Origin of the sequence: Bifidobacterium parmae, from assembly GCF_002860365.1 — a bacterium.
GTDB classification, from domain to species: domain Bacteria; phylum Actinomycetota; class Actinomycetes; order Actinomycetales; family Bifidobacteriaceae; genus Bifidobacterium; species Bifidobacterium parmae.
The window spans coordinates 1-57,671 of the sequence record NZ_NMWT01000020.1 but is presented as its reverse complement, the minus strand read 5'-3'; the positions used below and the strand labels follow the sequence as shown (position 1 = coordinate 57,671).

Genomic DNA, 57,671 nt, shown 5'->3' with positions numbered 1-57,671 from the left:
CGGCGTCGACCCGCAGAACGTCGTGCTCGCCGAGGACGGCGACGTCGTCGACCTGTACCACGGCAAGGCCGCGGTCGTCGGCTCCGTGCCGTGCGGCTATGTGTACGTCGACGGCGATTCGGTCGGCGAGCTCACCGACGAGGAGCTGGAGAAGCGCCGCATCCTCGGCACCGAGGGCTTCGTCTCCGCGTTCGTCGTGGTCGACTCCGAGGCCCGCGAGGTCGTCTCCGGTCCGAAGATCTACCTGAACGCCGTGGCCGAGGACGAGAGCGAGTTCGACAAGGTGCGCCACCAGATCGTCGAACAGCTCAACGACGCGCTCATGGCCGGCACCACCGACACGTACAAGCTGCAGCAGATCATGCGCCGCACGCTCGGCGGCTGGATCGCCCGCCAGCTGCGCCGCAAGCCGATGATCGTGCCCGTCGTGGCCGACATCGCCACCGACGTCACCGAACAGCACTGAAAGGAACAGTAGGAACACCATGCCCGGATCGAACCTGACCCGCATCGAGGCCGAGGAGCGCAAGGCCATCGTCGAGGCGCCCATCCACTACCATGTGGACCTCGACCTGACCGTCGGCGCCAAGACCTTCGGCTCCCACACCCTGATCTGCTTCAACGCGAAGCCCGGCTCGTCCACCTTCCTCGACCTCATCGCCGACGAGGTGAGCGCGATCACGCTCAACGGCCGCGCGCTCGACCCGGCCGAGGCGTTCGCCGACGACCGCATCGAGCTCACCGGCCTCGAAACCAAGAACGAGGTCGTCGTCGAGGCCAAGTGCCGCTACTCCAACACCGGCGAGGGCCTGCACCGCTCCGTCGACCCGTCCGACGGCAACGTGTACCTGTACTCCCAGTTCGAGGTGCCGGACGCCCGCCGCGTCTACGCCGTGTTCGACCAGCCCGACCTCAAGGCCACCTTCGACTTCAAGGTGCTCGCCCCGAAGAGCTGGATCGTCACGTCCAACATGCCGGTCAGGTCCGTCGAGGACTTCGCCCGCGAGACCGCCGACGGCACGCTCGAGGCGAAGCCGAACGAGACGACGAAGCTGTGGAGCTTCGAGCCGACCCCGGTGATGAGCTCCTACCTGACCGCCATCTGCGCCGGCCCGTACGCCGAATGGCACACCGAATACGCGAACGAGGACGGCCGCATCGTGCCGATGGCCCAGTACTGCCGCCAGTCGCTCGCCGACGCGTTCGCCAAGGACGTCGACTACCTGTTCGACATCACCAAGAAGGGCTTCGCCTTCTACGCGAAGACTTGGGGCGTGCCCTACCCGTACGCCAAGTACGACCAGATCTACGTGCCGGAATACAACGCGGGCGCGATGGAGAACATCGGCATGGTCACCATCCGCGACTCCTACGTGTTCGAATCCAAGGTGACCGACGCGCTCGCCGAGCGCCGCGTCGTCACCGTGCTGCACGAGCTCGCCCACATGTGGTTCGGCGACTACGTGACGATGAAGTGGTGGAACGACCTGTGGCTCAACGAGTCCTTCGCCGAGTTCACCTCCACGCTCGCCACCGCCGAGGCCACCGAATGGCATGACGCGTGGGCCACGTTCTGCTCCGGCGAGAAGAGCTGGGCGCTGCGCCAGGACCAGCTGCCCACCACGCATCCGATCGTCGCGCCGATCAACGACCTCAACGACACGTACGTGAACTTCGACGGCATCACCTACGCGAAGGGCGCCTCCGTGCTGAAGCAGCTCGTGTTCTACGTGGGCCGCACGAAGTTCTTCCAGGGCATCCACAACTACCTCGACAAGCACGCGTACTCGAACGCGACGCTCGCCGACCTGCTGGGCGAACTGGAGAAGACCTCCGGCCGCGACCTGAAGGCGTGGAGCGCGAAGTGGCTGGAGGAATCCGGCATCAACACGATCCTCCCCGCCATCGAGGAAGGCAAGGACGGTACGATCGCGCAGCTCACGCTCACGCAGACCGCGCCCGCCGAGCACCCCGTGCTCCGCCCGCACCGCCTCGCCGTCGGCTTCTACGATCTCGACAAGACGAGCGGCAAGGTCGTGCGCACCGACCGCGTCGAACTCGACGTGGACGGCGAGACCACGCTCGTCGAGGCGGCCGCCGGCAAGCGCCGCCCCGCGCTGCTGCTCGTCAACGACGAGGACCTCACCTACACGAAGATCCGCTTCGACGCCGCCTCGCTCGCCTTCGCCGAAGAGCACCTGCAGGACGTGGACGACGCGCTCGCCCGCGCCGTCATCTGGCTCGCCTTCTGGGACATGACCCGCGACGGCGAATTCCCGGCCGAGCGTTTCGTCGATATGACGCTGCGTCTGCTCGCCCACGAGACCGAATCCACCACGTTCCGCTACGCGCTCGCCTGCATGAGCACCACCGCGCACCACTACGTGGCCGCCTCGCGCCGCGACGAAGTGCTGAAGCACGTGGCCGCCGAACTGTTCGAGCTCGTGCGCGCCGCCGAACCCGGCTCCGACGCGCAGTTCCAGCTCGCCACCGCCTACCTCGGCTACGGCGAGGAGGGCGACGCTGCGTTCGCCGCGAACGCGCGCGGCCTGCTCTCCGGTTCCGTGACGTTCGACGGCCTTGAGATCGACAACAACTTCACGTGGACGATCGTCAACGCGCTCGCCAGCGTGAACGAGTACTCCGACGACGACATCGACGCGCAGCTGAAGAAGAAGGAGACCACCGAGAACCGCGAGTTCGCCTACGGCGCGCACGCGGTCAAGGGCACCGCCGAGGCGAAGGCCTGGGCGTGGGACCAGGCGCTCCACAACGCGGACCTCACCAACAGCCAGCTGGAGGCCGTGGCCCGCGGGTTCGCCGCCACGCCGCGCCCCGACCTGGCCGAGCCGTACGCCGCGAAGTACTTCGACACGATCGACTGGATCTGGGCCAACAAGACCTACCACATGGCCGACGCCCTGCTCAACGGCCTCTACCCGGGCTACGCCGACCCGGCCACGCTGGTCTCGCTCGGCGATGCATGGCTCGCCGCCCACGCCGACGCCGCAGACGCCCTGAAGCGTCTCGTCGTCGAGAACGTCGCCTCCTCGCGCCGCACGCTCGCCGTGCGCAAGTACAACGAGAGCCTGTGATGCCGGTCGGGTGGTGAACGACCCGGCGTGGTGCCCCGGTGCATGGTCCGTGATGGCCATGCACCGGGGCACCACGCGTTTTGCGGTCGGTTGCGGGTATGTCGGGCGTCCCGTTGTCCGGAAAACAGCCGCATGCTCCCGAATCCGGGACGCTGAGTAGACACAAACGTCCCGGATTCGGGATGAGTGCCCTGGTTTCCCGACAACGGGACGGTGAGCGCGCGTCAGCGTCCCGGTTTCGGGAGCAATGGCCTCATTTCCCGACAACGGGACGGTGCGCGCGTCCATATGGCAAGAGAAACGGGGCGGTGCGCGCGTAGGGGCGTATCCTCCCTACAAGGTCATGGGCCTTCGCCCATGGATCTTTGCATGAGAGGAGCCGAAGGGATGGTCGCGGGTTTTTCCGTCATCACGCTGCTGCTGATCCTGCTCGCCGGAGTGGGCGCGGGATTCGTCGGATACGCGGTGGGCGCGTCGTCGCTCGTGTCGTATCCGGCGCTGCTAGCCTGCGGCATCCCGCCGGTGCTCGCGAACGCGTCGAACACGGTGGGCGTGGTCGGCACCGGCATCGGCGGCGTGATGGGCGCGCGCCGCGAACTCAAGGGGCAGGCGCTGCGCGTCGCCGTGTACGTGTCCATCGGCGCGGTCGGCGGCGTGGCCGGCGCGTACCTGCTGCTCGAACTCGACCCGAAGGTGTTCGAATTCGCCGCGCCCGCGCTGATCCTGTTCTCCTCGCTCATCATCGCCGTCAACCCGCGCGGGCGCATGCAGGCCAAGCAGGCCGCCGCCGACGCGCACGCGCAGCTCACGCGCATGCAGGGCGGCGACTCCCTCGAACGGCCCGTGCAGCCGCTCAAACAGGATTCCTGGTGGGTGTGGATCGGCGTCGTCGCGGTCGCCGTCTACTCCGGGTACTTCGGCGCCGGCGCGGGCACGCTCGCGCTCGCCGTGCTCGACGCGGCGAAGATCGGCCCGTTCCACAAGATCAACGCGTTGAAGACGCTGATCGGCACGGGCGCGAACATCACCGCGTCCATCGTGTTCATCGTGCGCGGCGCGGTCGACTGGCCGGCCGCGATCATGCTGTGCGTCGGATGCTTCATCGGCGGCTACATCGCCCCGCCCATCACCCGCCGCATCCCCGCGAACGTGATGCGCGCCGCCGCCGTAATCGCCGGCATCGTCCTCACCATCGACCTCGCATTGAAGACGTACTGAGCCGCCGGGCCGCGAAGCCCGCGAGGCCCGCGAGGCCCGCGAGGCCCGCCGGAACGCGGTTGTAGACTGGACGGTACCGGAGGCTCGATCGGGGAGCGGCCGGAACCGGAAAGCGAGGCGACGATGCGAAGACCCAGGGGACGCTTGCTGGACAATCCGCTGTTGCAGGGGAACATGGCGGCGCGCGTAGTGTCGAACCGGACGGAACGGTGGCTGGCTGGGCCGGGCGCCGCGGACCGGCTGGCGTCCGCGTATGCGGCAGGGTGGATGCTGCTCGACTATACGCATGGCCGGCTGGTCGGATGGCAGTCCGGGCCGAACGACGTGTACGGCGTGACCCGGCATTGGCGGCATGTGGTGTTCACCATGCCGAGCGCGGAGTCGGAGAACGCCATGGTCGCCACGGCCGTGGGGCAGCTCGCCGCGGACCATCTGCTGCCGTTCGGCGCGGACATCGCCGCCGGCATGGCCTTGGGCGACGCGGAGGCGCGGCGGAACGCGGGCCGTCGCATCGTGTTGCAGCCGCCGGACGGGCCGGACATGCGCCCGTTGACCATGCGCGGGAACGAGCTGTTGCGGTGGGCGGACGCGACGGTCGGGATGATGGCGTTCGTGGACGTGCCGCTGCTGATGGCGAACGCGGCGGCCGCGCGCGTCTCGCTCGCGGAGTACACGTTCCGCGAATCCCGCGGACTGATCTGCGAGAGCATACCGGGTGCGGGCATGAGCCCGTACCCGCCCGCATGTCCTCCCGGATGGACGCCTCCCGTGCGCGGGGCGGCGCAAGGCGTGGGCGTGTGGTGAACGGCGGAATCGTCGGGGTAGGATGGGAGGCATAGTGGATCACGACGACGTGACGGTCGACGGGCATCCGTCGCATGACCGTGGAGAAGGGAGAACCGGCATATGGCGACGACGTTGGAACGGGGATTACGGCGATTGGTCCGGGCCGCCACATGCGCTGTGGCGTTCGCCGCGTGTCTGGGCATGGTGGCGCCGTCGGCGTACGCCGAGGAGCCTGGACGTTGGCCTGTGGAGAACGACGTGGTGCGGAACGCGTGGAAGCAGGGCATCGACGGTTCCGGCGTCAAGGTCGCCGTGCTCGACGACCAACCGATCGGGGACTATCCGGGGTTGGCGGATGCCGATATCACGTATCAGGTGGGCAGCTTCCGGGAATGGGATTCCGAGAAGAGGGTAAAGACCCAGTGCATCATCAACGGGAAGCCGATGACTGCCTCTCTCCGGAGAGGCGAGGATAGCTGGCAGTATACGCATGGCACGGATATGCTGACTTGGATTGCCGGCAACGGCAAGGATTATGACGGCAAAACGGGGGTGCTGGGAGCAGCTCCGAAAGCGAAACTGTTGAGTATAGCCAATGGCCGTGCGGTCAAAGGGGTAGCCCAGCTGATGGGGTGCGGAACCGACAAGACGGACTGGGCGGCATCGGAACCTGGCGTCGATGAGGCGACGGCCGTGAAATGGGGGGGCGCGCATCATCAATCGCTCGCAGAACAGGGATCTGACATCCGATGCCTATGAGGGATTCGTCACGGCACTGCGGCATGGTGTAATCACCGTCAGCGGACGTCCCAACACCACCAAACAGGGCTTGAAGGATTTGGTCGGCGATCCAAGGCAGATGCAGTATTTTCCCGGAATCGTCACCGTGAACAGCGCGGACCAGAATGGGCGGATTTCCTCCGGGTCTGACACGGTCGACGGCAATATCGCGGTGCTTTCCTATGGGCAGGGGGTGTTGGCTCCCGCGGAACAGCTCATGGCGGGCACATTGGTGCCTTCCGATGGCGGTACTTCGACCGCCGCGGCCGTGTTGTCGTCATATCTGGCATTGGCGATGCAGAAGTGGCCGGACGCGACGGGCAACCAGATTCTCCAGTCGCTGGTTCGTAACACGAAGGAAGGCAAAGGCAAGCCGACCATCGATCCGGAGAGGAAACGCGGTTTCGGAGAAGTGGATCTGAACGCGTTGCTGACGGTCGATCCGACCCAATACAAGGATGTGAACCCGATTCTGGAATATCAGATGAAGGCCGCGGCCCAGTATCCGGAATACAAGGATTGGTATACGCAGGATTGTTCGAAGAATCCTGATGGCATCCAACCGAACGGCGATCTGACCGATTTTGCGATTCCCTGTGAGGCGGGTCTTATCGGCAAGGAGTATGAGCGTCAGCAGGCCGCATGGAAGAAGGTCGAGCAGTGTCGTGCGGATGGCGGTTCGGATTGCATGAAGTATTCGGCCACGAACACCGCCGACGCAAAGGGCTTGGGGGCAGCGTCCGGCGAACGGTCGGATGTGAAGCCGGCGGCCGGATTACCCGTGTGGGCGTGGGGTGTGATCGCGGGCGTCGGTGTGGCCGTGGTGTCGGCCGGCATCGTGCTTGCGGTCGTGCTGGCGAAGCGTCGTCGCCGCTCGCAGCGTCCGCCGCGGAACGTCGTGCCGGCCCCCGCGAATGGCTATCCGCCGGCTGGACGGTATTCGGTCCAGTCTTCGCCGGCTCAGGCGTATCCACCGGCACCGGCGGTTCCTCCGGTTCCCGCTGCTCCGGCACCCGTCTCGTATGCGAGGCCGCCTATGCCGCAGCAGCCTGTGCAGGGGTATCCGCCGGTTCCTGCGCCCGCTCAGGCGCCGCAGCCCCAGGCGCATCCACGGTATCCCGACGGCCAAACCGTTCCGGGGGCGTCGGAGGCTCCGCGACGATCCGGGACGCAGTCCTCGCATGGCCGTCATTCACGGTGAACCGGGGTCGGTGTGTTCGATAGCATCCGTGCGATAAGCGTCTTGAATAACCCGGCGACGAATCCGCATCATTGGGCCAACAGAGGATGGGTGGATTCGTATGGCGGCGCATGCTTGGACAGGTTCGATCTGCCGCAGGCATTGTTTTGGACGGCCGTATCCGGCAGGGAGACGCCGGCGGTCGGGGATCTTGGCGGCACCATGCTTCGTCCGAAGGTGCCTGGTGCCGGTGATTATTGGCCTGTGGGATTCTGCGAACGCGACGGCTGGCTGGTGATGAGGGTCGACAGCGAAGACGAGGTGGTGACGAACCGCTTCATTCGTTATTATCGTCCGGTACGTCCCATGCCTCGATATCATGGCCGCACCCGACACGCGTTGTTCGCCGTGTTGCGTGCTCCGTTTCCGTTGACTGTGGATTCGTCGTTGACGTTGCATTCCACGTGTTCGTTGGGCCATGTGGATGATCCGCCGTTCATGCCGCCGTATACGGGCAGGCCGTCGGCTCGCATGGTCGAGCTGATGAACGGCATGACGATGAAACCGGGATGGATCGTATGGGACGGGTACTTGCACGTGTGGGTGAACTACCTGTACTGGCGACAATCAATGGGCAGGCGACCTGCTCATACGCTTTTCGGTGTGTCCGTTCCCGTGGAATTGGCCTTGTTCCGTGCGTATCGTGCCTACTACGAGCAGTTGCGGTGTGAGCTGCCGTATCCATATGCGGAGCCCGTTTTGTGGCCGGATCAGTGCGATCCGCGGTTCCCGTTGCCGTCCGATCCGCGCTACGGCGCGTACGCGTAGGGGAATCCACGCGTCGGGTGGGTACAGACGTGCTCGGGAATAGGAATTGGCAGCGGGCGTCCGCTCGATGATTGGAAGTGGTTGCGATGGGCTATCTGGCGTATATGCGGGCGAATCGTCCGGGCTGGAGCAGGTTGCATTGGAGGAACCGCGGCTGGGATGCGAGCATCGATCATTTCGGTGCCAAACACGAGGCATTCGACCTGCCGATTCCATTGCTGTTCACGTGCGCGTCGGGGCGGAATCATCCGATGTTCCCGGACGATGGCAGCACGTTGATGAATCCCATCGGAGAATTCGAAAAGGCATCGCGCCCGACGACCTACGCATGGCGTGACCATTGGATTGTGGCGTCCGCGTCCAGTTATGCGTTCAATAATCACGGGGCAAGCACCGTGTCTTGCTGGTATTGTGCTCCGGTGCGGCCATTCCCCAGACAGATCGGCGACAAGGGGGACGGCAGCAGACGTATGGACATCAGCATTCTGCGTGCCCCGTTCCCCATCACCGAAGACACCGGCCTCACGTCGTTCTCCACATGCTCGCTTGGCCATACCGACGACCCGCCGTTCATGCCGCCCTACAACGGCGATCCGTCGCAGGCGATGGTGCGGTTGATGAACTCGTTCCGCATGAAGCCGGGTTGGATCGTATGGGATGGGTATCTGCACGTGTGGGTGAACTCCCTGTACTGGAAACAACTGCCGGATGCGAACGATGATTTTCGTTACGCCATCGGCGGCGTGCCCGCGACGTTGGAGCTTGAACTGTTCAAGGCGTATCGCGTGTATTACGAGTAGTTGCGGTGTGAGCTGCCGTATCCGTATGCGGGGCCCGTCTCGTGGCCGGATCAGTGCGATCCGCGGTTCCCGTTGCCGTCCGATTCGCGCTACGACGCGTACGTGTAGGAGGTGCCGGTGTCACGTCATATGGAATGTGTGGATCGTCTGGCGGAACGTTTGACGCGAATCCATGCGGATTGGCTGTTGTATGCGGTGTGGTTGGCGGCGCTGATCACCCCTTATCGGATTCCGGCGGGCCGACTCGCCCCTTCTTACGCCCTGCTGGCCGTGTTGCTGTTGTTTCTTCTGCCATCAATGACCCTCGTATGTCAGGCGTGTCTGAAGGAACGTCACCGACAGGGGCCTGACCTGTTTCTGTTGAACTACTGGTATCGGAACGGGCGTATCGCATGGTGGATTCTGACCGTCATCACCCTGCTTGTGCTGGTGGCCGAACTGGCGGGAGGACGGTGGTGGTGATGCGTGCGCTTGGCATCTGGCGGTCGAACAGTCCGGCGTTGAATCCGCGTCACTGGGTGCATCGCGGCTGGTTCGGATCGGGGCGTACGGGCGGCGCCGCGCGTCCCTCGTTCGATCTGCCGCGCTGCCTGTTCTTCACGGCCGCTTCGGGGCGCGATACGCCTGTCGTCCTTGATGATGGCATGTCGTTGGGCGACCCCGCGGACCGTCGTTGGCGGGCGCGTCTGACTTGGCGTGACGGCTGGGTGGCGGCCGCCTGCGACTCCGTCGACCGTCTGCCTGGCGGGTTGGATGCATCAAGCGACGGGACGGTGTCCCCGTATTATCGGCCAATCCGGCCGATGCCGCCCGTCCGGAACCGTGAGGCGGATGAAGCGTGGTTCGCCGTGTTGCGTGCTCCGTTTCCGTTGACTGTGGATTCGTCGTTGACGTTGCATGCGACGTGTTCGTTGGGTCATGTGGATGATCCGCCGTTCATGCCGCCGTATACGGGCAGGCTGTCGGCTCGCATGGTCGAGCTGATGAACGGCATGGCGATGAAGCCGGGATGGATCGTATGGGACGGGTACTTGCACGTGTGGGTGAACCGGATGTACTGGTGCCGGTTGCCCGGCGTCGACCCGGATCTGGAATATCTGGCGTCCGGTCTGTCGGCATCGATGGAATTGGCCTTGTTTCGTGCGTATCGCGTGTATTACGAGCAGTTGCGCCATGAATTGCCCTACCCGTATGCGGGGCCTGTCTTGTGGCCGGATCAGTGCGATCCGCGGTTCCCGTTGCCGTCCGATCCCCGTTACGGCGCGTATGTGTAGGGGGCTGCCGGTGTCACGTCTTATGGAATGTGTGGATCGTCTGGCGGAACGTTTGACGCGAATCCATGTGGATTGGCTGTTATATGCGGTGTGGTTCGTGGTCTGGTGCGTGCCCGGTTCGATGGCGGATGCGTCGCTTGATCTGCCGCAGCGGATGGTACTTGGCCTGGTTGTGCCGTTCCTCCCTGTACTGACGTTGGTGTGTTGGCGGTGCATGCGCGTGAGGAACCTGCGGCGTTCGTATTGGCGGTATCCGGGTGGGGTGGTTGCCCTGTGGTTCCTGACGGTGACCGGGGTGCTCGTCGCGGTGACGGAGCTGATCGCGTGAATAATGAGATGTTCCGAATCCGCACGAGGAACCCGGAAGAGTCGGAGCGGTGCGTACGCCTCCATTCGACGATTCTGGATGGCATCGTGCTCCTTGAGGGTGCTCCATGTGACGGTGCTCCATGTGATGGTGCTCCATGTGACGGTGCTCCATGTGACGGTGCTCCACACAGGGGCGCGGGAGAGCTCGTGTGGAGCGGGCCTGCTCCACACGCGCGTGGTACACCGGTGGCGGTGTGGTGTGTGGAGCGTTATCGCTCCACACGTGCGTGATTCCGCATGGTTCGCGTGGTGTGTGGAGCGGGCCTGCTCCACACTTGCGCGGATTGCGTCCGCGGAGTGATTGTGTGGCGCGATAATGCTCCACGCTTCGTCGTATGAGCGGGTCTGGTTGCGTGGTGGCGCGCCTGTGCTCCACATGACGTTCCCGGTGTGCGTGTGTGGCACGCCCGTGCCCCACACGACGGTGCGGAACGTGCATGTGCGCGCCCGTGCCCCTGTATTGTCTTGGGGCATGGTTGACGTATGTCTCGGGGCATGGTTGACGGTATCTCCTGAGGCATGGTTTACATATGTCCTGGGGCATCGTTGACACCGGGCATGGGGCTTCGTCGCTGGTAGTCGCGGGTGGCGTCGAGTATCTGTTCGGCGAGGATCTCGCCGGTGTCCGTGTCGGTGACGGTGATGACGCCGTGGGTGATTCCCAGTTCCACGATCCTGCCGGCGTTCTCCCTGCCGATGTTGACGGTGCGCCGGCGGCCCGCGACGTTCTCCTGCGTGACGCAGCCGCGCCGGTCGGTCTTGTGTCTTCTGGCGGGGACGGTGACGTCGACGCGCACGGGTTCCGTCCGTCCGGAGACGGGGGCCGGCCCGCGGCGCCGTGGCTTCTTCCTCCCGGCGTCGTTCCGTTCGCCCGCTTGTCGTTCCTCCTCGTCTCGTCTGGCCTGTTCGCGGGCGGCGAGTTCGGGGTCGGGGCCGGCCTTGCCCAATGCCTCGTACGCCTCCTTGGGCGTGCGCCGTTTCAGGGCTCGGTGGGGGCGTTCCTCGTTGTATTCGTGTCTGAACTCGTCGAGCTGCCGGTTGAGTCCGTCGAGGTCCGCGGCCAGCGGGCGCACGGCGAGCCATTGCTTGAGGGTGCGGTGCCAGCGTTCGATCTTGCCCTGCGTCTGGGGATGGTACGGTCTGCCGTTCTTCCGGCGCACGCCCATCAGGGCGAGCAGGCGTTCGAACGGGCCGGGGTCGGCCGAGCGGAGCCGGGTCGTGTACACGCTGCCGTTGTCGGCGGGCGTGGACGCGGGGATCCCGTATACGGAGCACGCCTTGCGGAACGAGTCCTCGATCGTCCTCATGGTGACCGTCGCGTACGCGTGCGAGTACAGGAGGAAGCGGGAGTGGTCGTCGAGCCAGGAGACGACGAGCGCGTCCGTGCCGTCGCCGAGCGGCCAGTGGGTGAAGTCCGACTGCCATGTCTCGTTCGGCAGCGCGGCCTCGAACCGCGTGTACGAGGATCTCGGCCGTTTCCTCGGCTCCGGGCGGACCAGTCCCGCGTCTTTGAGGATCCGGTGGATGGTCGAATTCGCCGGAGGATCGACGCCCTCGCGCTCCAATCTGGCGGCGATGGACTCCGGGCCCGCGTCCAGCCCCCTGGACTCCAGGTCGCGGCGGATCGCGACGATCCGCTCCGCGAGCCGCTTGTCGGTCCTGTTCGCGATCCGGTGGGCACGCCGGGAACGAGGCAGCAGCCCCGGCTCGCCCTCCTTCTCATATCTGCGTTTCAGCTCGTGCGCCCACTGGCGCGTGACCCCGTGGCGGCGCGCTGCCTCCGCCACCGGAACCCCGTTGCCGATCGCGTTGACGATGGCCTTGTTGCGCAGGAACTCGCTGCGAACGTCCCCGTTGTCCTCGATGGATGATGATACCGACCGTTGCTGTGACTGTGTATCCATACATGGTCAACAACCAACGACCTGTAAACCATGCCCCAGGACACGGCGTCAACCATGCCCCAGGACATGCGTCAACTATCCGCTGAGACTAAACAGCGCGCCCGTGCCCCGCATGTGCGGGACGTGTCGTGTGTGAGCCCGCTCACGTCTCTTCCAATGGTCGGGGCATGAGCGAGAACGGTACACTCGCCCCGCGTTTCGCCAGTTCGCGTCCCACCTGGAACGCGAACGACGCGCGTGCCTCGTCGTTCGCGAGATTGCCCGCCGTCGCTTCGAGGATGATCCATGATCGGCTCCGCAGCAGATTGCGTTTCTCCTGGTCGCGACGCCACTGCTGCTTGTCGGTGCGGTGATGGTCGCCGTCGTATTCCACGGCGACCTGATGCTCCGGCCATGCCAGGTCCAGGGTCATGCTCGCGCCCGAAGCGAACTTCACGTCCGGCACGACGTAATTGGTTGTCGGCATCGGCACGCCATGCGCCATCAACGCCAGTCGTTGCTTGGATTCCATGGGGGAATCCACGTTCGGCATGATCAGCGGGAGGGCGCGCAGTGCGTTGGTCCGTCCTTTGAACCGTGCGAGTTTCGGGATGTGCGCGCAGAATCCCGCGAGAATCGTCGCCGCGTCCCGTTTGCGTGCGAGCGTGGGCGTGCGGTGCATGGCACAGACCACGGCGTCGCCGAGTATGACCAATGCCTCCAACGACAGGTACGGTGCGAGTTGCGCCCACGCGTGATACGGATGCAGCGCGTGCACCTGTTCGTCGAAGCGTATGATGCCGGATGCGTGCCGCCAAACATGCGCCTGTACGTGGGCGGCGCGTGTGCGGGTGCGTCCGTTGCCGGTGGTCGCGACGGTGTGGAGTTTCGTGATGTCGAGCGTGCACTGGTCCGGCAACGGTATGGCGTGCAGCGACAATGCCGTGGTCATGCCGAACAGGAGCGGTTTGCCGCATCGCTCCGTTTCCGCACGGCAGCGGCGCAGGGTGTCCTGCCGGCGTCGCGCGAGCGTCTCGCGCATCCCCGGAGCGTTCGTATCGTCGATGATGGTGTCCATGAATCCACGCTAGGGGGCTTCGCCGCCGCTTCGCAACCCGTACCGGCGGATGTGGTCGGAGCCCTCGGGAATCTTCACCATTGGGCAGGACCGCGGTATAGTGGGAGTCGGTTGGTAGGGGCGCGTACGGGCGCGTCCATGATGGGAAGCAGGCGGGGATGAGGGATTTCGAATCGTTGAGGATCGCGGTCGCGGGCACCGGTTATGTGGGGTTGAGTCTGGCGACGCTGCTGTCGCAGCACCATCGGGTGACGGCGGTGGACATCGTGCCGGCGAAGGTCGACATGATCAACGCCCGCAGGTCCCCGATCCGGGACGACTACATCGAGAAGTATTTCGCGGAGAGGAGGCTGGACCTCACCGCCACGCTCGACGGGGAGGCAGCGTACCGTGACGCCGATTTCGTGGTCATCGCGACGCCGACGAACTACGACAGCGAGAGGAACTTCTTCGATACCTCCGCGGTGGAGGCCGTCATCGATCTGGTGATGAGGGTGAACCCGGATGCGGTCATGGTCATCAAGTCCACGATTCCCGTCGGCTACACGAAGTCCATCCGCGAGAAGACCGGTTCGAGGAACATCATCTTCAGCCCTGAATTCCTGCGCGAATCCAAGGCTTTGTACGACAACCTGTATCCGAGCCGCATCGTGGTCGGTACTGATTCTGAGGACCAGCATCTCGTCGAGGCGGCCGAGACGTTCGCGAAGCTGCTGCAGCAGGGCGCCGTCGAGGAGGACATCCCCACGCTGCTCATGGGCTTCACCGAGGCGGAGGCCGTGAAGCTGTTCGCCAACACGTATCTGGCGCTGCGCGTCTCCTACTTCAACGAGCTGGACACGTACGCCGAGTCGAAGGGACTGGACACGCGCGAGATCATCGACGGCGTGTGCCTCGACCCGCGCATCGGCACGCACTACAACAATCCGAGCTTCGGCTACGGCGGCTACTGTCTGCCGAAGGACACGAGGCAGCTGCTCGCCAACTACCGGGATGTGCCGGAGAATCTCATCCGCGCGATCGTGGAGTCGAACGTCACGCGCAAGGACTTCATCGCCGACAGCGTGCTCAGGAAGGCCGGCTGGTACGGCTACAGCGGCAACAACGAGTACGATTCCACAGGCGAGAAGCCGGTGACGGTCGTCGTGTACCGGCTGACGATGAAGACGAACTCCGATAATTTCCGCCAATCCGCCATCCAAGGCGTGATGAAGCGCGTCAAGGCGAAGGGCGCGACCGTGATCGTCTACGAGCCGACGCTCGCGGACGGTTCCACGTTCTTCGGCTCCGAGGTCGTCAACGATCTGGACGAGTTCAAGCGGCGCAGCGACGCGATCCTCGCGAACCGCTACGACGGCGTGCTCGACGACGTGAGGGACAAGGTCTACACGCGCGACCTGTTCCGCAGGGACTGAGCGGGCGTGTCTTGGGGGATGGACGCCGTCGGGTTACAGGATGGTGAATTCTTCCGTAACGCCTTACAGTGGCGGAATTCCGGCGGATGTGAGGGCAAACGATTTCCTGCCGGGGCGCGTACGTACCGATGTGAGCGCACCCATTGGGCATTGAATATGGTCGTTGTCTCATTTCCGGGGTAGGGGTCGTATTACGTTCATGCTTCGAGAGGATGCCACTACGTATGTCGAACCGGTTGCGGCTTGGAGGTTGTTCGCAGACGATGGCATACGCGGCGTCCGGCTGTATGTTGTTCGACGCGGCGGCAAGAGAACCGCGTCAGGAAGAGAGACACCATGAAGAACCTACGAACGAGAGGCGGTATCGCCGCCGCCGTCGTGGCCACCGCGGCGATGGTCCTGTCGACCTTCGCCATCGCCCCCGCCTACGCGGCCGGCGTGTGCGACGTCGCCGACGAGACCAGCTTCAAGAACGCGATCGATAATTCCAGCTGCACGACCCTGAACGTCGCCCCCCTCCGAGAAGCTTGGGGATACCGGTATGGGCATCATCAAGTTCAACACTTCAACGGGGGTTCTTGGTGTGTTCGCAGATAAGGAAGTTTTTGGCACCCCTACTTCTATCACGATTCCGACGGATCGTCCCATCACCATCACCAGCTCCTCCACCGCTATCCTGCGTAATGTCCAGTTCACCGTGCCTCAGGGCGCCAATCTGACCTTTGGCGGCAGCGTGGTGGTCGACGACATCAACCTGACCGGTGACAGCCTCCTTAGGATCCTCGTGCTTCCGACAAAAGTCTCCGGCATCGACTATGCCGTCAAGGTCAATGGCGGCGTTCTGAACACAATCGGCAACGCGCATATCGCTGCAGGCTCCGCCAACGTCACCAGGCCGAACCGCGGCATCGTCATCACTGGCAACGGCTCCATCGTGAACCTCGGCAGCTCGGGCACGTACGATCATCTTACCGTGTACAAGATTCTGAGCACCTCGATTCCTGTTCTGGATAAGCTGCTCGATAGTATCGGCTTCACCACGACCTCCGCCTACCCGACCGTGTGGGGCCGCGACGCCGCCGTGTACTCTGAGCCCGGCGTCTCCTCGACCATCAACATCACGGACGGCACCTACTCCAACCAGAAGGACAAGTCCGTCAACAAGGGCGAGCTCAACGGCGCCATCTCCACGTCCGGCACGGTGAACATCGCCGGAACCGGCAACGTGAAGATCAGCAACACGAAGATCGGCAACGGCGTCGACAGCAGCCATAACGGCGTCAACACCGGCGGCACCCTGAACATCAACAACCCGAACGCCGTCCTCGACCCGAAGGTCGAAGGCGACACCGACGTGGAGCGCGCCGAGACCGACAGCTGGGCGCTCGAACTCCGCGGCACCTCCACGGTGAACCTCGTCGCCGGCAACATCCAGGACACGCTGCACACGGACGGCCACAAGGTCATCGAATCCGAGTCGACCGCCAAGGTGAACATCCTCAACACCCAGTACACGGATGAGAGCAACGGCACCCAGTACAGGGCGAAGATCGAGAACCGCGGCTACTACATCGAGCCGACCACGCTGAAGAGCGACGGCACCTACACCGCTTGGGTGAACGCAGACGCCTCCGCCAGCGATCCGACCGGCGCCGACAACTACAAGATGCAGACCAGCAACGTCGCCGCGAACAGCGATCCGCTCGCCCAGCTGCAGGCGCTGGCCTCCGCCTCCGCGACGGACGCCGATGGCTCCTCCTACACGACCGGCCGTCTGAACGCCGCGTTCGCGAACGTCAACAACCAGGCCGTGTACGGCACCAAGGTCATCTCCGACGGTTCCACGAACGCCACCCCGTTCCAGACGGTGAACGGCGCCAAGGACGCCACCAAGAAGGGCGGCACCGTCACCCTGTACGGCGCGCCGTGGACCGGCACCTACAAGCCGGGCGACACCGCCCCGGAGCAGGCCGGCAAGCTGTTCGCCGGCTGGTACACCAGCCAGTCCGCGTTCTCCACCGAGGACAACACGCAGGCCACCTCCCTGAACCGCGACGCCACCGGCACCAACCCGAAGCATCACACGTGGCAGACGGGCGACACCCTGTGGAACAACACGCTCGTGCTCGACCACACGAACTACGACGCCGCGAACGGCCTGTACGCCCACTTCGTGGACGCGAACACCATCAACCTGAGCGCCCAGACCGCCACCGCGGACGACGGCACCCGCAGCGTGCGCTTCCTCTCCGCGTGGACAGCTACAACTTCAAGTCCGCGTCCTTCAAGGTCGCGCTCGCCAACGGCAAGACCGGCACGATCACGTCGTCCACCGCCTACGACTACGTGACCTCGGGCACCGCCAAGACCGCGTTCGCCGCGAACCCGTACTACAAGGCGAACAGCAGCGAGTTCGGCGTGAAGACCGCGCAGGGCGACGCGCGCTACCTCACCACCGGCGTGCTGTCCGGCCTGCCGGCGGACAGCGACGTCACCCTCACCGTGACCCCGCAGTGGACCACGCTTGACGGCGTCACCGTGTCCGGTTCCGCCTACACGGTCGTCGTGACCGCGAACGGCGACGTGACCATCACCAAGGCCTGACGAAGGCCCTCCACGCGGTGTCCGGCCGACGTGCCGGGCACCGCGCCCCATGACGTAACGACATACGCATCCGTCGGCCGCAACACCGGCGGGAAGGAAAGAAGCACATCATGAAGCAGTATGAACAGCCCCTGATGACCGTCATCACGCTGAACGGCACCGACATCGTCCGCACCTCCGAAAGCAACATGAACGGCGGCGGCAACGCCAACAACAACAACGGTGAGGGCAACTTCAACTTCGGCGACCTCTCCGGCAACGCCCTCAACTACTGATCCGCGCCTCCCGGAACACGACAAGGACACCGATGAGCAGCCCCCAGCACGGCGATAACCACGGCGGCGCGAACCGCGTCGCCGCCCTGTTCGCCAGCATGACCACCGTGCAGAAGCGCGTCGCCGCCATCATCGCGGCGGCCGTCGCGCTCGCGGTCATCGTCGCGTGCGCCGCGTTCGCGCTCACGCGCGGCGGCGGCACGGACGGCACGACCGGCACCGGCACGTCGCTCACGCACGAGAGCGGTTCCGACGGCACCTCCGGCACCGGCAAGTCCGACGGCGAAGGCACGCTCGACTATTCCGAACTGGAGAACGGTACGGGTGATTCCGGATCCGCCGGCGACACGACCACCAACCTGGGCGGCTCGTCGAACGGCGGCTCCAAGAGCACCGGCTCCTCGGGGTCGTCGAACAACTCGGGCGGCTCGACCAACGGGGGCAACTCCTCCAACGGCTCGAACAACGGAGGCTCCAGCAACGGAGGCTCCTCGGACAAGGGCAACACCTCCACCGACGACGCCACCCACCCGGATTCCGACTCCCAGAACTACGGCAAGATCTACGAGGCGAACTGAGGGGATTCCCAGGGCATCCTTCAGGAACACCCCTCAGTCGGCTTCGCCGACAGCTCCCCTCAAGGGGAGCGAAGAAAAAAGGATTGCTCCCCTCAAGGGGAGCAGAGAAAAGATGGCCCGTTTCCCTCAAGGGGAGCGGAGACATATGACCCGTGCACTCCATGCGAGTGCGCGGGTTTTCTCATATCGACGCGCGTAGACTGGGGGCGTGACCGATTTCCGTATCCGCGTGGGCGGGCTCACCGTCGCCGTCCGCTCCCTCAACGACCAAGTCGTCCGCCAATGCGCCGACTACCGCATCGAATCCCACGGATTCGCACGCGACGCGCACGACTCCGACCTCGCCATCGCCGTCACGCAGGAATCCATCGACCACGAACGCGAGATCGGCGAACCCGGCGACTGGAGCGACGCCTACCTCGAAACGCTCGCCGTCCACCGCGCCATCGCCGAAGCCGCGCCCACACGCGACCGGCTCGTCTTCCACGGCGCCACCATCGGCTTCGACGGCCGCGCCTACATCTTCACCGCGCCCAGCGGCACCGGCAAGACCACGCACATCTCCTTATGGCGCCGCGCGTTCGGCGACCGCGTCTCCATCATCAACGGCGACAAGCCGATCCTCCGCTTCGAACGTGAACGCGAACGCGACGACCCGGCTGCGCCCGCCGCCGCGCGTCATCGCGTCATCGCGTACGGCACGCCGTGGTGCGGCAAGGAGGGGTGGCAGCGCAACACGAGCGCGCCGCTCGGCGGCATCTGCGTCGTCGCGCGCGCCGAGGCGGCGACCGCGCAGGCGCGTGCCGCCGCCGACGCCGCGACGCGCGTGAACGCCGTCGCCGCCGCCAACGCGGCGCACGTGACGGCGTTCACGACGGACGGTTCCGCGGAAGACACCGCCCATACCGGCCATGATGCGGATGCCGCCGCGCATGCCGCCTCACCCGCCGCCGCGCCCGCCGCCGCGCCCGTCACCTTCCCCGACGAGCATGGCACGCCGAACACGTGCGTGCGGCTCGACGCGGCCGAAGCGTTGCCGCTCATCCTGCGACAGACCTACATGCCCGCCGACCCGGTCGCCGCCGCGTCGACGCTCGGACTGCTCGACCTGCTCCTCTCCCGCGTGCCCGTCTACCGGCTCACCTGCACGGTGAGCGAGGCGGCCGTGCGCGCCAGCGCCGCCGCACTCGCCGGCGTACGCGCCTGAACGACGACGATCGCGGACCCTCGTAACCGTTCACGCCACACCGGCATGGCGTGTTCCGACACCCTTCACGTGTACGCTCGGCGGGGACAACGGTTTCGCGCGTGACGCCATACGCGCGCGGAATCCCGGCGGACGATCGCGTGCCCGCCCGGGAGAACCGACGAAGCAGTGCCCGGCCGGACAGTAGTGACGCAACCCCGGTCCCGCCGGAGGAAGTGAAGGAAAACACATGGCACGAGAGAACTGGAAGAGGATGGTCGGCGCGGTCGCCGGCCTCGCGATGGCCGCCGCGGTCGGACTCGCCGCGCCGGCATCCGCGTATGCGATCGGCGGCGGCGACACCGCGTTCGACTGCCAGACCGATCAGGAGGATTGGGAGACCGGCGAGATGCTGCCCAAGTGCATCGCCGCCGTCGGAAACACGCCCTACTACACGATGGCCGAAGCGGTCGCCGCCGCGAAGAACGGCGGCACGATCAGGCTGCTGTCGCCGCTCGACGAAGCCGTCACCGAAAGCGTGGTCATCCCCGCCGACGCGGACATCACGCTCGATCTGGCCGGCAAGACGATCGTCAACACGGCCGGCAAACACACCATCGTCAACCGAGGCAAGCTCGTCATCACCGACAGCTCCGCCAAGCACACCGGCACCGTCGACAACGTGAGCAACGGCAAGGCCGCGATTGTCAACTACGCGGGCGCGAGCATCACGCTCGACGGCGGCAACTACACGCGTTCCGCCGAAGCCAGCAAACTGACGGACCCGTCCACGGGCACGGCCAGCGCCAACGGCAACAGCTACTATGTGCTCAAGAACTTCGGCACGATGACCATCCAAGGCTCCTCGGTCGTGAGATTCTCGGCCAAGAACGCAGGATACGGCTCCAGCCTCATCGCCAACGGCTGGTACAACAGCTCGGACACGGACGGCGACGCGGCCACCAACAAATACGGCATCGCCGAGGCCACGCTCACCATCGCCGGCGGCACGATGACCGGCGGCAGGATCGTCGTCAAGAACGACGACTACGGCGTGCTCGACATGACCGGCGGCACCATCATCCAGCCGACCTCGCAGTTCTACGCGCTGCTCACCTACCATAAGGCGACCGTCACCGGCGGCTCGATCACCGCGCCCCTCTACCCGCTCGGCGCAAGCGGCGTCAGGAACGCGGCCGGCGACGCGGGCCAGACCACGGTCGGCGGCACCGCGGCCATCACCAGCACGAACGGCTACGCGATGCGCGCCATGGACAACGGCACCCTCACCGTGACCGGCGGCACGTTCACCTCCGGCAACGGCAAGGGCGTTACCGAGAGACTGGCCAGCTCGCTCGGCACGCCGACCGTCGCCATCTCCGGAGGCACGTTCAACGTCGCTCCCGCAAGCGGCGAACTCGCGGAAGGATTCGAACCCACCCGCAACGAGGACGGCACGTTCGGCGTGACGGCCGCCTCCAACCGCTTCGACATCGCGCCGTACCGCGCGGCGAGCGGCTACACCGCGCCCGACGCGCCCGAAGGCCAGGTGTTCGCCGGCTGGTATGCGGACGCCGCGCTCACCACGCCGGTCGCCGCCGACGTGACCTCCGGATACGCGTACGCGCGGTTCCTGCCCGTCTCCGACGTGATCGAATTCCGCGGCGGCTCGCTGCGCCTCGACTACGGTTCCGACGATTACGCGAAGACGTCGCTGCGCTTCGGCTACCGCATGCCGAAGGCGCTCGGCCTCACGTCGTCCGCCGTGAAGTGGACGTACGAGATCGCCGGCAAGACGTACGGCGCGGACGCGAAGAACCCGTACGACGACGGCACATACATCGTCAACAACCTCGTGTTCACCGGGGTGCCGCTCGCCTCCTACGCGACCGACATCACCGTGACCGCCTCCTGGACGTTCACCACCGCGGACGGCACGACCGTCACCGCGACCGAAACCGCGGGCGACACGCGCAGCGTGCGGCAGGTCGCGAAGGCCGTGGTGGCCGACGCCTCCGCGGGCGAGACCGTGAAGGCGTACGCGCAGGGGCTGCTCGACGCGATGGGCGCGTGAGGCCGGCCGACGCCGGAGACATCGAAGACATGGAAGATGCCGGCGGTCGGCAGGGACGCCGGTGGGCAATGAGCAATGAACAATGAACAATGAGCAAGGAGCATGCATGATGAACACCTATGAGAAGCCGTCGATGACGGTGCTGCGCGTTTCCGCCACGGACGTGGTGCGCACGAGCGGCGGCGACACGGACGTCCCGTTCCCGGGCGGCGATTCCGTCACCTCGGACACCGGCGTGAACCCCGGTGTCTGAAGTGTCTGAGACGGGCGAGAGGACCGAGGGGCGCATGGCCTCATCGGATGATCCCATGATTCCATTGGAACAGGTGGGCGACGAGGATGCGTCGCCGGCCGGCGTCGTCGCGTTCGTCGACGCGCACCGCAAGGCGGTGGCCGGCGGGGCGGTCGCGCTGGTCGTGGCGGTCGCGATCATCGTGGGGGCGGCGTTCTCGTTCGGTGGCCTGCGTGGCGGCGGCACCGGAGGAGCCGGCTCGGACGCCGTGTCGTCCACGTCCTCCACGTCCTCCCCTTCCTCCACATCGCGGAATGATGGCACCGGCGCATCCGGGTCGACCCGGGACGGCGACGCTTCCGGCGCGTCCTCGTCCGGTACGGGCGGCGAGCCCGGCGCGAACGGCACCGGCGACACCGAAGTGGACGGTTCCGGCGTGCCCGGCGGCGCGGTGGACGGCCGGTCCTCCGGTTCCTCGAACGGAGGTTCCTCGAACAACGGAGGTTCCTCCGACGCCCCGTCCGCCGACGCCGGCATCGTCACCGAACAAGACGGCAGCCGGTGGACCGGCTACTACTGACCGGAGCGTGACGGGCGTCCCTTTTCATCCGGCGTGATTCCCGGGATTTCTATAATGGAATCCGTTCGGCCCCGGCGCGGGCGACGGAAAGGACTGTTGATGGGCTCCACGTGGCGCACCTACCGGTGGCTTCTCGGCGTGTTCGGCCGCGCCTCGTGGCTGGTCGTCGCCCTGTGCGCGATCCAGGCGGCCATGGCGGCCATCGCCGTCGGCTACGCGCTGATGATGCGCGGCGCGATCGACGCGGCCGTCGCCCATGACGAGCCCGCGTTCCTGCGCGAATCGCTCACGTTCGCCGTCGCCATCGTCATCCAGATCGCCCTGCGCGCCGCGAACGTGATGGTCGCCGAACGAGCCCGCGCCACGATGGACAACCGCATGCGCGCGCACGTGTTCGCCGGCATCCTCGACGCGCCGCTCGCCCGCACGCAGGCGCGCCATTCCGGCGAATTGATGAACCGTCTCACCTCCGACGTGACCGTCGTCTCCGGCGCGGTCACGTCGCTCGTGCCGAACGCCGTGTCGATGGCGATCCGCATCGTCGGCGTCGTCGCCGTGATGATCGTGCTCGCGCCGTTGCTCACCGTCGTGTTCCTCGCGGGCGGCTGCGTGATGGCCGGCGCGTCGTTCCTGCTGCGCGGGCTGCTCAAGCGTCTCCACAAGCGCGTGCAGGAGGCGGAGGGCCGCGTGCGCTCGTACATGCAGGAGGCGCTCGAATCGTTGCTTGTGATCCGCGCGTTCGGTGTCGGCGGCAAGGTGCGCGACCTCGCGGCGCGACGCATGGACGCGCACCGGGGCGCGCGCATGCGCCGCGTCACGGTCACGGCGGTGGCGAGCACCGGCCTCGCGAGCGCGATGAACCTCGGGTATCTCGTCGGATTCGTATGGTGCGGGTTCGGGATCCTGCACGGCACGTTGAGCTATGGCACGATGATGGCGGTGATCCAGCTGATCGGCCAGATCCAGTCGCCGTTCGCGATGATGGGCGGCATGTTCCCCCAGCATGCGGCGATGCTCGCCAGCGCCGAGCGGCTGCGCGAAGTGGGGGAGACCGACGCTATGCGCGAGAATGGTGCGCTCAGCGGCGCTGAGCGCACCATTCTCGCGCATAGCGGGGTGGATGGGACGCTCGACGCGCGAGGATTGTACGCGCGCATGGATGCGATCCGCTTCGACCATGTGGATTTCACGTATGGGCGCAACCAGGTGCTGCGCGATTTCTCCTGCGATGTCCATAAGGGGGATTTCGTCGCGATCACGGGGCGTAGCGGCATCGGCAAGAGCACGCTGATGAAGCTGCTGCTCGGCGCGTACGAGCCGCAGCATGGGGATATCGGCGTGGCGGTCGCGGATGCTGTGGGTGACGGTTCGCGGTCCGCGGGCGCCGTGAACGCAGGTTCGCGGTCCTCGGGCGCCGCGGACTCCATGCCGCAGCCTGCGGGCGCCCTTGTCCCGCCGAGCGCGATCCCGCGTGGGTTCTTCGCGTACGTGCCGCAGGGCAACGCGCTCATGTCCGGCACGATTCGCGAGACGGTGGCCTTCGCCGACCCGGACCCCGATCCGGCGCATATCGACGACGCGCGCGTGCGCGAGGCGTGCCGGATCGCCGACGCGGCCGGGTTCGTCGAGGCGCTGCCCGACGGGTACGACACGCGGCTGGGCGAGCATGGCGCGGGATTGTCCGAAGGGCAGATGCAGCGCATCGCCGTGGCCCGCGCGCTCTACAGCGGCGCGCCCGTGCTGCTGCTCGACGAGTCGACCTCCGCGTTGGACGTCGCCACCGAGCATGCGATGCTGGAGCGGATCCGCGCGATGCGCGACCGTACGGTGCTCATCGTCACGCATCGCGCCGAAGTGCTCGACTACTGCGATGCGGTCGTCACGTTGGGGGAGCACATGGGGGAGCGCGTGTAAGCCGGATTCCGCCACGCGGATTCCGCCACGCGGGCCCCGCCGGACGGGCGCCGCCATGCGCCGATACGCCCCGCCCGGCGCGTCGATGGTTACGCGAACATGAATTCGTCGGGAAGCCTGGGCGACGGTTCGCCACGCGTCAAACGGTTTTCCTATGCGTGCCGCGGCGTGCGACGTAGTCGTCGCCACGCCCGCGCAGCGTCTCGGACCACGCAATCCCAATCATCGCAACACTTCCCCCTGTGAACGTTCACGCAGACGGCGCCCCCGCGCCCCCGTACCCGGCCTGCCGCACGCATCGCCGAACCGCGCTTTACTGGAATCGCGCCCCGGGGGTTTGAAGGGGAGACAGGCGACGTGGCCGGGCGTGGCGTCGCCGCGTCCGGGCATATCGCATGAGAAGGAATGTGAGGCAAAGCGATATGCGATTCACTCAGAAGAAGGGGAGCGCGGCACGTCCGCTCGTCGCCGCGCTCGCCGCGACGGCGACGCTCGGCGTCTTCGCCGTGGCCGGTCCGGCCGCGCCCGCGCAGGCCGCGGGATTCGACGCGTCGACCGCCCCGGCATGCAACACGATCAGCGGCGCGACGGCCACCGTCTGCTCCACGACGAGCGGCAACACGGAGGCGGAGACGCTGCGCAAGGCGCTCGCCGACGCGTCCGTCACCACCGTGTATTTCAAGGACACGGCCGACGCCGGCACCTTCGGCGTCCACAACGACTACATCGACTTCTCGGACAGCGCGGACAACGCGACGGTGACGATCGACCATCCGGTCGCGTTCGTCGGCGCCCGCACGCAGGAGCTCGGCACCGAGCCGGCCACCGTGTCGCGCATCACCGACATCGAGTTCCACGTGGTCTCCGGCGGCGATCTCACGCTCGCCGGCAACCTCGTCGTCGACGACGACGAGACGAAGCTCATCCAGGGCCGCAGCGAGACCCCGGTCACCGTGGACGGCAACGGCAAGGTCACCGTGCAGGACACGGCGCGTCTCATCTCCAACGGCGGCGTCGGCTCCGAGAAGGGGTACGGCGTGCACGTGCTCGACAGCGCGGTCGGCGCGCAGGTGAACCTCCAGTCCGAAGGCACCTACGACCGTCCGAGCGGCGTCGACGGCGCCTCCGGCCTCTACCCGACCGTGTACGGCTCGTCCGCCGCCGTGTTCAACGCCTCCACGAACGCCACCGTGACGATCTCCGGCAACGGCTCCTACGTGGCGGAGAACAACAACGAGGATTCCAAGGGCCAGCCGAGCCACGCCGTCATCACCTACGGCGAGCTCAACGTAACCGGTTCCGCGCAGGTCGCGAGCATCCACCAGTACTACGGCACGACCACGATCTCCGGCACGCCGACGATCGACACGGCCATCGCCGACGACTTCGACGAGCAGCCCGAGTCCGCCCAGTACCCGCTGCGCGCCGACGCCGGCACCGTGTACCTGACCGGCGGCACCATCGCCGACCGCACCAAGTCGACCGACGTGCCCGCCGCAGTCGATCTGACCGGCGGCGCGCAGCTCGCCGTGCAGGCCGCCAAGCCCGGCGCCGTCGACATCGACGGCACCCAGCCGTACATCGGCAAGGCGTACGGCGACGACAACGGCTTCACCACCGATCCGACCGTCTCCGTCGACTTCACCGAACTGCCCGGCGTGACCGTCGACGGCAAGACGACCCTCCAGGCGAACCCGTCCGTCACCTCCGACGCCGATCTGGCGACGCTCGCCGCCGCCGACAAGGACGCCAAGCCCGCGAAGAACACGTCGGTGGCCGAGAACGGCCCGAAGCTCACCAGCACGTACCTCGGCTACCACGGCGACCTCACCCTGTACGGCCGCTACCCGCTGTTCGACCGCAACGCCGGCATCCTGCCGAACATCTTCGACGAGAACAGCACCGGCACCGCCACCGTGTACGGCACGCCCGTCACCACCGACTACGAGTGGTTCGCGCAAAGCGAGGTCGAGAACTTCCGGAAGACCAAGACCTACCCGACCAAGGACACCGAGCTCGGCTACGGCAACCGCGTGTTCGGCGGCTGGTTCGACAGCTACGACGACTGGAACACCAACGCCTCGCCCGACGGCAAGGTGACGTATGCGAACGGCTTCGCGTGGGCGCACGCCGCCTACGCGAAGAACCAGAACGTGGGCGTGCAGGTCGCCGGCACCCGCGGCAACGGCAAGACCCTCGCCGTGCGCTTCCTCACCACCGTCGACAGCCGCAAGTACACGGACGTCAGGTTCAGGATCGTCGTGAAGAACGGCAACCAGACCCTGCACGGCACGTTCACCACCACCAAGGCGTACGACTATGTGACCGCCAACGGCCAGCGACTCACCCCGAAGGGCGCGTCCGACACGTTCGGCGCGTTCGACGGCCCGCAGACCGAAGCGCTCGACAACGGCGCCGCCCAGGCCGGCTACGCGCCCGGCAACGGCTACTTCGCGACCTCCGTGCTCACCGGCGTGCCCGACTCGTGGTTCGGCAACGGCGGCAACACGATCACCATCACCCCGCAGTGGACGACGCTCGACGGCACCGTCGTGACCGGCACGCCGGTCGTCAAGACCGCGCCGCTCAACCAGTGAACGATCATTCCAAGGCATTCCAAGGAAAGAAGCAATCATGAAGAAGCAGTACATCGCACCGCGCATCCATATCGTCACGTTCGGCACGCTGCCCACCATGACCCTGTCTCATGGCACCGGCAACGGCAGCAACGACAACGGCGGAGGCACCTGGGGCGGCCTCCAGCCCGGCAACGGTTCCGACACCACCGTGACCCCGCAGGTCTGAGGCCGGGCGTCCATGGGACTCCATAGCAATCCCGATGCGCCACGATGGACCGATCGGGTCCGTCGGCTCCGCCGGGACCGCCGCACCGTGGCCGTCATCATCGCCGTCGCGCTCGTCGTGCTGTTCGCCGCGGGCGCGGCGGCGGTCGCCGTCTCGCGCCACGCGGGCGGCGGCACGGGCGGCGGCGCGACGCACAGCCTCGTCCGCGGCGGCGCAGGCGGCTCCGATGCCGCCGGCAAGTCCGGTACGCCCGGCAGCGCCGGCAAATCCGGTGGTACGTCCGGCGCCGATACGCTCGATTTCGGCAGACTCGACGACGGCGCGGGGAGCGACGCGTCGAACGGAACGGATTCCGGCGCCACGGCCGGCGGCGCCCCCATGCAATCCGGGGACGCGGGCCGATCTGCGCAACAGGGCGGCGACGGACAACCGCCATCGGCCGACGGCTCCCACCCCGATTCCGACTCGATGGGCTTCGGCCCCGTGGTCTGACGGCCTCCCCCACTTGTTCTCCGGTATCTCCGACATGACAAGTGGGGGAGCTCTCGTATGTCCGAATGGTGGAATCCCGTCCGAATCAAGCGTTTTCCGACGCTGGTTAGGGGGAGGGTTTTGTACGATTACGAGAAGAGAGCGCCCATAATGTGGGCGGTTGAGTGAAGCAGACAAGAAGACGGGAAGACATGACGCAGACTGTACCGGCGCACGTGCGGACCGACGAACAATTGAACGAACTGCGGCAGCGGCAGCTGTCGCACGTGATGTACTGGCGGTTCTTCGTGAACCTCGCGCTCATACTCGTGGACGCCGCCATGTTCATCATCGCCGGCGCGACCGTGATGATCGGCTGGCAGCCGTACGACGAGTTCCTGTCCGACCGGTTCCACTTCGACATGAACCTCACCACGTATCTCGTGATCGGCGCGATCATCTACGTGGCGTGCCTGCACGCGGTCGGCGTCTACCACCGTCACGTGATGGGCGACGGCTACCAGCTCAACTCGCTGCTGTTCATCGGCGCCATCCAGACGTGGGGCGTGCTGTGCGCGTTCAACTACGTGCTCGATCTGAACGTGTGGTTCACCACGATGACGCTGATGATCCCCTGCGTGTGGATCCTCACCATGCTGGAACGCCTCGTGGTGCGCATGCTCCTCGCGCGCGGCCGCAGGAAGGGCGAATACGCGTACGGCACCGTGATCGTCGGCTCGCCGAAGGGCATCGGCCACACGCTGCGGTTCCTCGCGAAACGCCAGCAGCTCAACTACCGGCCGATCGCCGTGTGCCCGGTCAGGCTCGATCCGGCCACCGGCGCCGTCCTGCCGGACACGGACCGCGAGGCGCTCGACCGCGAGGTGTTCGCCAACTGGGGCACGCGGCTGCCTGTGCTCGAATACAGCGACCACACGCTCGCCGAACGCATGGTTGACATGAGCGCGCAGACCGTGATGGTCGCCGATGTAATCCGTCGCTACTCCGACAACTTCAACATCTTCTCCGTGCGCATGGAATCGTTGGGCCTGGAGATTGCGATGGTCGCCTCCGCCGCCGACACCGGCAACCATGAGATTCAGGTGCGTTCCATCCAGGGTACGACCATCATCACGCAGCGTCTCGCCCAGTACGGCGTGGCCACGCGGTTCGTCAAGCGCCTGTTCGACCTCGTCGTCTCGTCGCTCGCGATCCTGTGCTCGCTCATCATCACGCTGCCCGTCGCGCTCGCCATCAAGCTGACCGACGGTGGCCCCGTGTTCTACACGCAGGAGCGCATCGGCCTGCGTGGGCGCCCGTTCCGCATGATCAAGTTCCGTTCCATGGTGGTCAACGCCGACGAGCTCAAGGCGAAGCTTGCCGAGGAGAGCGGTCAGGAGGACCGGTTCATCTTCAAGATGAAGGACGATCCGCGCATCACCAAGGTGGGTCATTTCATCCGCCGTTTCTCCATCGACGAGCTGCCGCAGTTCCTCAACGTGTTCATGGGCGACATGTCCGTCGTGGGGCCGCGCCCGCCGCTGCCCGAGGAGTACGAGCGCTACAACAAGCTGTACGCGACGCGCATGCTCGTCAAGCCCGGCATCACCGGCCCGTGGCAGGTGTCCGGCCGCTCCGACCTGACCGCCGAGGAGAGCGAGGCGCTCGACGTGGCGTACGTGCAGAACTGGTCGATCCTGGGCGACATCGTGCTCATGTTCCGCACGGTCGGCGCCGTGCTCAGCCACAAGGGCGCGTACTGAGTTCTGCTGTGTGCGCGTGTGCGTGATGTGCGTGGGCGGTCCGTCGGGACCGCCCACGGTTTCGTTGGAATCTAGCGGTTCTGCGTGTTCGGCGAGTTCGGTGCGGACTTGATTCCGAGCCGAAATGCAAATGGCGGGCAAAAGAGCACATCGGTTTAGGCTCGGACTCCCGGAGCGGGATGCAGTGGTGCGGATAGTATGGCAACGATGAAGGAACTGACGGCGTTCGACCCGGATGCGGGACTGTATCTGTGCCATCTGATCGCGTGCGCCCTGCGCGGCATGCGTTCGGCGGACGACGCCCTGCCGGGGAGCGTCGCATGGGGCGACGTGTTCGCGCTCGCGAAGCTGAACGGCGTCGAGGCGATCGCGTGGATGGGATTGCCGGAGCATCCGGCGCGGCCGATCGACCGGAAAACGGCCGAGGCGTGGCGTCGCGCCTCGGACATGACGTTGTTCCGCCAATTGCAGTTCGACGCCGAACGCGAGGAGATCGGCAGTCGGCTCGTCGCGGCCGGCATTTCGTTCCTCGCGCTCAAGGGCGCGTCGATGAGCGCGTACTATCCGGCTCCGGGCATGCGGTCGATGAGCGACAACGACATCCTGTACGGCAGGATCGAGCCGCTCGCCGGCGGCGGAGGCTATGCGGCGCGTGACGGCCGTCGGGCCGAACGCGACATGCGCGCGATCATGGAGGGACTCGGCTATACGGTCCGCGAGGAGGCGCATGGCGAGGTGGATTTCATGCGTCCTCCGTTCCTTTCGTTCGAGATGTTCCAGGAGATCGCGCGTCCGGACAGTGAGCATTACGGCTATTACGCGAATCCGTGGCGCCGCACGGGACCGCGCGATCAGGCGGCGTTCGCCGCGGGGTCCGCGGGCGAGATGATCTGGCCGATCGAGGACGAATACCTGTTCCATCTCGTCCACATGTTCAAGCATTGGGAGCATGGCGGCGGCTGCGGCATCCGGTTCGTCGTGGACGCGTACGTGTTCGATGCCGCCATGCGCGGTCGCGGTGCCGGCGCCGTCGACGGCGCGTATGTGCGGCGTGAGCTTGCGAGACTCGGATTGACGGATTTCGAACGTTGCGTGCGGGCTCTGGCGATGGTCGTGTTCGGCGACAGGTCGGCCGCCGGCACGCTCACGATGGACGATCTTCCCGACACCGACGACGCTGCGTTCCTGCGCTCGCTGCTCACGTGCGGCATCTACGGCAACATCGGCTTCAAGGTCGCGCATGATGTGGAGCGTTCCGTCGCGCGGGGCGGCGGCGAACGTGGCGGGCGTCTGCGCTACCTGTGGTCGCGCGTCTTCCCGAGCCGGGAGCTGCTGGTCTCCGCGTACCCGTGGGTGGAGGGGCGTCCGTGGCTGGTGCCGCTCATGCCTATGTACCGTCTCGTGCGCGGGCTGGCGTTGCATCGGCGCAAGATCGCCGCCGAACTCCGCGCGTTGTTCCGCCGTTAACGCTCCCGACATGATGTAAGCGGTTTCGCAGGCCTTGCGGGACATGGGGTGTGGGTAGTCTGGGCGTCAGCGAGAGAATAACGTAGGAGATTCATGTCCAGTGAGGAGACCCCATGCCGGTGATTCGCGTCGCGCAAATCATGGGCCGTATGATGGGCGGCGGTGTGGAAGCCACCATCATGAACCATTACCGTCATATCGACCATAGCCGCGTCCAGTTCGATTTCATCGTGGACGACAATTCCACCGTCGTGCCCCGTGAGGAGATCGAATCGTTGGGCGGGCGCGTGTTCACGGTGCCCGCGTACAAGCATCTGCCCGCATACCTGAAGGCGCTGCGCACGCTGTTCGCCGAGCAGAAGCCGGACATCGTCCATTCGAACCTGAACTCGTTGAGCGTGTTCCCGTTGAGCGCCGCGAAGAAGGCGGGCGTGCCGGTGCGCATCGCGCACAGCCACAGCACCGCGAACCCGGGGGAGAAGGCGAAGACCGCCATGAAGATGGTGCTGCGCCCGTTCTCCCGCGTGTACCCGACCGACTACGCGGCCTGCTCGAACTTCGCCGCGCGTTGGCTGTTCGGCGACAGGCTCGTGGATGCGGGCCGCGTGCGCGTCATGAAGAACGCGATCGACGTGGACCGGTTCGCATTCGACAAGACGATTCGCGCCGCCAAGCGCGCGGAACTGGGCGTCGACGCCACGCAGCCGGTCATCGGCCAGGTGGGCCGCATGTGCTTCCAGAAGAACCAGCTGTTCACGCTGGACGTGTTCGCCAAGGTGCTGGAACGCCGCCCGGACGCGGTGCTCGTGTTCGCCGGCGACGGCGACATGATGCCTCAGGTGCGCGAACGCATCCACGCGCTCGGCATCGAACGCTCGGTGCGTGTGCTCGGCGTGCGCGACGACGTGAACGAGCTGTATCAGGCGTTCGATGTGCTCGCGTTCCCCTCCACGTACGAGGGGCTGGGCATGGCGGCCATCGAGGCGCAGGCGTCCGGCATGTCGGTGGTCGCGTCCGATCAGGTGCCGGACGAGGCGAGCATCATCGACGGCCTGGTACGGTTCCTGCCGCTCGACCGCAAGGACGCATGGGTGGACGCGCTCGCGTCGGCCGAGCCGACGGACGAGCGCGCGGACGAGCGCGACGCGGTGCGCGCGGCCGGCTACGACATCGACGACAGCGCCGCGAGACTGTGCGACTGGTACGAGACACTGGTGAGGAAGGAAGGTGCGGCGCGATGACCGCAGAGGAGACGAAGGAGATGCGACCGAAGCGCGTGGCCGTGGTCACGTCCGGCTACCTGCCGGTGCCGAACGTGCTCGGCGGCGCCGTCGAGGCGTTGGACATGGTGATGGTGCGGGAGAACGAGAAGACCCCGCGATTCGACTTCACCGTGTTCTCCGCGTGGGCGGACGGTGTGGACGAGGCGTCGCGTGGTTTCAGACATACGACGTTCGATTTCGTGCGTGCGCCGTGGTTCGTGCGCGCCGCCGACCGGTGCGTGTACGCGCTCGCCAAATACGTGCTGCACAAGAAGAAGCTGATGAGCTACCGCTACATCGTGCAACGCCTGTGGTACATCCGCCATGTGGCCGCGCGGCTCGCGAAGCGCGATTTCGACGCGGTGATGATCGAGAACCACGCCACCCTGTTCATGACGATGCGGAAGCACGGCAATATGGACAAGTACGCGGGCAAGGTGTACTACCACCTGCACAACGAGGTCACGAACGATTTCGGATGCAAGGCGGAAATCGCACGCGTGCGCAAGGTGCTCGGCGTCTCCCGGTACATCGTGGGCACGTTGGACGCGTTCCTGAAGAAGACGAACGGCGAAGGACTCAAGCCGGAGCAGCGGTCCGTGTGGCGCAACTGCGTGGACATCACGCGGTTCAACCCGAATGATGCGGCGGTGCAGGACGGCGGCAAGACGTTCCGCGACAAGCTCGGCATCCCGCAGGATGCGACCGTGTTCCTGTTCTCCGGCCGACTCACCCCGGAGAAGGGCGCCGAGGAGCTGTTGGAGGCGTTCGTCAAGGCGGATATCGACAACGCGTATCTGGTGATCGCCGGCGCGTTCTTCTTCAACTCGAACATCGTGAGCCCGTTCGAACGCAAACTGCACGAACTGGCGAAGCAGGCGGGCGACCGCATCAAGTTCACCGGATTCGTGGACTATACGGACATGCCGTCCGTGTACGCGATGGCGGACGTGTGCTGCCTGCCGTCCATCTGGGACGATCCGGCGCCGCTCGCCGTGATCGAAAGCCTCGCCTCCGGCAAGGCGCTCATCACGACGCGCTCCGGCGGCATCCCCGAATACGCGGACGACCGTGCCGCCGTGATCCTCGAACGCGACGGCAAGCTGACCGACAACCTCGCGGCCGCCATGCGCGACTTCGCCACAGACCCGGAGAAGCGCGCCGCCTACGGCGCGCACGGCCGCGAACTCGCCGAGAAGCTCGGCACCGCCGCCTACCTGAACCAGCTCGACGAACTGATGGGGGAGTGAGCCATGACCCACGCAGCGCATGCGCCCACCAGTATTTCGACCAAGCCGGCCAAGACGCGCATCACATGGGTGGACGTCGCCAAGGGCGTGGCCATGTTCCTCGTGTTCTTCGGACATCTGGGCACACAGTGGTTCCCGGCGCTCGCCGGTACGCTGGCCGCCATCTACACGTTCCACATGCCGTTGTTCTTCGTGGCGAGCGGCTTCTTCTTCCACGCCCGGTACTCGTTCGGGCAATTGGCGAAGAAGCGTGCGCTCATGCTGCTGGTGCCCTACTACATCTTCTCGGTGCTTGCACTCGCCAAGCCGGTCGCCCAGCTGCTGTCGCCGTCGCTGTACAAGAGCGGCGGCGGGTCCATGGGCGACGTGCTGAGTAGCATCCTCACGATTATCCTCGCCCAAGGCAACGCGGGCCTGTGGTTCCTGTGGGCCGTGTTCACCGGCCAGCTGCTGCTGTGGGGCGTCGTCCGTCTGGTAAGGAACCGCATCCCGGTGCTGATGACGGTGATGATCGTGTTCATCGTCCTCGATTTCCTGTTCCAACTGGTTTCGTGGCGCAACCTGCTGCCGTTCCAGTTGGGCAAGATCTTCGAATCGACCGCCTACATGGGCTTCGGCTATGTAATCGGCCAGACTCAGGATCTGCGTGCATGGCAGGACAAGAGGACCGTGGCGCCGCGCTCTGTCGTCATGGTGGGTGCCGCAGTTCTGTTCGTCCTGTTCGACTGGTTGCAGGTGTCCGCGTTCTTCGGCGCTTTGCCGCTTCCCGTGGAGTGGCTGGTGAAGTTCGTCACCACGGTGAGCGCCATCGCCGCGGTGCTGATGGTATGCACGCTGCTTCCCCAGTGGCAGTGGCTGCAGACCGTCGGCAAGGACAGTCTCGTGTTCTACGGCGTCAACGACTTCATGTTGAAGATCGTGAAGTTCGCCGTGTTCTCCGTCGGCGGCGTCAGCGCCGCGCACTGGCCGTTCGTCGCCCAGCTGGGCGGCGGCATCGTGGTGGTCGTCGCTGCGATGGCGTTGTCGGCCGTGGTGAACCTCGTCGTGCAACGTCATGCGCGATGGGCCGTCGGCGACTTCAGCCGCAGACGGTAATGCAGACATCAATCGTGTGAACGGGTAAGACCAAGTAACCATAATCCGGAAAGGAACAGCGCATGACGGCTCCCATGACGGGCGAACCATTGATCAGCGTGATCGTGCCCGTGTACAACGTGGAACGGTACCTCAGCGCATGCGTGGAATCGATTCTGGCGCAGACGCACCATAACATCGAACTCGTTCTGGTGGACGACGGCTCGAAGGACTCCAGCGGCGATATGTGCGACGAGTTCGCGGCCAAAGACGAGCGGGTGCAGGTGATCCACCAGAAGAACGCCGGGCAGGCGGCCGCCCGCAACGCCGGCATCGACTATGCGCATGGCGAGTACATCGGATTCGTGGATTCCGATGACTGGCTCGAACCGGACATGTATGCGAGCATGCTGCGCAACATGCTCGAGCATGATGCCGATCTCGGATTGACCGCCAGCCAGTACGTCTACCCCGGCAACAAAGTGGTTCCCCATTGCATCGAGAACCAGTTCCTCGTCATGTCTCCCGAAGAGGCGTTCCGGTACGTCAATCTGGCCGGCTACTTCACCGTGGCGCCGTGGGACAAGCTCATCGCGAAGAACCTGCTCGACGGCGTCCGGTTTCCGACGGGCTACTTCCAGGGCGAGGACTACCTGTTCACCTACAAGGTGCTCGCCAACGCCTCGCGCATCGTCTACGATTCGACGCCGAAATACTTCTACCGGCAGACGGAATCCAGCGTTTCGAACACGTCTCGTGAGGTCTCCGTCGCCGCCTCCGATGCGACCGCATGGATGCTCGACCTGTTGCGTGAACGATACCCCGAAGTGCTGCCGTATGGCCGGTTCGGCCACATCAAGGCCATGCTGGGCGTATACGATCAGGCGGTGCGAAGCGGCCAGTATGACGGGCCGAAAGCCGCATGGTGGAGACGATACGAGAAGACCATGCGCGAGTTCATCGCCGCCCATGAACGGGACGTGCTGGCGCAGGTCGACGTGCCGAGGGCACGCAGAATCCAGATGGGATTGGTCCGGTACTGCCCGATGGCGTATCGGTTCGCCTTCGCCCTGTACAAGAAACTGAAGACCGGGCGTGCGGATTAGGGATGAGGAGGCATGGAATGTCCATCGCAACGAGTGTGAAGAACCTGATGCTGAAACTGGCATACAGGCATAAGAGCGACGAGGGGAGCTACATCGCGTGGCTCCGCGGCAAGGGGGTGCGCGTCGGCAGGAACGTGCACCTGTATTCCCCGTGGACCATCGACATCGACACGCAGCGTCCATGGATGATCGAAATCGGCGACGATGTGTCCATCACCGCGCATTGCTCCATTCTGCAGCATGATTTCAGCTGGGCGGTCATTCAGAAGATGACCGGTGAGGTGGTCGGCGCGGCCGGCAAGGTCACCATCGGCAACAACGTGTTCATCGGTCAGAAGACGGTGATTCTCAAAGGCGCCACCATCGGTGACAACGTCATCGTCGGCGCGGGATCAGTCGTCTCCGGCAAACTGGAGTCCAACGCCGTATACGGCGGTGTTCCCGCACGCAAGATCATGGACATGGACACGTTCATCGAGCATCGCCGCGCCGCACAGCTTAAGGAAGCCGTCGAATGCGCGACCGAATACCGCCACGTACACGGGCGTTGGCCGGAGCAGACGGTGATGAAGGAATTCATGTGGTTGTTCGCACCGCGTACCGAGCAGTCGGTCATCGGCGGGGGACGCGTCTTTACTCATGATGGGAATATGGATAGCTCAAGGAAGGCGTTTATGAATAGTGCTCCGCAGTTCGATTCGTATGAAGCGTTTCTGCAGTATGCAAAGGGCCAAGAGCAACAGCACTAATGGATAGCGGGCAGTGGCTTATACAGCTTATCGCACATCGTGGGTTGTTTTGAATCGCGTGATTGAAAGATGGCTCATCACAAGATGACACAGTCGATTGTATTGCCGACGAATACGTGACAAGAACAGTGGTTAACAGATGAAAATTCATTCAGTAAAATTCAATGCGGTGATGAATGCCATTCTCACCACGTCTACGTTCATTTTCCCTCTTATTACCGTGCCATATGTATCGCGAGTGTTGTCGGTAGAGGCTAACGGCGAGGTTGCGTTCGCGCAATATGTGGTGCAGCTCATCATGTATGTAACGGTGCTGGGTATACCAACATATGGGGTCAGAGAGTGCGCTGCCGTCAGAGATGATTCACAGAAACTCGCGAAACTGGTCAAAGAGCTTCTTGTTATTCTGGGTGTTGCGACCACCATTTGCTATGTCCTCTATGTCATTGCCGTGTTCACGGTGCCTCAGATGAGTGGTAATAAAGCGCTGTTCATGATTTTCAGCATCAACATCGTGCTAGGGTCCCTTGGCGTCGAATGGTTCTATCAGGCAATAGAGCAGTATTCTTATATCACCATAAGGAATATTCTGTTCAAGGCAATGTCCGTGATTGGCATGTTCATATTCGTTCGTCAATCGAATGATGTTATTCAATATGCCATTCTATTGGTTTTTGCTGTTGCGGCATCAAATATGGTCAATATCGCACGTCTGGTGAGGATTCTCGACCTGACTCATGTGAAAACAGGGAAACTGCAAATCAAAAAGCATGTTAAGCCTGTGATGGTTTTCTTCATTGCTAATTTCGCAAGGAACTTGTATCAGAATTCCGATGTTGTCTTGCTGGGCTTCTTTACCGGTAATTATCAGGTTGGTATTTATCAGTTGGTGACAAAAATTAAAAGCGTGCTGTTCGGTGGCGTTAATTCCGTCGGCAATGTTATGATGCCGAGGCTTTCTTATTATCTGAAGGGTGGTAACAAGAGTGGATATTATGATCTCTTGAAAAAGAACATCAATTTTCTATTCTTTATTTCAGCTGGATTGGAAGCGTATATCCTGCTGTTTGCCGAGGACATTGTTCGTATCGTCGCAGGAGAGGCGTTTCTTTCCGCCGCCAACCCGTTGCGACTGATAGGTCTGGTTGTGGTCTTGGCGTGTTTTAATGTGATTACAGGTGTGCAGATGCTGACTACCATGGGACGAGAGAAGCAGATGGCATTGGCCACTGTTGTAGGCGCCGTAGCCAGTGTGGTCGTGAATGTCTCGCTGGATGGGGCGTTGGGTGCTCTTGGAGCCGCAATAGCCGCAGTGTGCGCTGACGGTGTGATTATGATCCTGCAACTTTATTTTGCCTTTTCTGTCGTAAAAAAAGTATTCAGCTTGAAGAACTTCATCAAGATCGTTGTCTCATCCGTTGTCGCAACTATGTTGTCGTTTGCTTTGATTGAGTTTACCGCTCTTAACTGGATTCTCTCTTTTATTGTCGGCTCGATGCTCTTCGGCTTTGTCTACCTGCTTTGCACTATTTGCAGCGGTGAAGAATCTGTCCGTTATCTATGCAAGGTGGTGTTGCGTAAGCTTAGGAAGTAGACTAATTCTCGAATTATTTATTAGGTAATATATTCCGTATGTAATCGATTTATGGAGTCGTTGAAATGAATAATAGGCAGAAAATATGGATTCTTACAATTAACGATAACGGTAATTACGGTAACCGGCTGCAAAACTATGCACTGCAGAAGGTGCTTCAGCAGTATGCCAACGTAAGTACGATTAATGCTTTCGGTCAGGAGTCTTCCGCTCTGTCTTTTGCTCTCAAGAAGACAATGCGACCGTTGAAGAAGTACTTGTCCTTCATTCTCAGCAAACATTTCAATATCAATCTGCAGCGTGATCGTTCTTTTATCGACTTCACCAAACGTTTCGTGGATGATTCGCAACTTGCCCTATCAATCTCTCGTGGACTCTCTCATAAGCCAAGTGATGATGATGTTTTCGTCATAGGCTCGGATCAGGTGTGGAATGATCGTTGGGTAAATGATGACATGCTCAAGCTTCGTCTCGGAAGCTATTTTCCTGAAGGTCGCATAATTTCATATGCCGCCAGTTTCGGAGTGTCGCAGGTGGAGGATACGTCTCGTGCGATTTTCGCGGAGTATCTGCCTCGAATCACATCCATTTCCGTTCGTGAGGATCAGGGAAAGGAATTGGTTTCCCTGCTTTCCGGAAGGGATTCCGAAGTCGTGCTCGATCCGACGCTTATGGTCAGTGCGGATGATTGGAGATCGATTATTCCAGGCGACTTCGTTCCAGCTGATGAGCAGTACGTTTTGACCTATTTCTTGGGAAAGCCTTCTTCGGAGCAGGAAAACACCATTCAAAATTACGCTCGTGAGTATGGATGCCGGATTCGTCGCATGCTTGATGTCGATGATCCTGAAACCTATGTGGCGGGTCCCCGAGAGTTTGTCGAGCTTTTCTCTAAAGCGCGATATGTGTTTACCGATTCGTATCATGCCTGCTGCTTCTCCATCCTTTTCGGAAAACAGTTCAAGGTCTTTAATCGTGCGGGCGTATCTGCGTCCGGGAATATGAATTCCCGTATGCAGACTTTGTTCCGGTTGTTCGAGCTTGACAATATGATGGATTCGGATTCGCAGTTGTCCTCTATTGACTATGAACGAGTGAACCATCTTCTTCAGGTTCGCCGTAAGGAGTCGGGTCAATGGCTTCGGAATGCCTTGAGCCAAGTTGGTGTCAAGGACTGAATTCCCTACTCGGTTTCATTGTCGAATCGATACATTTTAATTAGTGTAATTGAAGTATGAGAGGTGACTGTAATGAGTGAATCGCATGTCATTGAAAAAGTTATTGCATCTCCTGATAAAGATGCGATAGGAGGCATTGCATCGTATTACATTGGATGCGGATCATGTGCGTTTCTTGATCCTGCCTTCCGCATCGTACGGAATATGGATGGATGCTATCAGGCCTCTGTCGTTGGCCAGGTCAATGACTGGCAGGCGGCCGCGCGGGTTTGTCCGTTTGCCGGGACAATCAGCGAGGATCAAATAGGTAAAGAACTGTTTGGTGCTCAGGAAGGGGTATCGCATAATAAATATCTCGGCTATTATCTGGATACATATGTCGGATACGCGAAAGTCGATGGTTGGCGTGCGCGTGGTAGTTCAGGTGGCATGATTAGCTGGTTGGCCGCGAAGATGCTTGAAGAAGGTCTTGTGGATGCCGTCGTCCATGCGAAGGATGGTCCTGATCCCGAGCATATGTATACCATTCAGGTTTCACATACCGTTGAAGAGCTCAATAGCGGTGCGAAGTCCAAATATTATCCTGTCGAAATGAGTGAGGCGCTCAAATATGTTCGCACGCATGATGAGCGTTTTCTGTTCATCGGTATTCCTTGTTTTGTAAAAGCCGTGCGATTGCTTTGCAGAGAGGATTCCGTACTTCAGGAGCGTATCAAGTACTGTATCGGGCTGGTATGCGGTCATCTGAAGTCGGATTTCTTTGCAAAGGCCGAGGCATGGGAGTCTGGAGTTCCGCTGGACCGTATTGCTCGAGTTGACTTCAGGCATAAGCTTCCGGATGGTCCCGCTTCGGATTATGCGGTCGAAGTCGAGCGCACCGATAATGCCGCCCCCGTGATCAAGCGCACGGCTGATCTTTCAACGACCAACTGGGGGTTGGGCTATTTTAAATACAACGCCTGCGACTATTGCGACGATGTTCTTGCGGAAACGGCTGACGTGACATTCGGCGACGCGTGGATTCCGAAGTACGTATCTGATGGAGCGGGATGCAACGTCATCGTCATTCGGAATCAAGACGTCCGTGATTTGCTGATGCGTCATCGAGATGAGCTTGTATTGCATGAGGCGACTGCTGATGAGGTCTATCAATCACAGGCAGGTGGATTCAGGCATCGGCGTCAAGGACTGTCGTATCGGCTGCACGTGCATCGTGAACGTGGTGAGTGGACGCCTACGAAACGTGTGAAGCCTTCTTTGGAGGGAATCAGCGAACAGCGTCAAGAGATATACGCATTCCGTACCATTCTTAAGAATGAGAGCTTCGTCGCTTTCCGCAAGGCCGTATCGCAAAATGATTTCTCGGTGTTCAACAAGCATATGAACCCTATAGTCAGGCGATACAACAGGGTGAGCATGTCGCTTAAAAAGAGACTCCGCAGAGGCATCAAGAAAATCCTCAAGAAGGTTGCGCCTCATTCTCTTGTCGCCGGAATCGAAAGATTCTATCAGCAAGTGGTGAAGAGGTAGCACAGTGGCGTAGGTGCGCAGCATGATGCTGCGCACCTACGCTATGCCCTGATTATCGTGCGGTTGCTTTCGGTGGAAATCACGATTGCCGCGGCGGCGAAGAGAGATATCATCATCAGGTTCGGCGGGAAATGGTAGGTCCTGTCCATGCAGAAGGCGGCTGTCACGCATAGGATGCCCATGGCGATGGTGCGCCCGTGGGCAAGCTTCCAGCAGTATCGGACCAGACAGAGCAGACCGCCATAGAAGGCGACGGTGCCGATGATGCCGAAGTTGAAGAAGAATTCAGGCAGTCCTTCGCCGATGAGGTTCATGCCAGCTGATTTTCCGAAGAAGAACAAGCGAAGCAACGGCAACGCACTCAATTGGCCGATGATTCTGAAGCTGTTGGCCCACTGGTCCGTTCGGCCGGCCGCCGTCGTGTCCTGTGTGGTGTGTACGACGTTCCTCTCCCAGAATTGTTCGAGTATCGTTCCCTGCGCGACCAGCGCGACGACGCCCACGATGCAGATGACGGCGATCAGAACCAGAATATTCTGACGCTTCCTCGGCGGCAGCTGATTGAGGAACGAGATGACCATGAAGACGCACATGATCGCGAAGGGGATGACGCTGGAACGGGAGCCGCAGATCATGACGCCCACCACCGAGGAGATGGTCGCGACCATGCGCAGAGCCCCCCATCCACCAGACACCGGCAGCCGCGACATGAGGAACGAGAACGCCAACACGTTGAAGATGCCGTACGAGTTGCCATTCTGGAACGTCGAGATGATCTTGGTGTCGGCTGTGTCCGTCGTGGTGGACATGCCGATCGGCTTATCGAGCAACGACTGACCGTATGTGTAGGTAAGGCCCTCCACCGAGGTCTTCTCCACACCTCCGACGAATTGGATGAGGCCGTAGACGTTGACGATGATGGTGGCCACGATGACGATTCGGGTCAAGGTCTCCGGCTTGAGCCGCAAGGCGGCCACGCCGACGAGCGGGGAGGCGAGCACGATAAGCGTCTGTGCAAGATCGAACGGTTTCGTGCCGTCCGTCAATCCCAATACGAACGTCACCATGCCGAAGGCGAGCAACGTCCAATACGCCACGTTGAAACCGCGGATCTTCTGGATGAATCCGATGGTCTCGTTCGGATTCTTCAATACCACGAGCGCTGACAACAGGATGTTGAGCGTAAGCGGGATGCCTCCCAGCTGCACTCCGGCTTTGGGAATCGCCATGGTGACGAAGACATACAGTGCATCTAACATGAGTCTGCTCTCCTGACGGTTCTGGAGCCCGATGCGTGTTCTCTCATAAATCACGCATTATCATACGTTGCGGCATGTATTCTGGATTGAGCGCAGTGCACGGGGCTCCGCTCTTCAGAATCAGGAACGCCTTCTCGACATCCCCAATGCCTCTGGCAATAGTCTGCGGATAATCTCATGTGCAATCAGGGCGATGATTATGGTGATGCCGACGATTAATGCCAGCATGAGGCCGTTCGTTCTTGCCGTCTCGGACGACACGTGCAGGATTTTCGAAACAAGGACGATGACGATGCGCTTGATCGGATCGTGCACGCACATGATGGTCAACGAGGCGGAGCCGAGATAGCGCAGAATCCTGTCATCCAACGCGATGCAGAGCAGGAAGGTGGCCGTGGTTCCGATAACGGCGGTGACCGCCAGCAGTGCCACGTTGGATACCACGGCATTGTTCAGGTCGATGCGCAATCCTGTCCACAGCGTCAGCGAGGCGACAGCTCCGAACAGAAGCGCGGCCGGAAGACATAAAGCCAATCGGGGGGGGGTGTCCAGTTTTCGGAGGTTGCCAAGAAACGGCAGCAATGGTTTCGCGAGATATCCGATGGCGAAGCAACCGTAGGCGAACGGTACGATGTCAAGCGCGAACGGCAGGCGGAATGTGGCGTTCACGAAACGCGTCATGCCATAGCCGGCGATGAACATCAGCACTCCGGACACCGCGACCATGACGCTGAGCGGCACGCCGGTCTTCGCGACGTGTTTGAGGAGGGCGTAGATGACAGCGAACAGCATCTCAGTCACGAACAGGCACGGCAGGAACCACAGCACCACGTTATACGGATTGTATTGAGTGCCGCCGCGGGCGAGAAAGATATTGAGGAACGCGTCGACAACGGAGTAGTTGCCGGGGCGCAGACGGCGTTCGATCAACGCCCAATAGGCGAAGGTCAGCACCGCGAACGTGAGGTAGGGGACCAGAAGCCGTCGGGCTTTGCGCGTCGCCGTATCGCGTAGCGGGTGTTCTTTGAACAGCAGACCGGAGATGATGAAGAACAACGGCATGTGGAACGCGTACAGCGTACGGTTCAACGGCATGACGAGCGAGGCATGACCCAGCACCACGAGGATGATGCCGAAACCTTTCGCCGAATCAAGCCACGGATACCATGTCCGGGAGGATGACGGTGAACCTGTTGATACATCTTTATGACGGGCAGCGGGCATATCGTGACCTTCTTCTCTTGTGTCGATTCCGCTTTTACATCATATGAGAAGGGCTGATTTCGCGGTGTCGGAACGAATCGTACCTGGTTCGCTAGGATGAAATCGTATTCGTGACGAATGGAGGTGCGCCATGGCGGACAGGTATCGGGTGCTGATGTGCCGCGACCATCCGGTTCTGGAATACGAGTATTTCGAGACCGGCGGCTATGCGCTGCGCACGGTGGAGGTGTTCGACGAGCGGCGCATCCCCTTGGGCATGTACGTCGATGGGAAACCGAAGCCGGACGGTGAATCGATCACCTCGTGGTGGCGTGGCCGCGGCATCCCCGTGACGCGCGACGGTCTCCGTTCTCTTCTGGCCGCCGGCGGCATCGAGCCCACGGGCGACATGCTGGACCGTTCGATGGGACTGAGCCTGTCCGACCAGTACTGGGTGCGGCCCGCCGGACGCGACGATCTTGCATGGCCGAACGTGAACTTCTTCCACAACGATTTCGACGAACGGCTTGGCAGGGCCCTGTTCCTCGGTCATTCGTCACGCATCGGCGACGTGAACACGCCGGACATCACCAGTGCCGGCGACCTGCCGAAACGATGGATCATCGGCGACGACGGCGTCAGGCGTCTGGTCAAGGCGGGACGTACCGGACAGGAGCCGGACAACGAACGCATCGCCTACGAGGTGGCGTCGCTGCTGGGCATCGACCACATCGAATACCGCGTCGGACGAGCGGAAGGCAAGCGCGTATCCGTCTGCGACGAAATGCTCTCCGACAGCGAAGAACTGATCGCCGGCGGCCAGATCAGGAACATCTTCCGCGAAGGCCGCAACGACGAGCGGAAGGATATCTGGCTCGACGCGTGCGAACGACTCGGCATGCCACGTGAGACCGAAGAGCATGCCACCGACGATTTCCTGTTCCTTGATTTTCTGTTGCGCAACACCGACCGCCATTACAACAATTTCGGTCTCATCCGCGACGTCGAGACGTTCGCGATACGACACGCCCCCATCTTCGACAGCGGCGACAGCCTCTGGAACGGCATGGAGCCGGAGTCGATGTCGAACGACGATTATGTCGCGAAACCGTTCTGGGTCGACGATTGGGGTGACCGGCCCAACGCATACCGACAGCTGGCGTCGATTCGGGATCGGGATCGGTACGATCTGACCGCGCTGGACGCGGTGCCGGATCTCATCCGGGACCAGCTCGCCACGAACGCGCGACTATCTCCAGCCGTCATCGACGCGATCTGCAGGGCGATGACGCAGCGGATCGCAATCATCCGCGACCAATGGTGACGTTGGTGACATCGCCTGTCCAGTCGCCCAGATGAACAGCCAGAAGGCGTAGAAAGCGTATGCCTCATACTGACAGTACAGGTAGGCGAGCAGCAGCAGCCATGCCACGGTGACGGCATCCCATCGCCGGTTGCGTGTGACCTGCCACAGCAACGCGACGACCAGCGCGACGAGCACAAACAGACCGAACTCCGCGACGATCGACACATAGGCGTTCATCGAGAACGCGGAGGAATCGGCCACATGCGCGAGGCCGCTCATCTCCGCCGTCATCGAGCCATGCCGTTCCACCACCCATGCGGACGCGTGCGGGAATCCCCGCCGCATCGCCTCGCCCAGATTGCCCGCGCCGAAGCCGAACAACAGGTGCGCCGGATCGTCGAAACCGGCGAGCATGGGGGAGAGGGAACGGAACAGCCGCGCCGACATCGACGCATCCCCGTTCCACAATCCCCGTCGCCAGATCGCGAACAATCGCGGATTCGTCGCCACGGCGAGAATCGTCGCGACCACGAACACGCACACGGCGGCGATCGCGCCACGCCACAGCGTCGCACGCCGGAAACGCCGCCACGGCGCCAACGCGACCAAGCACGCCACAGCCGCCACCAGCGTATCGACGACGATGCGCGACCCCGCGCCCATCGCCACCGCGCCGAACGCGAAACACGGCACCAGCACGGCGATCCTGCGGTCGCGGGTCAGCCAATACGCGGGCAGCAGCACGCCGAACAGATGCATGCCGATATAGGAGGGTTCCGCAAACAGGAACTGCGGACGGGCCGCCACGTAATTGCGCTGCATCATCCGCATGAACCACGTGTGGAGCGTGTTCAGATGCGCCTTGATCGACACGAACTCAAGCACGCCGACCGCGAACGCGCACCAATACGCGACCACCAGCACGGTCACGACCGAGGTGACGGGCAGCCGCTTGATCCGGAGCGCGATGTCCAACGAGGCGAGGCACGCCAATCCCAGCATGACGGCGACGAACGAGACCAACGCCCGCAGCGGATGGAACGCCACCGTCGCCCATCCGAACACGCTCATCGCGAGCAGTACGACGGGAAACCACATCCAGAACCGGTAGACGCGCATCACGCGCGGCAGCATCCTGGCGTTCAGCACGACATACGCGGCGAACAGCACCGGCGAGACGGGATTCCAGAACGGCATCGACAACCCCACGCGCAGACCGTCCACCGGCAGCAGGGCGATCGCCGCATAGAACACGAGATCGGAACGGTCGATGATGCCGAGCCTGCGCATGAACGTTCGAATCCCCCAATCGTCGGATGACATACGCGCCCATCATGCCCCACCGCATTGACCGCACGGTACGGAAGACCGCAAATGTGACGGAACTGGTGTCGTTCCACGGAAGCGATGCCGGAACGGTTAGCCCCTGCGGTTATACTGCCAAGAAGATTCACGCGGATTCGACGCGAACCCATACGGGTGTCCTCGGACATGACTGACCGTACGGAAGCACAAGAGAGAAGTAGGAGAGACCGTTGGCATCGGAAACCCCCGAACAGGACGTGAAGATCGTGGAGCAGACGCCCGCCGTCGCCGTCATCGGCGGACGCGCCGAAACCGACAATCAGGATTCCGGCCTGACCATCGTGGACATGCTGCGCATGGTCGGCAAGCACTGGCTCACCGCCGTCATCGTGTTCATCATCGTGGTCGGCGCGGCCGCCGGATTCACGTTCACCCGCACCAAGCAGTACACGGCCACCGCGCAGATGTTCGCCAGCTACAACAGCGTGGCCGCCGATTCGAGCTACAACAACGTGGGCGTGCAGTCCACCGCCGGCACGTACATCGCCAGCCAGCTGACCAGCTACCCGAACCTCGTGAAGACCAGCGCCGTGCTGCAGCCCGTGGTCGAGGAGCAGGGCGGCGGCCTCACCGTCAACGGCCTCGCCGGCATGGTGACTGCCACGAACCCCGATGGCACGTACATGCTCAACGTGTCCGTCATGAGCCCCGACCCGCAGCAGGCCGCCGACCTCGCCAACAACGTCGCCAAATCCCTGTCCGACGTGGTCGCCTCCGAGCTGTACTCCTCCGGCGAGAAGTCCATCGTCAAACTGTCCGTCGTGCAGAAGGCGCAGACTCCCGGATCGCAGAGCTCGCCGAACGTCGCGCTCAACCTCATCGCCGGCGCGCTCATCGGCCTCGTCCTCGCGTTCGTCGCCGCCGTGCTGCGCGACCTGCTGTCCCGCCGCGTCCAGGACATCTCCGATCTGCAGGCCATCGCCCAGAACGCGACCGTCGTCGGCATCATCCCCAAGGACGAGTCGCTCGACGACACGAAGCCGATCGTCGTGATCAAGCCGGACGGCTCCATCGCCGAGGAATTCCGCCGCATCCGCACCAACCTGTCGTTCACCACGTCCAAGGACGGCGACAAGGGCCGCCTCATCGTCGTCACCTCGTCCATGCCGTCCGAAGGCAAGACCACCGTCTCCTGCAACCTCGCCGCCACGCTCGCTGAGAACGGCGCCGCCGTGCTGCTCATCGACGCCGACCTGCGCCACCCGTCCATCGCGAAGCGACTCGACATCGAAGGCAACGTGGGTCTCGCGCACGTGCTCTCCAACCAGGCGACCGTCAAGGACGTGGTCCAGCGCTACTGGAAGCCGAACCTGCACATCATGCCCGCCGGTCCGCGCATCCAGAACGCGTCCGTGCTGCTCAACTCCACGATCATGCACAACCTCGTCAAGCAGGCCGTGCAGCAGTACGACTACGTGATCATCGATACCTCGCCGATGAGCGTCGCCAACGACGCCGCCGTGTTCGGCCAGCAGGGCAACGGCGTGGTGCTCGTCTCCGGCAAGGGCGTCACGTTCAAGCGCGCCCTGCGCGGCACCGTCACCGAACTCGACGAGCTTGACGTGCCGATTCTCGGCTTCGTGTTCAACCTCGCCGACCAGCAGAAGAACGGCGGCTACGGCACGTACTACTACTACGGTTCGTACTACCACTACGGCGAGTACGGCTACGGCGACGACGACGGCAAGAAGAAGGGCCGCAAGAAGGCCGGCAAACGCGCCCGCAAGTAGCGGGGCTCGCAGATAGCGAAGCCCGCAGGTAGCGGATCACCACCGTTTCCCCCGATCGCCCCCTGTTCCCTCATCGGGACAGGGGGCGATGCGTTGCCGGGGCGGCTCGTTCCCCCGGAGTGAACCGTGATGGGACCGGACCAGGCAGAGTCGGTGCCCCGTTGTGGTTGTGGCGTGAATATTTGGTCGCGGCGGAGCATCGCGATAAACTGGTGCCGGAACAACGAAAGGAGGAAAGATGGCATCATTGACCGGACTGTACGCGGTTGAGGAGGATTCTCCAGAACATGAGTATCTCCGTATGTGTGATATGCCGCTTCCTCAGGATGTGATGGAATACCTGCAATCGCAGGACGGGGAGTCTTTGGAGGACTCGACTCGTCTGTTGTACGCCTGATTCCGGGATAATCACCATGTCCAGTGGTAGTTCACTCATCGATTTCCGTTTCGTGCGCAAGGGTGATGAACGGCTCTTCCCCCTATTTACCTGCACGGTTCCGGTGCCGCGGAATCGCGAAGTCGATGGAATATGGGTCAAGGGCGAATCGTTGCACCCGTATCCATGGGAGCTGCTCGTGCAACGTCTGGTTCGTCACAGCGCTCTGTATCTGAGTTCCGATAATTGGATCCGTGTGGGCATTGCTGACGACGGGGAGATCGCAACGTATTGTGCCGTCGCCCGGAAAGCCGCCGGCAACGGGCTGCAGGCGAAATTCATGGCGTATGTCGATATCCGTAACGAGCGGAGCGCCCGGCTGTTCCATGATTTCGGATTCGAACGAATACGTTGTCTCGATCCCGACCGCCGTGGCAATATATTTGCGATTTGGGCGTTGAGATAACCGATCTACAAGACGAATCGCTCCTTCGCTGATACGGTTCGCTCCTTGGTTTGCGACGGAAACCGTGGCGAGCCAAGGAGCGAACCGTGATGAGACCGAGGTGGGGCGTCACAACCCCGGACCGAACCGTGGCGGAGTCGGAGCGTGCGGGTGCCCCGGATTCAGGCGGCCTTCTTGCGGCCGCGGCGCTTCATCGTGCCGGCGACGGCGGAGGCGGCGTCGAAGACGGCGGCCTTGTCGTCCGCGTAGAACGAGCCGGTCACCTGCTGGTAGGCGACCTCGCCCTCCGGAGCCTCGGGCAGTTCGAAGAACGCGGAGACCGCGGCGAGCGGGGCGGCGTCCTTCACACTCACGGACGTGGTCTGCTTGCCTTCCGGCTTGCTGAACTTCACCGCGTTGTCCGCCTTGGCGGTGGTGGGGACGATCGCCACCTGACGGGTCTTCTCGTTGACGAGCACCTTCACGTACGCGGGGAAGCCGAGCACCTGGGCGGTGGCCTTGTTGAACCGCACCGCGTTCGCGGTCACGGTCATCGTGATCTTGCCGACCGGCTTGACCAGCCGGACTTCCTCAAAACCCTGCAGAACGGATGCCATAATATCCTCCTCAACACGACTAATTGACGGTCGATAATAATTTGAATTGTCAATCGTCATTATAACGCAATTATTGGATGAATTATATTGCGTAATTCGCATATGTATTGGAAGTGTATTGTTTGCCGGTTGAGCATCCGCATAAGCAAGCCGACTGTCTTCGTGATCCGACCAATTCGTGAAGCGAATCGCGGGATTTATGGTCCCACGCCATGCCGCGAGCGTGGGGGGTGTTGGGTTGGGAGCGTGCGGTGTGGAGTGCGGATGGCGTATGCGTGTGGATGTGTGCTCCACAAAGTGGAGCGGAATTGTTGTATGGAGCGTGGATGCTCCACACAACATGGTTGGAGCGATTCGATTAAGGAGTGTGGCGCGATATTGCTCCACACACTACGGAAAGCACCCGTATTCGCGTGAGTGTGGCGCGATATTGCTCCACACTCACGCATCCACCGTTATGTCGCGCTTGCGTGGAGCGTTGGTGCGCCACACATGTTTGCCTGCACCGTCGTGTGGAGCACGGAGCCACGTGCCCCGCCGTCTACGCCAGCGCGGCGGCGAGACGCTTGAACAGGCGCACGATCGTGTTGTGCGCCTCCACGAACGCGGCCATGCCCCGGCCCTGCGGGTCCGCCACATCCTCCGCCTCGGGCAGCTGCGGGCGCAGCAGCCCCGCATTGTCGATAACCGAGCCGATGCGCTCCTCGACGTTCGCCCCCTCGATCCAGCCTTCGCGTTTCGCCGCCTCGCACAGGTTCGCGAAATCGGTGATCAGGAACGTGCGACGCGCCACAAGCGGCGATTCGACGACGATGTCGCCGCGCTGACGCTCCTCGAAGCACAGGATCAGATCCGCGCCGGACGCGATGGACGGCGTGATGCGACGCGAACGGAACGCGGCGATCGCCGCCCCGTCGATGCGGTCGCGGCGCATCAGGTCGGCCGCGTCCCGCGAGATCGCATGGTCGTGCAGGCCGCGCGTGCCCGCGGAGGCGAATTCGAGCGAATCATCGGAGAAGAAGTGGGGCGCCAGCAGCTCCGCCATCGCGGAACGTGAGACGTTGCCCGTGCAGACGAACAGAATACGCATGCTGAACATGGTAGGAACGGGTGCGACAATCGCGTGGCACGGCTCGCGATACAGTGGACGACGTGACAGGCATCGAGGAACTCAGCATCGAACCGGACGGCGCGAACGCCACGCGCGGGACCGAAACCGCAATCGGGCCGGACGGCACCGGCGGCCATCATGGCGCACGGTACCGCCGTCATCGTGAGAAACGCATCCTGCGCGACACGTGGCTCGTCATCGTCGCCGTCGCGCTGTCCGCGATCATCCTCATCGGCGCGTATCTCGCGATCTCCGCGGCCATCGTCGCCAACGAGGTGCGTCTCGCCGCCGCCGAAGTGAGCGACGTGCGCGGCATCGACCTGACCGCGGACGGCTCCGCCGCGAAACTCAAGACCACCGCCGACGGACTACGCAGGCACGTGGACGCCGCCTACGCGCACACCTCCAACCCGATTTGGGCGATGATGGCGCACGCGCCGCGCTACGGCGGCGACGTGCAGGCCGTCCGCGACGTCGTCGACGCGCTCCACACCGTCGCCGACGACGCGCTGCCGCCCATGGCCGACGCCGCCGACGACGTGAACGTCTCCGCGATCGGCGTGACCGACGGCACGATCAGCGTGCCGGGACTCGACACCGCCGCGCCGAAGCTCGCACGCGCCAACCAGGCCGTGCAGCGCGCGAACCGCGAACTGCAGTCCATCGACGGCGTGACGCTCGGCGCGCTGCAGCGGCGGCTGGAACCGGCGCGGAAGCAGTTCCTCACGTTCGCGCGGCTCAGCGACGACCTGTCGCGCGCCGCGCAGGTGCTGCCCGGCATGCTCGGCACGGGCGGCGGCACGCGCAACTATCTCGTGCTCGCGCAGAACAACGCGGAGATCCGCGCCACAGGCGGCATCGCCGGCTCGCTGGGACTCGTGACCGTGAGCGACGGCCACGTCGAGATGCACGATTTCGTGCCGGCCTCCGGCTTCGGCGAACTCGACCAGCCGGTCGTCGAGCTCACCGACGGCGAAAAACAGATCTATGGCGACCGTCTCGGCGAATTCATGCAGGACGTGAACTTCACCCCCGATTTCTCGCGCGCCAGCCAGCTTGCCGCCTCCATGTGGAACACGAAATACGGCGACCGCATCGACGGCGTGATCGCCATCGACCCCGTGTTCCTGCAGCGGATGCTCGCCGTCGCCGGCTCCGTGCGCGTTACGCAGGGGGCATACGCGGCCACGCTCGACGGCACGAACACGGTCTCCACGCTGCTGAGCGACGTCTACCGCAACCTGCCCGACAACGACGACCAGGACGCGTTCTTCTCCGCCGCCTCCAAGGCCGCGTTCGACAAGCTGCTGCATTCCTCCGGCGTGGATGCGGCCAAGCTCGCCTCCCAGGCGGTCGCCGCGGCCGGCGACGGGCACCTCAACGTGTGGAGCGCGAACGAGAACGAGCAGAAGCTGCTCGCCGGCACGACGGTCGGCGGCACGCTCGTCACCAAGGATTCCGGCGCGTACCTCGGCATGGCCGGCGCCGCGCCGAAGCAGGTGATCGGCGTGTACTACAACGATTCGATGGCCTCCAAAATGGACTGGTACCTGTCGCGCGACGTGACCGACAAGGTGACGCGCACCTACGCGGACGGGCGCGAGGAGCACGAGGTGACCATCACGATGCGCAACACGCTCGACGCCTCGCAGGTGGATTCCCTGCCCGGCTACGTGGTCGGGACGCTGGAGAACGGGGCGACGAAGGGGAGCGTGCAGTTCATCACATACCTGTATGCGCCGGCGGGCGGCGGCATCCCGTCGTACGAGGCGACCGGCGGCGTCGTGAACGGTTCCGCATCCGGCACGAAAGGCGACGTGTACGCGCTGCACGACGGGCTCACCGTCATCGGCAAGCAGCTGAGCATCGCGCCCGGGCAGACGGCCACGATCCGCGCGACCGTCGTCACCGCGCCCGGCACGGTCGCGGGGCAGACCGTCGTGCGCGAGACGCCGCGCATCCGGTAGCGCGCCGCCTCGCGCTGGCGGGTCCTGCTACTGCAGCGCCTGGAGCGCGAGCAGCACGGCCGCCGCGCCGAGACAGACGATGATGAGCAGGACGAGATCGAGCGCGACCAGGAAACGCTCGCGGCGGTGGCGGCGACGGATGCGCTGGATGTGCTCGTGGCTCATGCGCATGCCGCGGCGGCGCTTCGGCGCCTCGACCGCGGTCAGCGGCACGGCGGCGTCGATAGCGTCGATGTCGATGACGTTCGCGGCGTCGTCCGCGGCGGTGTTCGCGGCGCGGGCGACGGCCGGCGGCGCGGGCGGTTCCGACGGCGGCGTCGATGCCGCCGGTGTCGATGACGATGGCGTCGTCGGCGTGATGGTGGACATACGGACTCCTTGTGATTGATGATCGACGCGTTCCCGGCGTGTCGCCGGCGGTTTCCCGCCGTCGATTCCGCGTGCGCGTGATGTAACCGCTGACATGCGCCGCAAACGATGTCATATTCCACGATGTGGAACGATGAAATCCACGGATAGGAACGCGTTATAAGCGCGACGCAACCCATGTTACCCCGTTGTTAACCTGAAACGGTGCCGTTTCGTCGCCCCCCCCGTGCTAGGGTTGCAGACAGCGGGAGAGGAAATGTGATATTTCAATGCAAGCTGTTTTCCCTCTGCCACTCATAATCGAAGACTTGTATGTGTTGCGTGCGCGGCAGGTACCCGCGCACTGGAAGGAACAAGAGATGAAGAAGATTTCCGCAATCGTGGCCGCCATCGCCACCATGCTGCTCTCCGTGTTCGCCTTCGCCCCGTCCGCCATGGCCGCCGACTACTCCGCGACCATCACCCCGGGCACCACCGAGGGCGCCGCCACCATCACCGTGACCGTCGACGCCGCCACCGCCGAGGCCTACCCGTTCATCGCCGTCCAGTACGACGATGCCGAGGTCACCTCCGTGGTCCCGGCCGCCATCAAGACCACCCAGTGGTACGAGGTCGCCACCACGTTCACCAAGCAGGCGAACGGCGACTACACCAAGCTGTTCAAGGTCACCACGCTGAACTGCAAGGACGCCACGATCACCGTCCTCGGCGCCAAGGACGCCAACGGCACCGGCGAGACCACGCTGGAGACCAAGAAGGTCTCCTTCGCCAACACCTGCCCGACCAGCGGCTCCAACGCCGCCGCGGGCACCGGCTCCAACGGCGCGACCGTCGCCAAGACCGGCGCCAGCATCATGCCGTACGGCATCGCCGTGCTGCTGATGGTCGCCGCCGGCGTGGCCATGTTCGCCGTGCGCAAGACCAACGCCCGCTGAACGCGAGCCTGACGCATAACGGTGTGGCTGCGTAGGCCGCACCGCCGCCCCGAATCCCCCGGTTCCCCGACGGAACCGGGGGATTTATGTTGCCCCCATACCCATGGTGCGGCAACACACTTTCTCCATAACCCCGGAATGGAGCCGTTTTCGGCGACCGCACCATGGGGAGTTTGCCGCACCATGGGATAGGGGGACGTGGGGATTTTATAATGGAGGGGTTGTAGCGTCGTTGGAAAGGAATGGGGTTATGCGCATCAAACGGGGATTCGTCATGCGTGACGTGGCGGGACAGACCGTCATCATCGCCACGGGGGAGGCGTCGAAGACGTTCCAGGGCATGATCCGCGTGAACGGCACCGGCAAGATCGTCTGGCAGGGGCTGACCGACGGGCTTGACGAGAACGCCATCGTCGACCGTGTGACCGCGGAATACGACATCGACCGTGCGACCGCCGCGCACGACGTGGCCGCGTTCATCGGCCAGATGCGCGACAATGGGTTCCTCGCCGAGTGAACGTGCGTAACGGGCGGGTGAAAGACGCGGACGATGCCGACGGTGATGCCGCCGGCGCGGGCGGTACCGGCGCGGATTCCGGCGTCGTCGCGACGGACATCGAAGGCGTGCTCGCACGCGAGGGCATGCTGGTGAGCACCACCGTGGGCGTCAGCATGCTGCCGATGCTGCGCAACCGACGCGACACGATCGTCATACGGCCGCTCGCGCCCGGCGAACGGCTGCGCGTCGGCGACGTGCCGTTGTACCGTGTGGGGGAGCGGTACGTGCTGCACCGCGTGATCGGCGTGCACGACGGCTGGTATGCGATCCGCGGCGACAACTGCGTCGCCACCGAACATGTGCGCGACGGGCAGGTGCTCGGCCGGTTGACGGAATGCTACCGGGGATCGCGGCACGTGGTGTGTGACGAATCCCGCGGGTACCGCCTGTACTGGCGCATGTGGCTGGCGACGTGGCCGCTGCGGCGTTGCTGGAAGGCGATGCGGCACGCCGTGGGACGCGTGCTGCGGCTGTTCGGATGGAAGGGTCTGCGTCGCGGTCCGCTGTGACGGCGGATCCGACATCGATTTCGATGATATGGCAAGCCCCCTTGCGATGTGCAAGGGGGCTTGCCATATCATCTCATCCGTGCATCAGTAGCTGTGATGGGTCTGCCAGTAGGTGTAGGCGCCGGTGATGCCGCCGTAGCGGCCGTTGCAGTAGCTCACGAACCACTTGAACTGGGTCTGGTAGTTGTCGGCCCAGTCGGCGCCCGCGGAGGCCATCTTCGAGCCGGGCAGGGCCTGCGGCAGGCCGTACGCGCCGGAGGAGGCGTTCGTGGCGTGCGGGTTCCAGCCGGACTCGTGGTTGATGATGTACACGGCGGCCGTGAAGTCCGCCTCGCTGTAGCCGTTCTCGATGAGCCAGTCATGCGCCCACGTCTGCATCTCCGAGGCCGGCACCGTGGTGCCCAGTGAGCTGGACGAGCTCGACGACGAGCTGGACGAGGACGAGGTGGAACCGGTGCCGACGAGCACGATCTTGTCGGTCGGGGCCTCCTTCACGTAGGAGGCGAACACATTCGAGGAGACGATCTTGCCGCCAGCACGGGTGACGAGGCTCGTCGTCTCCATCGTGCCGACCTTGCCTTCCTGCTGGACCTTCTCCTGGCCCTTCGGCAGCGCCTCGGTCTCCTTCTTCACCGTGTTGAACGCGATGTCGCTGTCGCTGGTCTCCAGCGTGGCGCCCGCGCGTTCGATCGTGATGACCGTGGACTCGGTGACCTTCGTGTCGAGCGAGGGGGAGACCGTGTCGTCCGGGTCGAGCACGATGTCGCCGGCCTCGAGCACGGACTTCACGTCGGTGAAGCCGTCGCCGAGCACGGTGCGGGACTTGCCGTTGATCTTGACGGTCACATAGGAGGTGTCGCCGTTCAGGTCGCCGCGCGCGCCGCCACGCGACACGCCGAGCGCGTTGGAATCGGTGGCGGAGAATTCGGTGACGGCGGCGTGATGGTTCGACTGCTGGTAGAAGTTCCTCGACACGACGCCCGCTCCCGCAAGCATGCCCACCGCCGCGACGACGGCCGCGACCCGCATCCACTGGCGCCTGCTCAGGGACTTGAGAGTGGGGTTCTTCTTGCGATGATTCGCCATAGTGCTCCTTAACAAGGTTATCGTGCCGCTCGTTCGTTCGTACAGCGCACGCGGCACTCACTAGTCCACCAGTGTAGATGGCGCGATGAACATTGCGCTGCGGAATCGGCTACTCGGCCTCCTCCGAGGTGGAGGACTGGAGGGAATCCTGCTGGGTGGCGCCGCCGGAGTTCGAGCCGCCGGTGTTGCCGGAGTCTCCGGTGCCGCCCGCGTTGCCGGAATCGCCCGAGTTGCCGGAGTTCCCCGAGCTGCCGGTGTTGCCGGAGTTCGAGTTGCCCGAGTTCCCCGAGTTGCCGCCGGTGTTGCCGTTGCCCGTGTTCTCGTACGTGTTGCCGTAGTTGCCGTAGCCGTAGCTGTAGCCGTAGTTGTAGTTGTATCCGGTGTTGCCGTAGCCGTTGCCGGTGGCGCTCTGCGAGGCGCCCGTGTCGCCCTGTGTGGTCGTGGAGGCGTACGCGTTCATCGACTCGTTGACCGCGGCGGTGGCGTTCTGGATGTCGGTGAGCGCCTGCTGAAGGTCGGAGGCCTTCGGCTTGCTCTCCTTGAGCAGCGTGTTCGCCTTGTCGACCGCGGCCTGCAGCGTCTGGCGCGTCGCATCGTCCGCGACCGCGCCCTCGCTGTTCGTCAGCAGCGTCTGCGCGTCCGCGACCGCCTGCTGGAGCTGGGACTTCACCTGCGCCGCGTCGGCTTCATCCTTCTTCGCCTGGCTGTCGGTCACGGCCTTCGTGGCCGATTCGAGCGTCTTCGTGGAGGATGTGAGCGTGCTCGCGACCTTCGCGTTCCGCTTGGCGCGCGCGTCGAGTTCGGTGGCGGTGAGCGTCGTCGAACACGCCTGCGTCGCATCGGACGTGCGCGTCGTGTCCGACGTCTGCACCGTGTCGATCGCGTCGGACAGCTTCGCGAGCGTCGACGAGTCGGCGAGCTGGTCGGCGGTGATGCCCTGCGCGGACTTCGCCTTCTTCAGCGCGGCGGCGAGCGCGTCGTCCGCCTGGTCCGCGTCGTGTGCGGCGGTCTCGCACGAGTCGAGCGCGGCGTTGAACCGCGCCTCGTTGCCGGTGCGCTGGATGTAGCTGAACGCGGTGACGCCGGCCACGGCGGCGATCACCGCGATCGCGCCGAGCCCGATCAGGAACTTCTTGCGCGGCGAGACCTCCGGCTGCGCGGCGGCGGTCGCGGCATCCGCGCCGCCGCGCACGCCGGAGCCCTCGCGCGGAGCGGCGTCCGCGACCGCGCCGAGCGTGCCGGGCGTGGCGGGGATGGCGTTCGGGGCGATGACCGTGGTCTCCTCCGATTCGAGCGCCTGCCGGGCCGCGTCGGCGCCCGAACCGGCGCCGACCGGCGGCAGGACCGTCGTCTCGGACGTGGCCGTCGCCTGCGGCGCGGGCACGGCGGGCATGTCCGTCAGATTGTCGGACGCCGCGGCGGCGTCCTCCTGCGCGGGGACGTGCGGGAACGACAGGGACGCCTCGTCATGGTCGTTCCGGGCGGACTCGTCGATCGACGGGAACGTGAGCTCGGGGATGTCCCAGTCGCCGGCGCTCTTCGGATCGAGCAGCGATCCGGCGGGCGAATCGCCGAAATTCGGCACGTCCTCGCCGCGCCCGTCCGTGCCGTTCGCCATGTTGTCGTTCGCAGTGTCGTTCATACGCGCCATGTTCCTCTCAACCCCCTGCTTGTCCGTGTCGGCACCGTGCTCGTCGGCACCGCGTACACCCCATATCGCTGCCCCATATCATAGCGTGACGGGCGGCTCCCCGCATATGGGGAACCACCCGTCACCACGTCGGTCGCCTACGCGCGATTTTCGTGCGCGACACGCGCGTTGCGTCACGCTTGGGCGGATTCGGCCTTCGCAGCCGCCACGTCCAGCTTCTTCGCCTGGTCGATCAGATCGTCCAGATCCTCGGCGCGCAGGGCGCCCGCCTGCTGGAACACGACCGTGCCGTCCTTGACGATCATCAGCGTCGGCACCGCCTGGATGCCCGCGGCGGCCGCCAGATCCTGGTTCTGGTCGATGTCGACCTTCGCGAACACGATGCCCTTGTTCTCCGGCTTGTCGCTCGCCTCCTCGTAGATCGGGCCGAACGCGCGGCACGGGCCGCACCACGTCGCCCAGAAATCGACGAACACGATCTTGTTGCCCGTGATGGTCTTCTCGAACTCGGCCGAAGTGATCTGCGTGGTGGCCATGGGGACTCCTTCTTATAAGCGTTTGGTTACGCGTCTGCGTCGGTATCCAGTAAACCGTCACGGGGGAACAACGGGAAGGGGATTGGGCTGAAGGCTGAGGGGCGGGGCGGGGCCGTCGCCGGGTTGAACCACCCTCAGTCCGGCTGAGCCGGACAGCTCCCGCCGGCGGGAGCGGGGGTGGGGTTGTCGCTGGGGTGCGGGGACCACCCTCAGTCCGGCTGAGCCGGACAGCTCCCGCCGGCGGGAGCG

The 57,671-nt window shown here is 63.8% G+C and carries 53 protein-coding genes (1 of these 53 running past the window's edge); 42 read left to right on the top strand and 11 right to left on the bottom strand.

Annotated features, from left to right (window positions below; translation table 11 throughout):
- The 11 genes from Uis4E_RS07295 to Uis4E_RS07245 all read left to right on the top strand — a co-directional run.
- A protein-coding gene (locus Uis4E_RS07295; RefSeq protein ID WP_034529304.1) for a ribonuclease J crosses the window boundary here: on the top strand, window positions 1-466 show its 3' portion. Its footprint begins 1,400 nt before the window's first position; only the last 466 of its 1,866 coding nucleotides appear in the window; its start codon lies beyond the left edge, outside the window; its stop codon occupies window positions 464-466.
- Between the two features lie 19 nt (window positions 467-485).
- Window positions 486-3,095, top strand: coding sequence for an aminopeptidase N (gene pepN, locus Uis4E_RS07290; protein WP_101622538.1), 2,610 nt, complete (start codon window positions 486-488; stop codon window positions 3,093-3,095).
- Window positions 3,096-3,482: 387 nt separating this feature from the next.
- Window positions 3,483-4,313, top strand: a complete 831-nt coding sequence (locus Uis4E_RS07285; protein WP_101622537.1) for a sulfite exporter TauE/SafE family protein — start codon at window positions 3,483-3,485, stop codon at window positions 4,311-4,313.
- Window positions 4,314-4,487: 174 nt separating this feature from the next.
- Window positions 4,488-5,117, top strand: coding sequence for a hypothetical protein (locus tag Uis4E_RS07280; protein WP_165784906.1), 630 nt, complete (start codon window positions 4,488-4,490; stop codon window positions 5,115-5,117).
- A 102-nt stretch (window positions 5,118-5,219) separates the two neighbouring features.
- Window positions 5,220-5,858, top strand: a complete 639-nt coding sequence (locus tag Uis4E_RS12235; protein ID WP_101622535.1) for a S8 family serine peptidase — start codon at window positions 5,220-5,222, stop codon at window positions 5,856-5,858.
- Window positions 5,812-7,080, top strand: a complete 1,269-nt coding sequence (locus Uis4E_RS11715; RefSeq protein ID WP_341476278.1) for a S8/S53 family peptidase — start codon at window positions 5,812-5,814, stop codon at window positions 7,078-7,080. Before Uis4E_RS12235 ends, Uis4E_RS11715 begins: the two co-directional genes overlap by 47 nt.
- A gap of 114 nt (window positions 7,081-7,194) precedes the next feature.
- Window positions 7,195-7,887 carry a hypothetical protein gene (locus Uis4E_RS07265; RefSeq protein ID WP_101622533.1) on the top strand — a complete coding sequence of 231 codons (693 nt, stop codon included), beginning with the start codon at window positions 7,195-7,197 and terminating at the stop codon, window positions 7,885-7,887.
- Window positions 7,888-8,357: 470 nt separating this feature from the next.
- Entirely contained in the window at window positions 8,358-8,687 is a 330-nt protein-coding gene (locus tag Uis4E_RS11925) for a hypothetical protein (RefSeq protein WP_101622532.1), read from the top strand.
- Window positions 8,688-8,825: 138 nt separating this feature from the next.
- The gene (locus tag Uis4E_RS07255; RefSeq protein WP_101622531.1) at window positions 8,826-9,149 is read left to right on the top strand and encodes a hypothetical protein; all 324 of its coding nucleotides are present in this window, start codon (window positions 8,826-8,828) and stop codon (window positions 9,147-9,149) included.
- A complete protein-coding gene (locus tag Uis4E_RS07250; RefSeq protein ID WP_101622530.1) occupies window positions 9,149-9,961 on the top strand; it encodes a hypothetical protein in 813 nt (270 codons plus the stop codon). Before Uis4E_RS07255 ends, Uis4E_RS07250 begins: the two co-directional genes overlap by 1 nt.
- A 31-nt stretch (window positions 9,962-9,992) precedes the next feature.
- Window positions 9,993-10,289: a hypothetical protein gene (locus Uis4E_RS07245; RefSeq protein WP_101622529.1), complete on the top strand. Its 297-nt coding sequence runs from the start codon at window positions 9,993-9,995 to the stop codon at window positions 10,287-10,289.
- Between the two features lie 565 nt (window positions 10,290-10,854).
- Here the strand turns inward: Uis4E_RS07245 and Uis4E_RS07240 are convergent.
- A complete protein-coding gene (locus Uis4E_RS07240; protein WP_101622528.1) occupies window positions 10,855-12,234 on the bottom strand; it encodes an IS481 family transposase in 1,380 nt (459 codons plus the stop codon).
- A gap of 142 nt (window positions 12,235-12,376) precedes the next feature.
- The gene (locus tag Uis4E_RS07235; protein ID WP_243394427.1) at window positions 12,377-13,291 is read right to left on the bottom strand and encodes a hypothetical protein; all 915 of its coding nucleotides are present in this window, start codon (window positions 13,289-13,291) and stop codon (window positions 12,377-12,379) included.
- A gap of 176 nt (window positions 13,292-13,467) precedes the next feature.
- Between Uis4E_RS07235 and Uis4E_RS07230 the strand changes: the two genes are divergently transcribed.
- The 23 genes from Uis4E_RS07230 to Uis4E_RS07130 all read left to right on the top strand — a co-directional run bounded on the left by Uis4E_RS07230 (window position 13,468) and on the right by Uis4E_RS07130 (window position 40,398).
- The gene (locus Uis4E_RS07230; RefSeq protein WP_165784907.1) at window positions 13,468-14,706 is read left to right on the top strand and encodes a nucleotide sugar dehydrogenase; all 1,239 of its coding nucleotides are present in this window, start codon (window positions 13,468-13,470) and stop codon (window positions 14,704-14,706) included.
- 583 nt (window positions 14,707-15,289) lie between these two features.
- A complete protein-coding gene (locus Uis4E_RS07220) occupies window positions 15,290-17,056 on the top strand; it encodes a hypothetical protein (protein WP_133125423.1) in 1,767 nt (588 codons plus the stop codon).
- The gene (locus tag Uis4E_RS07215) at window positions 16,960-17,310 is read left to right on the top strand and encodes a hypothetical protein (RefSeq protein WP_101622524.1); all 351 of its coding nucleotides are present in this window, start codon (window positions 16,960-16,962) and stop codon (window positions 17,308-17,310) included. The genes Uis4E_RS07220 and Uis4E_RS07215 overlap by 97 nt, the downstream gene beginning before the upstream one ends.
- Window positions 17,311-17,420: 110 nt before the next feature.
- Entirely contained in the window at window positions 17,421-17,585 is a 165-nt protein-coding gene (locus Uis4E_RS11920) for a hypothetical protein (RefSeq protein WP_165784905.1), read from the top strand.
- 32 nt (window positions 17,586-17,617) lie between these two features.
- The gene (locus Uis4E_RS07210) at window positions 17,618-18,163 is read left to right on the top strand and encodes a hypothetical protein (RefSeq protein ID WP_101622523.1); all 546 of its coding nucleotides are present in this window, start codon (window positions 17,618-17,620) and stop codon (window positions 18,161-18,163) included.
- A 208-nt stretch (window positions 18,164-18,371) separates the two neighbouring features.
- The gene (locus tag Uis4E_RS07205; RefSeq protein ID WP_101622522.1) at window positions 18,372-19,370 is read left to right on the top strand and encodes a hypothetical protein; all 999 of its coding nucleotides are present in this window, start codon (window positions 18,372-18,374) and stop codon (window positions 19,368-19,370) included.
- Window positions 19,371-19,599: 229 nt separating this feature from the next.
- Window positions 19,600-21,423: an autotransporter outer membrane beta-barrel domain-containing protein gene (locus tag Uis4E_RS07200; protein ID WP_133125422.1), complete on the top strand. Its 1,824-nt coding sequence runs from the start codon at window positions 19,600-19,602 to the stop codon at window positions 21,421-21,423.
- A 106-nt stretch (window positions 21,424-21,529) separates the two neighbouring features.
- Window positions 21,530-21,676: a hypothetical protein gene (locus Uis4E_RS11915; protein ID WP_165784904.1), complete on the top strand. Its 147-nt coding sequence runs from the start codon at window positions 21,530-21,532 to the stop codon at window positions 21,674-21,676.
- Window positions 21,677-21,731: 55 nt separating this feature from the next.
- On the top strand, window positions 21,732-22,235 hold the full coding sequence (locus Uis4E_RS07195) for a hypothetical protein (protein WP_133125421.1): 504 nt from the start codon (window positions 21,732-21,734) through the stop codon (window positions 22,233-22,235).
- Window positions 22,236-22,334: 99 nt separating this feature from the next.
- Complete coding sequence (locus Uis4E_RS11705; protein ID WP_165784903.1) at window positions 22,335-24,149, top strand: ABC transporter ATP-binding protein; 1,815 nt, start codon at window positions 22,335-22,337, stop codon at window positions 24,147-24,149.
- Between the two features lie 422 nt (window positions 24,150-24,571).
- Window positions 24,572-26,746: a hypothetical protein gene (locus Uis4E_RS07185; protein WP_101622519.1), complete on the top strand. Its 2,175-nt coding sequence runs from the start codon at window positions 24,572-24,574 to the stop codon at window positions 26,744-26,746.
- Window positions 26,747-26,783: 37 nt separating this feature from the next.
- A complete protein-coding gene (locus tag Uis4E_RS11910) occupies window positions 26,784-26,954 on the top strand; it encodes a hypothetical protein (protein ID WP_165784902.1) in 171 nt (56 codons plus the stop codon).
- Between the two features lie 87 nt (window positions 26,955-27,041).
- The gene (locus Uis4E_RS07180) at window positions 27,042-27,446 is read left to right on the top strand and encodes a hypothetical protein (RefSeq protein ID WP_101622518.1); all 405 of its coding nucleotides are present in this window, start codon (window positions 27,042-27,044) and stop codon (window positions 27,444-27,446) included.
- 191 nt (window positions 27,447-27,637) lie between these two features.
- Window positions 27,638-29,188, top strand: a complete 1,551-nt coding sequence (locus Uis4E_RS07175; protein WP_101622517.1) for a sugar transferase — start codon at window positions 27,638-27,640, stop codon at window positions 29,186-29,188.
- 198 nt (window positions 29,189-29,386) lie between these two features.
- Window positions 29,387-30,655 (top strand): nucleotidyltransferase family protein, encoded by a 1,269-nt coding sequence (locus tag Uis4E_RS07170; RefSeq protein WP_101622516.1) that lies wholly within the window; start codon window positions 29,387-29,389, stop codon window positions 30,653-30,655.
- 113 nt (window positions 30,656-30,768) lie between these two features.
- On the top strand, window positions 30,769-31,896 hold the full coding sequence (locus Uis4E_RS07165; RefSeq protein ID WP_207764559.1) for a glycosyltransferase family 1 protein: 1,128 nt from the start codon (window positions 30,769-30,771) through the stop codon (window positions 31,894-31,896).
- Window positions 31,893-33,167 (top strand): glycosyltransferase family 4 protein, encoded by a 1,275-nt coding sequence (locus Uis4E_RS07160; RefSeq protein ID WP_243394426.1) that lies wholly within the window; start codon window positions 31,893-31,895, stop codon window positions 33,165-33,167. Before Uis4E_RS07165 ends, Uis4E_RS07160 begins: the two co-directional genes overlap by 4 nt.
- A gap of 3 nt (window positions 33,168-33,170) precedes the next feature.
- Window positions 33,171-34,262: an acyltransferase family protein gene (locus tag Uis4E_RS07155; RefSeq protein WP_101622515.1), complete on the top strand. Its 1,092-nt coding sequence runs from the start codon at window positions 33,171-33,173 to the stop codon at window positions 34,260-34,262.
- Window positions 34,263-34,324: 62 nt separating this feature from the next.
- Window positions 34,325-35,347: a glycosyltransferase family 2 protein gene (locus Uis4E_RS07150; RefSeq protein WP_101622514.1), complete on the top strand. Its 1,023-nt coding sequence runs from the start codon at window positions 34,325-34,327 to the stop codon at window positions 35,345-35,347.
- 17 nt (window positions 35,348-35,364) lie between these two features.
- Entirely contained in the window at window positions 35,365-36,096 is a 732-nt protein-coding gene (locus tag Uis4E_RS07145) for an acyltransferase (protein WP_101622513.1), read from the top strand.
- A gap of 139 nt (window positions 36,097-36,235) precedes the next feature.
- Window positions 36,236-37,690, top strand: a complete 1,455-nt coding sequence (locus Uis4E_RS07140; protein ID WP_101622512.1) for a flippase — start codon at window positions 36,236-36,238, stop codon at window positions 37,688-37,690.
- A gap of 65 nt (window positions 37,691-37,755) precedes the next feature.
- Window positions 37,756-38,868, top strand: coding sequence for a polysaccharide pyruvyl transferase family protein (locus Uis4E_RS07135; protein ID WP_101622511.1), 1,113 nt, complete (start codon window positions 37,756-37,758; stop codon window positions 38,866-38,868).
- A gap of 72 nt (window positions 38,869-38,940) precedes the next feature.
- Window positions 38,941-40,398 (top strand): Coenzyme F420 hydrogenase/dehydrogenase, beta subunit C-terminal domain, encoded by a 1,458-nt coding sequence (locus Uis4E_RS07130; protein WP_101622510.1) that lies wholly within the window; start codon window positions 38,941-38,943, stop codon window positions 40,396-40,398.
- Between the two features lie 41 nt (window positions 40,399-40,439).
- On the opposite strand, the gene Uis4E_RS07125 is transcribed toward Uis4E_RS07130, so the two are convergent.
- Both Uis4E_RS07125 and Uis4E_RS07120 read right to left on the bottom strand, forming a co-directional pair.
- A complete protein-coding gene (locus Uis4E_RS07125; protein ID WP_101622509.1) occupies window positions 40,440-41,657 on the bottom strand; it encodes an O-antigen ligase family protein in 1,218 nt (405 codons plus the stop codon).
- A 120-nt stretch (window positions 41,658-41,777) separates the two neighbouring features.
- Complete coding sequence (locus Uis4E_RS07120) at window positions 41,778-42,881, bottom strand: acyltransferase family protein (protein ID WP_101622508.1); 1,104 nt, start codon at window positions 42,879-42,881, stop codon at window positions 41,778-41,780.
- Window positions 42,882-43,011: 130 nt separating this feature from the next.
- Here Uis4E_RS07120 and Uis4E_RS07115 point away from each other — a divergent pair, with 130 nt between their 5' ends.
- On the top strand, window positions 43,012-44,184 hold the full coding sequence (locus Uis4E_RS07115) for a hypothetical protein (RefSeq protein WP_101622507.1): 1,173 nt from the start codon (window positions 43,012-43,014) through the stop codon (window positions 44,182-44,184).
- Here Uis4E_RS07115 and Uis4E_RS07110 read toward each other — a convergent pair.
- Window positions 44,110-45,489: a hypothetical protein gene (locus Uis4E_RS07110; protein WP_133125419.1), complete on the bottom strand. Its 1,380-nt coding sequence runs from the start codon at window positions 45,487-45,489 to the stop codon at window positions 44,110-44,112. The two genes, Uis4E_RS07115 and Uis4E_RS07110, sit on opposite strands and share 75 nt — an antisense overlap.
- A gap of 314 nt (window positions 45,490-45,803) precedes the next feature.
- Here Uis4E_RS07110 and Uis4E_RS07105 point away from each other — a divergent pair, with 314 nt between their 5' ends.
- From Uis4E_RS07105 to Uis4E_RS07100, 3 genes are all read left to right on the top strand, one after another.
- Entirely contained in the window at window positions 45,804-47,261 is a 1,458-nt protein-coding gene (locus Uis4E_RS07105) for a tyrosine-protein kinase domain-containing protein (protein ID WP_423734930.1), read from the top strand.
- 238 nt (window positions 47,262-47,499) lie between these two features.
- Window positions 47,500-47,658, top strand: a complete 159-nt coding sequence (locus Uis4E_RS11905; RefSeq protein ID WP_165784901.1) for a hypothetical protein — start codon at window positions 47,500-47,502, stop codon at window positions 47,656-47,658.
- 16 nt (window positions 47,659-47,674) lie between these two features.
- Window positions 47,675-48,103: a hypothetical protein gene (locus Uis4E_RS07100; RefSeq protein ID WP_133125418.1), complete on the top strand. Its 429-nt coding sequence runs from the start codon at window positions 47,675-47,677 to the stop codon at window positions 48,101-48,103.
- Between the two features lie 161 nt (window positions 48,104-48,264).
- Here Uis4E_RS07100 and Uis4E_RS07095 read toward each other — a convergent pair whose 3' ends face one another.
- On the bottom strand, window positions 48,265-48,699 hold the full coding sequence (locus Uis4E_RS07095; RefSeq protein ID WP_101622504.1) for a hypothetical protein: 435 nt from the start codon (window positions 48,697-48,699) through the stop codon (window positions 48,265-48,267).
- A 541-nt stretch (window positions 48,700-49,240) separates the two neighbouring features.
- Entirely contained in the window at window positions 49,241-49,789 is a 549-nt protein-coding gene (locus tag Uis4E_RS07090; protein WP_165784900.1) for an arsenate reductase/protein-tyrosine-phosphatase family protein, read from the bottom strand.
- Between the two features lie 62 nt (window positions 49,790-49,851).
- On the opposite strand from Uis4E_RS07090, the gene Uis4E_RS07085 reads away from it, so the two are divergent.
- Entirely contained in the window at window positions 49,852-51,777 is a 1,926-nt protein-coding gene (locus Uis4E_RS07085; protein ID WP_133125417.1) for a DUF4012 domain-containing protein, read from the top strand.
- 27 nt (window positions 51,778-51,804) lie between these two features.
- Here Uis4E_RS07085 and Uis4E_RS07080 read toward each other — a convergent pair whose 3' ends face one another.
- Window positions 51,805-52,146: a hypothetical protein gene (locus Uis4E_RS07080; RefSeq protein WP_101622501.1), complete on the bottom strand. Its 342-nt coding sequence runs from the start codon at window positions 52,144-52,146 to the stop codon at window positions 51,805-51,807.
- Between the two features lie 359 nt (window positions 52,147-52,505).
- Here Uis4E_RS07080 and Uis4E_RS11900 point away from each other — a divergent pair, with 359 nt between their 5' ends.
- The 3 genes from Uis4E_RS11900 to Uis4E_RS07065 all read left to right on the top strand — a co-directional run bounded on the left by Uis4E_RS11900 (window position 52,506) and on the right by Uis4E_RS07065 (window position 54,149).
- Window positions 52,506-53,081 (top strand): hypothetical protein, encoded by a 576-nt coding sequence (locus Uis4E_RS11900; RefSeq protein WP_165784899.1) that lies wholly within the window; start codon window positions 52,506-52,508, stop codon window positions 53,079-53,081.
- Between the two features lie 250 nt (window positions 53,082-53,331).
- Window positions 53,332-53,598, top strand: a complete 267-nt coding sequence (locus tag Uis4E_RS07070) for a PqqD family protein (protein WP_101622500.1) — start codon at window positions 53,332-53,334, stop codon at window positions 53,596-53,598.
- A 17-nt stretch (window positions 53,599-53,615) separates the two neighbouring features.
- Window positions 53,616-54,149, top strand: coding sequence for a S24/S26 family peptidase (locus Uis4E_RS07065; protein ID WP_207764558.1), 534 nt, complete (start codon window positions 53,616-53,618; stop codon window positions 54,147-54,149).
- An 84-nt stretch (window positions 54,150-54,233) separates the two neighbouring features.
- Here Uis4E_RS07065 and Uis4E_RS07060 read toward each other — a convergent pair whose 3' ends face one another.
- The 3 genes from Uis4E_RS07060 to trxA form a co-directional block, all read right to left on the bottom strand.
- Window positions 54,234-55,235: an aggregation-promoting factor C-terminal-like domain-containing protein gene (locus Uis4E_RS07060; RefSeq protein ID WP_101622499.1), complete on the bottom strand. Its 1,002-nt coding sequence runs from the start codon at window positions 55,233-55,235 to the stop codon at window positions 54,234-54,236.
- Window positions 55,236-55,344: 109 nt separating this feature from the next.
- On the bottom strand, window positions 55,345-56,877 hold the full coding sequence (locus Uis4E_RS11895) for an FIVAR domain-containing protein (protein WP_101622498.1): 1,533 nt from the start codon (window positions 56,875-56,877) through the stop codon (window positions 55,345-55,347).
- Window positions 56,878-57,059: 182 nt separating this feature from the next.
- Entirely contained in the window at window positions 57,060-57,422 is a 363-nt protein-coding gene (gene trxA, locus Uis4E_RS07050; protein ID WP_101622497.1) for a thioredoxin, read from the bottom strand.
- Window positions 57,423-57,671 lie beyond the last annotated feature (249 nt).

Excerpts from the sequence above, each read along its gene's own strand:
- pepN (WP_101622538.1), top strand. The coding sequence starts at position 486 with ATGCCCGGATCGAACCTGACCCGCATCGAGGCCGAGGAGCGCAAGGCC.
- Uis4E_RS07285 (WP_101622537.1), top strand. The coding sequence starts at position 3,483 with ATGGTCGCGGGTTTTTCCGTCATCACGCTGCTGCTGATCCTGCTCGCC.
- Uis4E_RS07280 (WP_165784906.1), top strand. The coding sequence starts at position 4,488 with ATGGCGGCGCGCGTAGTGTCGAACCGGACGGAACGGTGGCTGGCTGGG.
- Uis4E_RS12235 (WP_101622535.1), top strand. The coding sequence starts at position 5,220 with ATGGCGACGACGTTGGAACGGGGATTACGGCGATTGGTCCGGGCCGCC.
- Uis4E_RS11925 (WP_101622532.1), top strand. The coding sequence starts at position 8,358 with ATGGACATCAGCATTCTGCGTGCCCCGTTCCCCATCACCGAAGACACC.
- Uis4E_RS07250 (WP_101622530.1), top strand. The coding sequence starts at position 9,149 with ATGCGTGCGCTTGGCATCTGGCGGTCGAACAGTCCGGCGTTGAATCCG.
- Uis4E_RS07240 (WP_101622528.1), bottom strand. The coding sequence starts at position 12,234 with ATGGATACACAGTCACAGCAACGGTCGGTATCATCATCCATCGAGGAC.
- Uis4E_RS07235 (WP_243394427.1), bottom strand. The coding sequence starts at position 13,291 with ATGGACACCATCATCGACGATACGAACGCTCCGGGGATGCGCGAGACG.
- Uis4E_RS11920 (WP_165784905.1), top strand. The coding sequence starts at position 17,421 with ATGAAGCAGTATGAACAGCCCCTGATGACCGTCATCACGCTGAACGGC.
- Uis4E_RS07210 (WP_101622523.1), top strand. The coding sequence starts at position 17,618 with ATGAGCAGCCCCCAGCACGGCGATAACCACGGCGGCGCGAACCGCGTC.
- Uis4E_RS07200 (WP_133125422.1), top strand. The coding sequence starts at position 19,600 with ATGGCACGAGAGAACTGGAAGAGGATGGTCGGCGCGGTCGCCGGCCTC.
- Uis4E_RS11915 (WP_165784904.1), top strand. The coding sequence starts at position 21,530 with ATGATGAACACCTATGAGAAGCCGTCGATGACGGTGCTGCGCGTTTCC.
- Uis4E_RS07195 (WP_133125421.1), top strand. The coding sequence starts at position 21,732 with ATGATTCCATTGGAACAGGTGGGCGACGAGGATGCGTCGCCGGCCGGC.
- Uis4E_RS11705 (WP_165784903.1), top strand. The coding sequence starts at position 22,335 with ATGGGCTCCACGTGGCGCACCTACCGGTGGCTTCTCGGCGTGTTCGGC.
- Uis4E_RS07185 (WP_101622519.1), top strand. The coding sequence starts at position 24,572 with ATGCGATTCACTCAGAAGAAGGGGAGCGCGGCACGTCCGCTCGTCGCC.
- Uis4E_RS11910 (WP_165784902.1), top strand. The coding sequence starts at position 26,784 with ATGAAGAAGCAGTACATCGCACCGCGCATCCATATCGTCACGTTCGGC.
- Uis4E_RS07175 (WP_101622517.1), top strand. The coding sequence starts at position 27,638 with ATGACGCAGACTGTACCGGCGCACGTGCGGACCGACGAACAATTGAAC.
- Uis4E_RS07170 (WP_101622516.1), top strand. The coding sequence starts at position 29,387 with ATGGCAACGATGAAGGAACTGACGGCGTTCGACCCGGATGCGGGACTG.
- Uis4E_RS07165 (WP_207764559.1), top strand. The coding sequence starts at position 30,769 with ATGCCGGTGATTCGCGTCGCGCAAATCATGGGCCGTATGATGGGCGGC.
- Uis4E_RS07160 (WP_243394426.1), top strand. The coding sequence starts at position 31,893 with ATGACCGCAGAGGAGACGAAGGAGATGCGACCGAAGCGCGTGGCCGTG.
- Uis4E_RS07155 (WP_101622515.1), top strand. The coding sequence starts at position 33,171 with ATGACCCACGCAGCGCATGCGCCCACCAGTATTTCGACCAAGCCGGCC.
- Uis4E_RS07150 (WP_101622514.1), top strand. The coding sequence starts at position 34,325 with ATGACGGCTCCCATGACGGGCGAACCATTGATCAGCGTGATCGTGCCC.
- Uis4E_RS07145 (WP_101622513.1), top strand. The coding sequence starts at position 35,365 with ATGTCCATCGCAACGAGTGTGAAGAACCTGATGCTGAAACTGGCATAC.
- Uis4E_RS07140 (WP_101622512.1), top strand. The coding sequence starts at position 36,236 with ATGAAAATTCATTCAGTAAAATTCAATGCGGTGATGAATGCCATTCTC.
- Uis4E_RS07135 (WP_101622511.1), top strand. The coding sequence starts at position 37,756 with ATGAATAATAGGCAGAAAATATGGATTCTTACAATTAACGATAACGGT.
- Uis4E_RS07130 (WP_101622510.1), top strand. The coding sequence starts at position 38,941 with ATGAGTGAATCGCATGTCATTGAAAAAGTTATTGCATCTCCTGATAAA.
- Uis4E_RS07125 (WP_101622509.1), bottom strand. The coding sequence starts at position 41,657 with ATGTTAGATGCACTGTATGTCTTCGTCACCATGGCGATTCCCAAAGCC.
- Uis4E_RS07120 (WP_101622508.1), bottom strand. The coding sequence starts at position 42,881 with ATGCCCGCTGCCCGTCATAAAGATGTATCAACAGGTTCACCGTCATCC.
- Uis4E_RS07115 (WP_101622507.1), top strand. The coding sequence starts at position 43,012 with ATGGCGGACAGGTATCGGGTGCTGATGTGCCGCGACCATCCGGTTCTG.
- Uis4E_RS07110 (WP_133125419.1), bottom strand. The coding sequence starts at position 45,489 with ATGTCATCCGACGATTGGGGGATTCGAACGTTCATGCGCAGGCTCGGC.
- Uis4E_RS11905 (WP_165784901.1), top strand. The coding sequence starts at position 47,500 with ATGGCATCATTGACCGGACTGTACGCGGTTGAGGAGGATTCTCCAGAA.
- Uis4E_RS07100 (WP_133125418.1), top strand. The coding sequence starts at position 47,675 with ATGTCCAGTGGTAGTTCACTCATCGATTTCCGTTTCGTGCGCAAGGGT.
- Uis4E_RS07095 (WP_101622504.1), bottom strand. The coding sequence starts at position 48,699 with ATGGCATCCGTTCTGCAGGGTTTTGAGGAAGTCCGGCTGGTCAAGCCG.
- Uis4E_RS07090 (WP_165784900.1), bottom strand. The coding sequence starts at position 49,789 with ATGCGTATTCTGTTCGTCTGCACGGGCAACGTCTCACGTTCCGCGATG.
- Uis4E_RS07080 (WP_101622501.1), bottom strand. The coding sequence starts at position 52,146 with ATGTCCACCATCACGCCGACGACGCCATCGTCATCGACACCGGCGGCA.
- Uis4E_RS11900 (WP_165784899.1), top strand. The coding sequence starts at position 52,506 with ATGAAGAAGATTTCCGCAATCGTGGCCGCCATCGCCACCATGCTGCTC.
- Uis4E_RS07070 (WP_101622500.1), top strand. The coding sequence starts at position 53,332 with ATGCGCATCAAACGGGGATTCGTCATGCGTGACGTGGCGGGACAGACC.
- Uis4E_RS07060 (WP_101622499.1), bottom strand. The coding sequence starts at position 55,235 with ATGGCGAATCATCGCAAGAAGAACCCCACTCTCAAGTCCCTGAGCAGG.
- Uis4E_RS11895 (WP_101622498.1), bottom strand. The coding sequence starts at position 56,877 with ATGAACGACACTGCGAACGACAACATGGCGAACGGCACGGACGGGCGC.
- trxA (WP_101622497.1), bottom strand. The coding sequence starts at position 57,422 with ATGGCCACCACGCAGATCACTTCGGCCGAGTTCGAGAAGACCATCACG.